The sequence below is a fragment of the Nitrosomonas sp. genome (assembly GCF_022842015.1).
Taxonomy (GTDB): domain Bacteria; phylum Pseudomonadota; class Gammaproteobacteria; order Burkholderiales; family Nitrosomonadaceae; genus Nitrosomonas.
In genome coordinates this window covers 1-41,180 of sequence record NZ_JALHQJ010000021.1, presented here as the reverse complement: position 1 = coordinate 41,180, position 41,180 = coordinate 1, and the positions used below count along the sequence as shown (strand labels likewise).

35 protein-coding genes, 1 tRNA gene and 3 pseudogenes are annotated in these 41,180 nt (G+C 44.7%); 24 read left to right on the top strand and 15 right to left on the bottom strand.

All coding sequences use genetic code 11. The features are described from left to right. Positions 1-399: 399 nt before the first annotated feature. Positions 400-795 (bottom strand): transposase, encoded by a 396-nt coding sequence (locus Q0C11_RS05620; RefSeq protein ID WP_293006490.1) that lies wholly within the window; start codon positions 793-795, stop codon positions 400-402. 491 nt (positions 796-1,286) lie between these two features. Between Q0C11_RS05620 and Q0C11_RS05615 the strand changes: the two genes are divergently transcribed. Next, a complete protein-coding gene (locus tag Q0C11_RS05615; RefSeq protein ID WP_293006489.1) occupies positions 1,287-1,928 on the top strand; it encodes a PEP-CTERM sorting domain-containing protein in 642 nt (213 codons plus the stop codon). 276 nt (positions 1,929-2,204) lie between these two features. Continuing rightward, positions 2,205-2,603: a DUF3579 domain-containing protein gene (locus Q0C11_RS05610; RefSeq protein WP_293006488.1), complete on the top strand. Its 399-nt coding sequence runs from the start codon at positions 2,205-2,207 to the stop codon at positions 2,601-2,603. A gap of 50 nt (positions 2,604-2,653) precedes the next feature. Here Q0C11_RS05610 and Q0C11_RS05605 read toward each other — a convergent pair whose 3' ends face one another. Continuing rightward, the gene (locus Q0C11_RS05605; protein ID WP_293006486.1) at positions 2,654-4,681 is read right to left on the bottom strand and encodes a di-heme-cytochrome C peroxidase; all 2,028 of its coding nucleotides are present in this window, start codon (positions 4,679-4,681) and stop codon (positions 2,654-2,656) included. A 277-nt stretch (positions 4,682-4,958) separates the two neighbouring features. On the opposite strand from Q0C11_RS05605, the gene Q0C11_RS05600 reads away from it, so the two are divergent. The 3 genes from Q0C11_RS05600 to Q0C11_RS05590 are packed head-to-tail and all read left to right on the top strand — an operon-like array spanning position 4,959 to position 10,560. Continuing rightward, positions 4,959-6,227, top strand: a complete 1,269-nt coding sequence (locus tag Q0C11_RS05600; protein WP_293006484.1) for a TolC family protein — start codon at positions 4,959-4,961, stop codon at positions 6,225-6,227. Continuing rightward, positions 6,224-7,396, top strand: coding sequence for an efflux RND transporter periplasmic adaptor subunit (locus Q0C11_RS05595; protein ID WP_293006482.1), 1,173 nt, complete (start codon positions 6,224-6,226; stop codon positions 7,394-7,396). The genes Q0C11_RS05600 and Q0C11_RS05595 overlap by 4 nt, the downstream gene beginning before the upstream one ends. Positions 7,397-7,398: 2 nt before the next feature. Next, positions 7,399-10,560, top strand: a complete 3,162-nt coding sequence (locus tag Q0C11_RS05590) for a CusA/CzcA family heavy metal efflux RND transporter (protein ID WP_293006480.1) — start codon at positions 7,399-7,401, stop codon at positions 10,558-10,560. Positions 10,561-10,572: 12 nt separating this feature from the next. Here Q0C11_RS05590 and Q0C11_RS05585 read toward each other — a convergent pair whose 3' ends face one another. The 3 genes from Q0C11_RS05585 to purL all read right to left on the bottom strand — a co-directional run bounded on the left by Q0C11_RS05585 (position 10,573) and on the right by purL (position 17,888). Next, positions 10,573-12,537 (bottom strand): M1 family metallopeptidase, encoded by a 1,965-nt coding sequence (locus Q0C11_RS05585; RefSeq protein ID WP_293006478.1) that lies wholly within the window; start codon positions 12,535-12,537, stop codon positions 10,573-10,575. Positions 12,538-12,630: 93 nt separating this feature from the next. Then, a complete protein-coding gene (locus tag Q0C11_RS05580; RefSeq protein ID WP_293006476.1) occupies positions 12,631-13,863 on the bottom strand; it encodes a ChaN family lipoprotein in 1,233 nt (410 codons plus the stop codon). 41 nt (positions 13,864-13,904) lie between these two features. Beyond that, positions 13,905-17,888: a phosphoribosylformylglycinamidine synthase gene (gene purL, locus Q0C11_RS05575; RefSeq protein ID WP_293006474.1), complete on the bottom strand. Its 3,984-nt coding sequence runs from the start codon at positions 17,886-17,888 to the stop codon at positions 13,905-13,907. A gap of 86 nt (positions 17,889-17,974) precedes the next feature. On the opposite strand from purL, the gene Q0C11_RS05570 reads away from it, so the two are divergent. Continuing rightward, entirely contained in the window at positions 17,975-19,510 is a 1,536-nt protein-coding gene (locus Q0C11_RS05570) for an NAD(P)H-hydrate dehydratase (protein ID WP_367273737.1), read from the top strand. 30 nt (positions 19,511-19,540) lie between these two features. On the opposite strand, the gene Q0C11_RS05565 is transcribed toward Q0C11_RS05570, so the two are convergent. The 3 genes from Q0C11_RS05565 to Q0C11_RS05555 form a co-directional block, all read right to left on the bottom strand. Beyond that, positions 19,541-21,055, bottom strand: coding sequence for an IS66 family transposase (locus Q0C11_RS05565; protein WP_293005233.1), 1,515 nt, complete (start codon positions 21,053-21,055; stop codon positions 19,541-19,543). Between the two features lie 113 nt (positions 21,056-21,168). Continuing rightward, positions 21,169-21,540, bottom strand: a complete 372-nt coding sequence (gene tnpB, locus Q0C11_RS05560) for an IS66 family insertion sequence element accessory protein TnpB (RefSeq protein WP_293005151.1) — start codon at positions 21,538-21,540, stop codon at positions 21,169-21,171. Continuing rightward, a complete protein-coding gene (locus tag Q0C11_RS05555; protein WP_293005153.1) occupies positions 21,507-21,803 on the bottom strand; it encodes an IS66 family insertion sequence element accessory protein TnpB in 297 nt (98 codons plus the stop codon). The genes tnpB and Q0C11_RS05555 overlap by 34 nt, the downstream gene beginning before the upstream one ends. Before the next feature lie 271 nt (positions 21,804-22,074). Here Q0C11_RS05555 and Q0C11_RS05550 point away from each other — a divergent pair, with 271 nt between their 5' ends. Next, positions 22,075-22,494: a hypothetical protein gene (locus Q0C11_RS05550; protein ID WP_293006472.1), complete on the top strand. Its 420-nt coding sequence runs from the start codon at positions 22,075-22,077 to the stop codon at positions 22,492-22,494. Between the two features lie 81 nt (positions 22,495-22,575). On the opposite strand, the gene Q0C11_RS05545 is transcribed toward Q0C11_RS05550, so the two are convergent. Then, positions 22,576-22,815 (bottom strand): hypothetical protein, encoded by a 240-nt coding sequence (locus Q0C11_RS05545; RefSeq protein ID WP_293006470.1) that lies wholly within the window; start codon positions 22,813-22,815, stop codon positions 22,576-22,578. Positions 22,816-23,076: 261 nt separating this feature from the next. Between Q0C11_RS05545 and Q0C11_RS05540 the strand changes: the two genes are divergently transcribed. Together Q0C11_RS05540 and Q0C11_RS14685 are read left to right on the top strand one after the other, a co-directional pair. Further along, positions 23,077-23,418 (top strand): hypothetical protein, encoded by a 342-nt coding sequence (locus Q0C11_RS05540; protein WP_293006468.1) that lies wholly within the window; start codon positions 23,077-23,079, stop codon positions 23,416-23,418. Then, positions 23,406-23,609, top strand: coding sequence for a PEP-CTERM sorting domain-containing protein (locus Q0C11_RS14685; RefSeq protein WP_367273736.1), 204 nt, complete (start codon positions 23,406-23,408; stop codon positions 23,607-23,609). Before Q0C11_RS05540 ends, Q0C11_RS14685 begins: the two co-directional genes overlap by 13 nt. A gap of 173 nt (positions 23,610-23,782) precedes the next feature. Here Q0C11_RS14685 and Q0C11_RS05535 read toward each other — a convergent pair whose 3' ends face one another. The 3 genes and pseudogenes from Q0C11_RS05535 to Q0C11_RS05525 all read right to left on the bottom strand — a co-directional run. After that, on the bottom strand, positions 23,783-25,426 hold the full coding sequence (locus Q0C11_RS05535; RefSeq protein WP_293006466.1) for a calcium-binding protein: 1,644 nt from the start codon (positions 25,424-25,426) through the stop codon (positions 23,783-23,785). A 12-nt stretch (positions 25,427-25,438) separates the two neighbouring features. Further along, on the bottom strand, positions 25,439-26,644 hold the full coding sequence (locus tag Q0C11_RS05530) for a GNAT family N-acetyltransferase (protein WP_293006464.1): 1,206 nt from the start codon (positions 26,642-26,644) through the stop codon (positions 25,439-25,441). A gap of 166 nt (positions 26,645-26,810) precedes the next feature. Next, positions 26,811-26,912, bottom strand: a pseudogene (locus tag Q0C11_RS05525) (IS481 family transposase); the annotation flags it as partial. A 154-nt stretch (positions 26,913-27,066) separates the two neighbouring features. Here Q0C11_RS05525 and Q0C11_RS05520 point away from each other — a divergent pair. Further along, positions 27,067-27,287, top strand: a pseudogene (locus tag Q0C11_RS05520) (ATP-binding protein); the annotation flags it as partial. A 61-nt stretch (positions 27,288-27,348) separates the two neighbouring features. Here the strand turns inward: Q0C11_RS05520 and Q0C11_RS05515 are convergent. Then, entirely contained in the window at positions 27,349-27,870 is a 522-nt protein-coding gene (locus tag Q0C11_RS05515; protein ID WP_293006462.1) for a ribonuclease HI, read from the bottom strand. A gap of 284 nt (positions 27,871-28,154) precedes the next feature. Between Q0C11_RS05515 and Q0C11_RS05510 the strand changes: the two genes are divergently transcribed. From Q0C11_RS05510 to Q0C11_RS05485, 6 genes are all read left to right on the top strand, one after another. Beyond that, on the top strand, positions 28,155-28,418 hold the full coding sequence (locus tag Q0C11_RS05510) for a hypothetical protein (RefSeq protein ID WP_293006460.1): 264 nt from the start codon (positions 28,155-28,157) through the stop codon (positions 28,416-28,418). Between the two features lie 145 nt (positions 28,419-28,563). Then, positions 28,564-28,974, top strand: a complete 411-nt coding sequence (locus Q0C11_RS05505) for a hypothetical protein (protein WP_293006458.1) — start codon at positions 28,564-28,566, stop codon at positions 28,972-28,974. Between the two features lie 30 nt (positions 28,975-29,004). Further along, complete coding sequence (locus Q0C11_RS05500; protein ID WP_293006456.1) at positions 29,005-29,352, top strand: hypothetical protein; 348 nt, start codon at positions 29,005-29,007, stop codon at positions 29,350-29,352. Between the two features lie 36 nt (positions 29,353-29,388). Then, a complete protein-coding gene (locus tag Q0C11_RS05495; RefSeq protein ID WP_293006454.1) occupies positions 29,389-29,841 on the top strand; it encodes a hypothetical protein in 453 nt (150 codons plus the stop codon). Between the two features lie 210 nt (positions 29,842-30,051). After that, on the top strand, positions 30,052-30,201 hold the full coding sequence (locus Q0C11_RS05490) for a hypothetical protein (RefSeq protein WP_293006452.1): 150 nt from the start codon (positions 30,052-30,054) through the stop codon (positions 30,199-30,201). 85 nt (positions 30,202-30,286) lie between these two features. Next, a complete protein-coding gene (locus tag Q0C11_RS05485) occupies positions 30,287-30,703 on the top strand; it encodes an antirestriction protein (protein WP_293006450.1) in 417 nt (138 codons plus the stop codon). 526 nt (positions 30,704-31,229) lie between these two features. Here Q0C11_RS05485 and Q0C11_RS05480 read toward each other — a convergent pair. Next, positions 31,230-31,460 (bottom strand): hypothetical protein, encoded by a 231-nt coding sequence (locus Q0C11_RS05480; RefSeq protein ID WP_293006448.1) that lies wholly within the window; start codon positions 31,458-31,460, stop codon positions 31,230-31,232. A 124-nt stretch (positions 31,461-31,584) separates the two neighbouring features. Here Q0C11_RS05480 and Q0C11_RS05475 point away from each other — a divergent pair, with 124 nt between their 5' ends. The 7 genes and pseudogenes from Q0C11_RS05475 to Q0C11_RS05445 form a co-directional block, all read left to right on the top strand. Next, positions 31,585-32,319: a hypothetical protein gene (locus Q0C11_RS05475; protein ID WP_293006446.1), complete on the top strand. Its 735-nt coding sequence runs from the start codon at positions 31,585-31,587 to the stop codon at positions 32,317-32,319. Positions 32,320-32,427: 108 nt separating this feature from the next. Then, positions 32,428-34,989, top strand: coding sequence for a DUF3631 domain-containing protein (locus Q0C11_RS05470; protein ID WP_293006444.1), 2,562 nt, complete (start codon positions 32,428-32,430; stop codon positions 34,987-34,989). A 144-nt stretch (positions 34,990-35,133) separates the two neighbouring features. Then, a complete protein-coding gene (locus Q0C11_RS05465; RefSeq protein WP_293006442.1) occupies positions 35,134-36,315 on the top strand; it encodes a site-specific integrase in 1,182 nt (393 codons plus the stop codon). A gap of 1,042 nt (positions 36,316-37,357) precedes the next feature. Then, entirely contained in the window at positions 37,358-38,398 is a 1,041-nt protein-coding gene (locus Q0C11_RS05460) for an SGNH/GDSL hydrolase family protein (RefSeq protein WP_293006440.1), read from the top strand. Positions 38,399-38,570: 172 nt separating this feature from the next. Then, positions 38,571-38,640: transfer RNA gene (locus Q0C11_RS05455), tRNA-Asn, on the top strand. A 306-nt stretch (positions 38,641-38,946) separates the two neighbouring features. Next, complete coding sequence (locus tag Q0C11_RS05450; RefSeq protein WP_293006438.1) at positions 38,947-39,240, top strand: GIY-YIG nuclease family protein; 294 nt, start codon at positions 38,947-38,949, stop codon at positions 39,238-39,240. Next, a pseudogene (locus Q0C11_RS05445) lies at positions 39,240-39,378 on the top strand (IS3 family transposase); the annotation flags it as partial. The gene Q0C11_RS05450 and the pseudogene Q0C11_RS05445, both read left to right, overlap by 1 nt. A 132-nt stretch (positions 39,379-39,510) precedes the next feature. On the opposite strand, the gene Q0C11_RS05440 reads toward Q0C11_RS05445, so the two are convergent. Further along, positions 39,511-39,687 (bottom strand): PLDc N-terminal domain-containing protein, encoded by a 177-nt coding sequence (locus Q0C11_RS05440; protein WP_292919839.1) that lies wholly within the window; start codon positions 39,685-39,687, stop codon positions 39,511-39,513. An 893-nt stretch (positions 39,688-40,580) separates the two neighbouring features. Between Q0C11_RS05440 and Q0C11_RS05435 the strand changes: the two genes are divergently transcribed. After that, entirely contained in the window at positions 40,581-40,817 is a 237-nt protein-coding gene (locus Q0C11_RS05435) for a thioredoxin family protein (RefSeq protein ID WP_292920178.1), read from the top strand. The last annotated feature ends 363 nt before the right edge of the window (positions 40,818-41,180 follow it).

Sequence of the window (41,180 nt, the reverse complement as noted above, 5' to 3'; positions counted from 1 at the left end):
ACTCATGCGTTCAATCAATTCCATCCATGCTTTGAATTCCGTTGATTTCATTGTGCACACCTCTATATCTCAATGCACGTTGGACAAACAATTCAATAATTAATTGTTACATAGCCATTGCAATTGTATCTGCCTATTAACATACAATATGGGCAACCTTTTCAGGTTGTATGCCATGGCTTGTAAAATATGCTAGGCATTGCTTTGGCTTTGCCCCAATAACGCAGCACCTTGGCTCCAAACCAGCGTATGCTGCTTATAACCAAAAAACAGATTTATCACCTTTTTTAACCCAGCGTGCTTCTGTATCTACACCGGGCTGAACCACTTCATACGATGGCTTGGTCTTTGGTTCACGCGGACTGTGCGTGATACTGGTATCGATATGACAGCCCTGAGTCACCAAGATGCGTGCCCCTGGATCTGTTGATTGATCTCCTTCAGCAAATTATCCCATGCATGCACTTGTGTTAATCGTGTCCTGAAACGAGACAGTACCGAATGGTCCGGAACATCGTCTTCCAGACTCAGGCCCAAAAACCGCATCACGTGCAGATTCGCGTTAGCCATGTCTTCAACTAATTCATCACTGAGTCCACCGTGCCAAATTCCTGTCAGCAACATTTTGAACAGCAGCAGACCGGGATAGGCAGGACGGCCTGCGGCATCAAATGTGGGGGCATAATGTTCGGTGATTGCTTTTTCTATCGGTCCCCAATCAATCAGGTAATCGATTTGATTGAGGAAATTTCTTTTGCGAGTGCGGCGGGTGACATCAAACTCTGAAAAACTCATATCAATTAACTCAACAATATGATTAAAAACATTATTATATCATCATCTGCGCCTGAAAATGACTCTAACCTTGCAAAGTTCTCGGTATAGCTCACCTGACTTGACTGAGAATTTCCTACCACTGCAAACTTAATTCTTAACAGTCTTGCCACTTGTTGACATTGCTGGTGCAAAAAAGGATATATGTCCTATTTCTCAAACTGAGAATCTAGTACATATGTACTGGAAGAAAAGGAATTATCTCTTATTACATTCGAGAAATTTTTAGTTTATCTTACAGATGGCTATACAGATCTATTTTTTTGTGTAAATTTAGAAAAAACTAATAAAAACACATAATCTGTAAGTCATTACACAACAATTTCATCTTTCTCTGTAAACAAGCGGCTCCGTTAAATTCGCTGCAAATAAACAGCGCATGCTATCTGGCGCGTGAAGATGAAGTTAGCAAATCTTAATGTAATTTTTTTCTTCTTAGGGGAGATTTTATAATGCGTATTATATTTATGATGGCCTTACTTGCGCTTGCAAGCGGACCGGTCGCGGCGGCTTCTTGGCAAATTGGTGACAATGACGGTTTTGGCGCTGGCATTTGTGACAACTGCCAGCACCCATTTGATGGCTTCTCGGCAAACTATGATGGCCGCAGTGCGGCAGAAATGGCTGCGACCGATGGCACTCAATACACCGATACTTATAGCACTACTCATCCCGGCTTCGGTCCACATGGATCAGAAACGGTAGCAACGTTCACTTTCACTGGATTAGGCAACAGCTGGACAGTCGGTCATCTGGAATTCGACACGGCCGACTTTCAAGCTTCAACATTCGGCGGAGTAACCACCACATTTAACGGCATCGTACAAAACTTTGGCTTCAATGACGGGTTTCCGAATACGGCCATCCATTTCTTTACATTGACTGGCTCCGTGATTGATTCGATCAACGCTTCAGGTGAGTTAGTCATTACAATTGATCGCAACAATTCCGGTGATTTTTACGGCTTTGACTACCTAAAAATCAGCGATGTGGCGGCACCGATACCTGAACCGGAAACTTATGCTATGTTACTTGCTGGCCTAGGTATACTTGGTTTTGCTAGCCGTCGCCGGAGGCAAAAACTGGCTGTTTAATTTGCAAATCAAGTGTTTCTAAGAAAAACCTGCTGCGGCGGGTTTTTCTTTTTCCGGTCGACTATTTTTAGCCTTTATTCAAAGTGCTATTCATTTCTCTTAAGATTTGCCGATGTGACAGCATAAATTCAAACGGAAAAACTCACTGATGAAATCTCGGCATACTCATAAAATATATCATTCTAACCCTCCCTCACCACAAGCCAGTCAAGCTAACCAAGATCGGTGGCATAGAGTATCTACACTTTTATTTTTTCTCGCATTACTACCACATTCATGAAAACCAAGTGCAAAGAACTGCTGATCCTGGGACTTACCATCGAAGGTCGCCCATTTCGACCCAGTGATTGGTCAGAACGGCTATGCGGAGCACTTGCCATCTATAATCGCAATGGCCGCTGGGAATACTCAGAATATGCTCAGCCTGTTATATATGAAGGAAAGATAGGTGTTCATGTAAAAACCGCACTAAAAGATATCAATCCAGCCATGTATCAATTTATGATGGATTTTGCTTACAATAATCAACTCAAGGTAATTCCAACTGGCAAAGTCACTTACTTGGAAGAATCTCCTGCCCCTGAGGAAACAGAAGTAGCATGGTCTGTAACAAAACTGACACTTGCACTGTTACTGCATCAATGGAAAATAAGATTTAAGAATACTGGACATTAGGTAGCAGTGCCTTAATCTTAGTCTAAGCAAAATCATTTCTTACATACGTTTCAGAGTGATTTAAGGTATTCAACAAGATCAAGTCGTTGTTCTTTAGTCAAAGCTGGAAGAAACACCCCATCAGGCTGAGGCATTCTGCCGGAAGCAAACTCGTGACCACCATTATTGTTACCCCAAATATGTGTACGAAACAAAAAGCCATTATAGCCCGTCGTTTTTAATCCAACTTTCACTGGATCAAACTCGCGCGATCCCACCATAAACTCATCAGGACGATATTCGCCTTCTGCAGGATCATCAGGTCGCCGTTTAGGCAACAACAAATCATACAATGTTGGAACGGAGCCATTATGTAGATAAGGAGCAGTCGCCCAGATACCATTCAGCGGGCGAGCTTTATAAGCCAAAACCGAAGCAAAAGGATTGTCGGTTGTGTCAGGGATATAATTGCCATGTTTCAGGGAAGATTGCACTTCATTATCAAGAAATGTATAGGCAATATCAAGCGATCGCTCGAACCATCTGCGCACAAACCATTTATCTGGATCAGGTGTCGTCACCACATTGCGCGTAGCTGAAGTTAATAGTGCTACCGCTGGCGCTTCGCGTTGCAGCAAGAGGTTTCCTGTACTGACACCGACATATTGATTCCGCAGAATACCGCTATACCCGATATACTCAATACCGTTGTCAGCCATCTTAGAATCCGTTCCAATAGACGAAACAGCAATCATTTTGGCCACAACGCGACGATCTGGATCAATGCGATCAATGTGACCGTGACACGATGCGCAATATTGGAAAAATAACTTCGCACCTTTAGCCATTCGTGCTTTATCGATTTTAGGCAAAACACGCTCAGGCCACTGCGGCGAAGTTAATTTACGCAGATGCTTCTCCACTCGGCGCAAATTTCTAATATCAATAGAAGACCGGAAATCAATATGCTTTGAACCAAATCCTTGCCCACCAATGACTGAAGACAACGTAAAGCCATCTCCTTCTTGCCAATCCAGTGTACCAAACACACCAATCATTTGACCTGCATTCCTGGCCATGGGACCTAATCCGCTGTTGTCGACTCTACCATTCCATTGGACATAATCATGCTGCGGAATATCCCACAAGAATGGATAACTCACTGGCGCATCAGCCGGATTATAGATTTTGTTGCGCAGCCGAATGATCTGCTTGCCGGTCAAATAAGCCTGAATTCTTTCAATAATATGATCGCGATTAGTGCTGCTGAGTACGGATTCCACGTTTGATATTACTTCAACCAACTCTTCCGGAGTCAAAATATCGGCAAGCAACTCGCGCAATTGTTGCGCACTCATGATGTGCTCAAGCACACGATTATAGATTCTTCCAAACGCATCCAGTCGCGCATAGCCATAACGAGTCAACGGTCGTTTCGTATCTCTTGGGATGTTGATGATGGTATAAGTTTTAATTCGCTGTGTGTATTTCTTGAGATCCTCCACCACTTCATTTTTTTCCTTATATTGACCTTGTCTCAATACATTAGCAACGAAACGGTTACGTTTTTCTGAGTCCTCCAAGGTGACATGCAATGCTTCTGCCAAATCTATCATGAAAATTTCCATATCCGAATTTGCCGGACCGCCATCAATACGAATTCCGGTACCCTGATAATTGATTTGGGTTGTATGGCAAGCTGCGCAAGTAAACCCCATAAATGCCTTGCCTTGATATTCATCTCGCACCATGCCAACAGGCAGACCATCCGGGTTGCTTGTGGTTGGACGTTGCGGCAAATAGCCATAACGGTCTATGTTTTCATTATTACGGAATAAAGCAGATGAATCAGGTTGTTCCAATACCAGGAAGAAGCTGTAAGGTAATAAATTAGAACCTTGCGTCGTATTATAAAACCACAAACTATCGGATGCCGACCAACCTTGATCAAGGTAAATTGTTTGAGAAAATTGATCACCAAATTTATCGGTACCACTCGAAACCGCACCCCGATTAGGGTCATTATCACGAAATTCATATACCCCTAGAGCTATTCCGGCAATCAGCCAAATCACCGATGATAAGACTAGAATCATCATTAAAAGCTTCAGGTAAAAGTAATAATTGATAAACTTAAATTTCATGCGGTGTATTGTGATTGTTCAGCAAGCATTCAGGATTTATTTGATTAAATCCAGAACATCCGAATAGCCTTTTAACAATTAATATTGCAGGTATTGCTTCAAAACAACGATTTAAAACCCTATTATGCCTAATATTGATACTAATGAATCTTATTTTTCATATATGATTGCCAATCAATTTTATGCGAAGAGTAAGCACAGAAAAAATTTCTTAATAATTATGAAGGATTCGATGCAGATTTTCTCATTTTGGTATTTTTTACTAGGTATCTTCTTAATATTCCCAGCACCTTTTGTATATGCCCAGCTACCAGCTCGTCTTACAATTGAAGAATTACAGCGTGTGGGACTACAAGCAAATGGCCTCGTGCAAGCCGCTCGTTCGCAAGTGAATATGGCCAAAGCAGGTGTAATCGCCGCATCTGCATTTCTCAACCCTGAAGTAACTGTATCAGCTGGCCCTGACGACAAGCGACTTCCTGAGATACTAACAGGACCGGCGAACATGCAGCGCGCTGTAACAGTCAATCAGGGAATTGAAAATCCTTTTATGCGAAGTGCCCGGATTGGTGCATCAGAAGCTGTCGTTGATGCGAGTCGTGCCAGCTTTGATCAAATACGTGCAGATTTAGCAGCGCAACTGAGAGTTAGAGCCTATGAATTATTGTTACGAATAGAGCAAGCTGCATTGGAACAGAACATTTACGACTTATTGAAAGAAGTGCGACGTCGTATTGCAGTCAATGTCGAAAGGGGGGAAGTTGCACGCTTTGAACTCATTCGGGCAGATACCGAATTACAAAGCACAGCTAATCGCATGGAGGCCGCACAATTAACAGCACAGCGCGCTCGAGTGGCCCTACTGCAACTGACGGCCGGAGCCATTCCGATTGATTTTGAAATTCAAGCTTCTCTGAAAGATCCGATTAATTTACCGCCATTGGACACATTACGTCAGGAAGTACCATCCGTAAATCCGGACGTCATCCGTTTGCAGGCAGAACAAGAACGCGCCAAATTACGAATTAGTCAGGAAAAAGCTTCGGTGCTACCACAAATTAATTTTTTATACACTAATTACCAGGATGCACAATTCACCTCTAATATAGCAGGCGTAAGCGTGAGAATCCCTTTGCTCTATCAACGCCGCGGCGAAATTGACACCGCCATTTATGATTCTGCACGGATACGGGAAACACTTGAATATCGCCGTTACGAAATCAGTCAATTGTTCGAAGCAGCATGGCAGTCTCTGCAGATCGCGCAACGACGCGTAGACATGTTTGAAGGTGGTTTAATCAAAGAAGCAGAAAATGCTGTAGAAGTTGCCGAGGCCGCTTACCGTTTTGGGGAGAGAGGTTTAATCGAATTTTTGGATTCGCAACGTATACTCCGAGGAATCTTAGGTGATGCCTTGCTAGCACGTTTTGATCTTCAATCATCCGCTGTCGAAATTGACCGGTTGCGCGCACATTATCCCAAGGAGCTAATTCCAGAATGAGTTTCAAACTAATTTTAATCAACTTCATTGTTTTTTCAACATTACTATCAACAGGGTGCGATAAAAACGAGTCAACAAAGACCTCTGATAAAGAAACCGCTCAAAGCAGCTCCGGAGAAGACCGAGATATCAACAGCATTACTATCCGACCCGAGCTAGCAAACCGTTTAAAGATCGGACAACCTGCTTTAATTGATCTTGCGGATAAAATTCTTGTCCCAAGCAGAGTTCAAGTCGATGAAGAAAGAACCGCGCAAATTGGTTCTTATGTAACTGGGAGAATTATCAACCTTTTTGTCATCTTAGGCGATTACGTTCAGGCAGGTGCACCATTAGCTCGCATTACCAGCCCGGATCTAACACAATCGCAGTTGGCTTATTTGCGTGCATCTTCACGCGTTGTTGTAACCCAGAAAGCAGCTGAGCGTGCGCACCATTTGTTTGCTGCTGATGCGATCGCTCAAGCTGAAGTGGAACGACGTCAATCCGAATTGGAAATTGCTCAGGCTGAACTGGGCGCAGCCACCGATCAGTTGAGATTATTTGGAATGACTGACGCTGAATTAAAAGAATTGTCCAAGAAAGGAAAAATTCTTCCGTGGTTGGATATCAAAGCCACCCGGGAAGGGTATGTCATTGCACGTAATGTGATGGTGGGCCAAGTGGTACAACCTTCCGACCCGTTATTTCAGATTGCTGATCTTTCTCACGTCTGGGTGGTTGGCGATGTACCAGAACAAATTGCGCGTGACGTGCGATTGGAACAGCATGTAGAAATCAATGTACCCGCAATAGGCGGCGCTGATTTTGATGGCGTCATAATATTTGTCTCGGATACCGTTAATCGTCTGACGCGTACTGTAATGACCCGGGTAATGGTGGAAAACCCAGACCGGAAATTGAAGCCGGATATGCTGGCCAATATGCACATCACCGATACACAGCATAAAACCCTGGTTGTTCCGGAAGCAGCGATTGTTCGCGAATTAAACCAGGATTATGTCTTTGTCGCGATCAGTGATAACCAATTTCAACGTGTGCCTGTCGAACTGGGTCCCGAAGTGGCTGATTACCGTCCTGTGCTAAATGGGCTATCAATTGATCAACGAATTGTAATGACAGGTGCTTTTCATTTAGACAGCGAGCGCAAGCTAGCTGAATTGGAATAATCATGATGGCTGCTATAGTTCGTGCGGCGTTAAACCAGCGTTTGTTGGTGTTGGTAATTGGTCTGATGTTGTGTGTCGCTGGCGGATTTGCCGCGAAGAACCTGTCGGTGGATGCTTTCCCTGATGTCACCAATATACAGGTGCAAGTGGCTACGGTAGCCATTGGCCGCAGCCCGGAAGAAATGGAACGGTTAGTCACGGTGCCAGTTGAGATTGCCATGACTGGTCTGCCTGGTTTGGTCGAAATGCGCTCATTGAACAAAAGCGGACTATCGCTGATTACCTTAGTTTTCACAGATCAGACAGATGTATTTTTTGCACGTCAGCTAGTCATGGAGCGCATCATTGATGTCACACCTCGCTTAATACCCGGCATTACACCAGTACTTGGGCCGGTTTCTACCGGATTAGGCGAGGTTTATCAATATACCATTGAGCACCCGGACGACGGTACACGCGCTCTAACCGCTGAAGAACTTACCGAACGCCGCACTATTCAAGATTGGGTAGTCCGTCCATTGTTACGATCAATTCGTGGTGTAGCAGAAATTAACTCGATGGGCGGGCACGTTAAGGAATATCAGGTCTATGCCAGTCCCAACAAGCTGCGGCATTATAATCTGACACTGACGGATGTAGATCGTGCATTGGCCAGTAATAATTCCAATGCCAGTGGAAATATACTGGCATTGCACTATGAGCAATACTTGATCCGCGGTGTGGGTCTGATTGCTACGCTGGACGACATTCGCAACATTGTGCTCAGAGAAATGGATGGCGTTCCGATTTATGTACGTGATGTGGCTGAAGTTACTTTTGGCGGTGAAGTCCGTCAGGGTGCCAGTATCAAGAATGGCTATACCGAATCTGTTGCAGGAATTGTGATGATGCTGCGTGGCGGTAATGCCAAGGAGATTGTTGGCAGGATTAAGGAAAAAGTCGCTGAAATCAACGAGCGCGGATTATTGCCAGATGGTTTGCAGATCGTGCCGTTTTATGATCGCACCGATCTGGTGGATGGCGCTTTATCCACGGTACAAATCACTCTAATGCAATCTCTGATTCTGGTCATCGTAGTGCTATCGATTTTTCTGGGCACCGTTCGTACCAGCTTCGTTGTTTGTTTTACTTTGATTATCACCCCACTGATCACCTTCATGGTGATGAATTACTACGGCATGCCAGCCAACCTGATGTCATTAGGTGGATTAACCATTGCATTAGGAATGATGGTTGATCCCACCGTGGTCGTCGTTGAAAACATTTATCAGCGCTTGGGCGAAGCAAAAAACACAGGTCAATCCAAGTTTGATGTCATTGTAAATGCGGTTGCTGAAGTCGGCACACCGGTCATTTTTGGCGTGTTTGTCACGATCTTGGTTTTCCTGCCATTGATGACGCTTGAAGGCATGGAAGGAAAAACTTTCAGTCCATTGGCAGTTACAATTGCCATCGCACTGCTGGTCTCCCTCTTTGTGTCGTTGCTATTATCACCCGTATTGAGCGATTATCTTCTACAAGGTGGAGGCGAAGAGGAAACAAAAATTGTTGCTTTCCTGAAAGGTGGCTATCTGCGAATTTTTAATCTGGCCATGAACAACCAGAAAAAAACCATGATTGTTGCAATCAGTTCATTAATATTTGCCATTGCATTGTTTCCTTTCCTAGGTACAGCTTTCATCCCGATTATGAAGGAAGGCGCAATTACACCGGTAATTATCCGCGCACCTTCCATTTCCTTGGATGAAGCTATCAAGCTTGAAACCGAAGCAATGCAGTTAATTGTCGCGATACCAGGGGTTAAAAGTGTAGTGTCTAAATTGGGTCGCGGTGATACACCCGCGGATCCCGCATCGCAAAATGAGTCCGATCCGATTGCTGACCTGGATTTAGAAGGATCAGGCCGAACCCAGCATGAAATCGAGGAAGATATCCGCAAGGCATTAGAAGTACTGCCCGGTGTGAATATCGTGCTATCGCAACCGATTGCACAACGCGTGGATGAAATGGTAACCGGTGTCCGCTCACAGGTGGCGATCAAGATATTTGGTGACGACTTGGAACAATTGCGCAAGCTTTCTGAACAAATGGCTCGTCTTGTCAAATCCACAGCGGGTGCCAGAGATATCCGGATCGAACGCTTATCAGGGCAGCAAGAGCTGACGATCAATATTGATCGCCGTGCCATTGCACGGCATGGCATCAATGTTTCAGACGTCAACGAACTGATTTCCACAGCAATCGGTGGCAAGGCCGTTACTCAAGTTTTTGAAGGTGAACGTCGATTCACACTGCTGTTAAGATTTCCAGAGGAATTTCGCCATGATGTGGAAGCCATCAAGGATCTCTTATTAAGACCGGCAAATACAGCAGCACAAGGTAAAACGGCGCAAGGCGGTATGTTAGTACCACTGAGTGCTGTGGCAGACATAAAAGTAATTGATGGTCCAGCGATTATCTCGCGTGAATTCGCCAAGCGCCGTGTTGTGATTGGTGTTAATGTGCATGGGCGCGATATGGGAGGGTTTGTGGAAGAATTGCAGACACGTGCCGCGCAAGAAATCAAACTCCCTACGGGCTATTATTTTGTCTGGGGTGGGCAATTTGAAAACATGCAACGGGCGATGGCAACCCTCTCCGTAATCGTACCAGTGACCCTGGCAGCGATCTTCTTCTTGTTATTCATGTTATTCAATTCAGTCAAGCTAGCCGTTCTGATTTATCTGGTATTACCATTCGCATCTGTCGGCGGTGTTGTCGGGCTTTTTGTTACTGGTCAATATCTATCGGTGCCGGCATCAGTAGGTTTTATTGCCGTGTGGGGAACATCGATTCTGAATGGTGTGGTACTTATTTCTTTCGTGCGTGAATTGCGAGATAAAGGCTTAAGTGTAGAAGAAGCAGTCAGAAAAGCATGCACGCAGCGCTTCCGGCCTGTCATGATGACGGCAGCGACTACCGTGCTAGGCTTAGCTCCGTTTCTGGCAGCCACAGGACTGGGTTCTGAAGTACAAAAACCCTTGGCTATCGTGGTCATATGCGGATTAACCACAGCAACCATGATGACCATGGTGGTCATGCCGATGCTGTATCGATGGTTTGACGATAAAACTGATAAAGTACCGCCAGCTCAGCCCGAGAAACTATCTCCCCCAGTTGCGTGAAAATCTTACTTATTATTCAACTACTACCGTTTGCACCTGCATCGGCAAAACACCTTTCTCTATCACTTGTCGGCCATCAAACGCAAGAAAACTTTGTCGTCCGTAATGTGGTAGCGGTCGGATTAGGGCTTCGAGTGATGCAGCATCTTGAGCGGAGATAACAGCCAATGATGATGCTTCATCACGAGCTAAGGTCCAGACTTGCGCAGTACCCTTGTTGTTGATTTCATCCGGTCTGGCGGGCAGTTGGTTAGCAGCAAGCCAGGCATCAACTTCCGATTTCAGGCCGATAACCAGCGTAGGTGCGGTGGAAAGTGGTTCACTCAGTGCAGCAATTTGTGGTTTGCGGCCTTGCAATTTTTCCACAAGAATTTCAGCAATTTTGCGAATCTCGGCTTTAGCGGATAATAAAACTGTCTGCGTAGCGGCGTTAACCATCGCCTCACGCAGGATCGGTGGTGCTTCACCAGGCGCCAGTTGGCGAAATAGGCGCAAATCCGGATCAAGCGAAACCGAAAGCGGCTTATCTGTTAATTTCAATGTAAAAATCTGCTGTTCTTGATGCAAATCAAGTATGTGTGTTGTTGTACCCTGTGAATTTTCAATTACTACTGGAACGCGCAATTGATACGCTGGCCCGGATTGTTTCAAAGTAATTGATAATTCATAACCGGAATCTATCGCAATATTTTTTACTTCATTGATCGTAATAGCCGGCGCACCGGTACGCTCTAACCATTGAGAAAAAAATGGTTGCAAATTCTGTCCCGAAATCATCTCAAATATTTTCTGCAACTCTTGCCACGAAGTAATTCTAAAGCGCTGCACTTTCCACATCCCCTGGATGCCGCGCTGAAAAACCATGTCACCTAGTTGATCCCGCAGCATAAAGAAAAACATGGCAGCTTTGTTATAGCCAACAATTTTGGATGCGCCATGCGTACGTGAAGTAAATGCTGTCAATGGTGCATCCTGACCTGGTTGCAATGCGGCAAAGTCACGTACCCACCCTAATCTCATTTCATGTGCAGCTTCGCTGCTTTCCTGTTCTTTATAAGTATAATCAGCCATAAACGTGGTCAATCCTTCTGACCAATTGCCACTTGAGTAATCTGGATAAACCCCATTACCCCACCAATTGTGCAACACTTCGTGACCGAGCGAAGTATCGCGGATAAACGGCAATCGCAACACATCAATGCCAAGATAAGTCAATGTAGGCATACCAAATCCGGTCGGCGTAGGACTCGAAACCACGCTGAATTCAGTGTAGGGGTATTCACCAATCCAGGATTCATAGAGATTCAAATAACGCTTCACCGCATCCAAATAATCCTTCGATAAATTAGTAACTTGAGGATGAAAATAGGTGCGTAATTGAATTGGCTTGTGATTAATACTCTGGTGTGTCTGTGTTTCAATCACATACGGTCCTGCCATCAGATCAATCCCTTCGGCTGGATGAGAAAATTCAAAAGAAGCGTAATAACCTTGCTCCGATTCACTTTCTTTCATCAATTGGCCTGCCACCAGGCCTTTTTGACCGCTCGGCAATTCGATGCTGATCTTATATCGCGCCAAATGCCCAACTATGCGCGGATACCAATTCGATCCATCCGGCAAGAATGAACCGGATTCACCACTTACCGCAACTGGCCTTCCTAATGTCTGCTGATGATCCAATGAAGTATCCAGCGCAGCCAATGTCCCTTTCCACTGTATCAGAAACTGGATTTTATTCCTGAAATGAACCGGAATGTTCCAAATATGCATTTGATTGGTTTGCTCACGGCCAATGCCCAGTGGCCCATCATTAAACTCCGCTTGAGTCACTTCATAGCCTGCTCCCAGCATCAATTGCAACTCTCTTGGATTGTGCACGGTAATAAGGCTTTTCCCTGCGATGGTACGATTTACAGGGTCAATTTTTACCGTGATATCGTACTCGACATCATTAAACTTCATCGGTGCAGGCATCGACAATACCTGCCCTGACACAAAGTAAGCAAACAGAAATAAAAAGCAACTTTTGATTAAACTATCAACTGTCATAGATTGAAACAAAAATAATTAAAGATTCAAAGCAGGAAATTTTGCAATGACTAGCATTTCTATGCCATCTCGTTTGATCTTGATCGGCAACCAGGTTCCGGGCGCTTGCCGTTTTACAACGTTGATAACATCTTCGGTAGCTCTGATCGGCACACCAGCCATTTCCAGAATTACATCTGAAGCCATGAATTCTGAGGTTTCGGCAATACTGTTTTTTTCGACTTGTAGCACCACAGCCCCGCCCCGCCCCATTTCATAGCGTATTCCCAAACGCTGAAATTGTGGCCTGAAAGACTCAGAAACATGCGGCAATACGCCAAAAACGGCATCGGCCACACCTTTAACTAACTGCTTACAGGATTTACTGCTATCCCACGGTAACAATGCAATAACATTCTGGATACCCAGGTCATGTAGTTGATGCGTCACCCCAAAACCATGCAGCACATGGCCCGCACCCATAACACCCACAACCAGCGGTTTTTCCGGGTCGGTGGATTCTGTTGCGGCTTGCTGCAGTATCTGGGCCATGGCGCGGTCCCATAATTGTTGTCCACCGATAAAACGACGAAAATCCGGGTCATCTTGCGTAATTTCTCCTGTTTTCTTGTCTTTGCGATCATGTTGCTTGTAAATTGGCAATAAAAAATCCATATACGCCTGACTTGGCTCCGCTGGACGCGTCACCCCTTCTCGTTCTTCCAGCGGAACGCCATAAAAGCCCTTTTCTGCCACTTGATGACGCAATTTTGTTTCAATATTCAATGCGACCATTGGGATACGATTCATCCGCGCAAAATGAAACAGAGGTAAATATAGATTGGCGTCCGTATTCCAAACACGGTCCCACTCAGCTGCACGGAGGAATTCCTTTTCACCCAGTTCGCCGGCAATCCACTTATCCAACGCTGCTTGCACGCGTCGTGGAAACATCTCGAATCCGATCACCATATTTGGACGCACGGCGTGTAAAGCCACCAATGTTTGCAACTGCCAACGATGATGATCCGCATTGACATGCGTTTCCCCCAACAGCACCACCGAAGCCTTGACTGCACGTGCGATGATTTTCTGTTGTGAGGTTTTACCCAACCCTGGAACTACCCAATCCCCCAATGGCACGCAATCTTTTGGTACCGGTTTTTTTGCTGGAGTAATGGCGTTTGCCAATGCGGCATTTACGCATAGACTCAGCAGCAAAACGATCACGCTAATAATTCTGCTACAGCGGTTTACATTAAAATTTGTCATTTTTTTGATTATCCTGTTAACAGATTCATAAAATCAGAGGGTCATCCAACCCATTTACGTGCATTTCGAAACAAACGCATCCAAGGCCCATCCTCTACCCGACCAGAGCGGATATCAGGATACCAGGAATGCTGTGTCACTCTGAACACTCGCTCCGGATGCGGCATCAACACATTAAAACGTCCATCCGGCGTAGTCAATCCGGTAATACCCTGGGGCGATCCATTCGGATTATCAGGATACTGCTCGGTTACTTGCCCGTGGTTATCCACAAATCGCAGGGTCACCAATGATGCAACATTATCAGATTGACCGGAAAACTCCACCTTACCTTCGCCATGTGCTACCGTAATTGGCATCCGGCTTCCGGCCATGCCGTCAAAAAATAACGATGGACTGTGCTGTACCTCCACCATGACAAAGCGCGCCTCAAATTGCTCCGAAAGGTTGCGTTTGAAACGCGGCCAATGCTCGGTACCCGGTATGATTTCATGCAGATTACTCATCATTTGACAACCGTTGCATACACCCAACGCAAATGTATCGCTGCGCTGAAAAAATGCCTCGAATTCTTCGCGTGCGCGTGGATTGAACAAAATTGATTTAGCCCAGCCTTCACCCGCGCCCAGCACATCACCATAGGAAAATCCGCCGCATGCAGCCAATCCCGTGAAATCTTTTAATGACAATCGACCTGACAGGATATCGCTCATATGCACGTCGACTGCGGCAAAACCAGCACGATCGAAAGCCACCGCCATTTCTACATGCCCATTCACGCCTTGTTCACGCAATATCGCCATACGCGGACGCACTCCCGTTTGAACGAAGGGCGCAGCGATATCGTCATCAACAGCATAACTTAATGTAACCTGCAGTCCTGGGTCATCCACATCAAGAATCCGGTCGTACTCCTGTTGCGCACAGGTTGGATTATCACGCAGCTTTTGCATCTGATGCGTGGTCTCCGACCAGGCACGTTGCAAATCCACCCGTTTCTCCGCCAACACCGGTTTATTATTGCGCATCAAACGAATTTCATCGGTCTTATTCAAGTGGCCGATGATAAAGCTAGCATCTCGCAATCCAGCTTCGGCTAACACCTGCAGCACTTCCTGATGCTGCGCGACTGCAATTTGAATCACAGCTCCCAACTCTTCGTTGAAGAGTACCGCCAAAAGATGTTCCAGGAAACGCCCCCCCAATTGCTCAGGTTGCAATTCCGATCCATCGATATCACAGCTGTGCGGATCAAAGCACAATTGATCCAAATTCACGGTCAGACCGGCATGCCCGGCAAATGCCATTTCACATAATGCCACGAATAAGCCGCCATCGGAACGATCGTGGTATGCGAGCAGCTTGTCCATTTCGTTGAGCTGCTGAATCGCATTGAAAAAGTTTCGTAAGTGTTGTGCTTCGGCTTCGCCGTCAATATTCGGTGAAATATTGCCAACTTGTTTATACACCTGCGCCAATGCTGAACCGCCGAGTCGATTTTGGCCTTGCCCCAAATCAATCAGAATCAATTCCGTATCGCCGCAATCGGTACGTAATTGTGGTGTCAGAGTTTTGCGTACGTCCTTCACTGTTGCAAAAGCAGTGATAATCAGCGACAACGGTGCCGTAACCTCCTTACGCAACCCCGATTCTTCCCAAGCGGTTTTCATCGACATCGAATCTTTTCCGACCGGTATGCTAATACCCAGTTGCGGACACAACTCCATGCCAATGGTATGTACTGCATCGTACAATCCGGCATCTTCGCCCGTATGTCCGGCTGCGGCCATCCAATTGGCCGATAACTTAATCTTTCCGATGTTGCCAATCGATGCCGCCGCGATATTAGTAATCGCCTCACCCACCGCCATGCGCGCTGCTGCTTCGAAATCTATCAAAGCCAATGGCGTACGTTCGCCAATGGCAAATGCCTCCCCCAAATAGGTCTGATATCCCATGCTGGTCACCGCAACGTCGGCAACTGGAATTTGCCATGGACCAACCATCTGATCACGCGCCGATAGGCCACCGACACTGCGATCTCCGATGGTAATTAAAAAAGTTTTATCGGCCACCGCAGGCAAGCGTAGCACTCGATAGACAGCTTCGGTCAAATTCACGCCCTGCCAATCAAGTGTCGGAAGCATCCGAATAGTATGAGCAACGTCGCGCGTCATTTTTGGGGGCTTGCCAAATAGCACTGGCAATGGCATATCAACCGGCGCTATGTGGGATCTTGCATCGGTTACCACCAGCTGTTCATCGTTTGTAGCTTCACCCACTACGGCGTACGGGCAACGTTCGCGCTCGCAAATGCTTTGGAACAATGCCAGAGATTCCGGTTTGATCGCCAGAACGTATCGCTCCTGCGCCTCGTTGCTCCAAATCTGCATCGGTGACAAACTGGTTTCTTCGGAAGGAACATCGCGCAAATTAAAACGCCCGCCGCGGCCAGAGTCATGCACCAATTCTGGAAACGCATTGGATAAGCCCCCCGCACCCACGTCATGAATAAATAAAATCGGATTCTCAATACCGCTTCGCTGTAGTTGCCAGCAACGATCAATAACTTCTTGTGCACGCCGTTGCATTTCCGGGTTACCGCGCTGCACCGAATCAAAGTCCAATGCTTCGGTATTGCTACCGGTATCCATACTGGAAGCCGCGCCACCACCCAGACCGATCAGCATACCCGGCCCACCCAGCTGAATCAGCAAAGAGCCTGCAGGGAATTTTTCCTTACGCACATGCAAATCTGAAATCTGGCCGATGCCACCCGCCAGCATGATTGGCTTGTGATAACCACGCATTTCTCCGCCCAAGCGCTCTTCAAAAGTGCGAAAATAACCCGCTAAATTGGGGCGCCCGAATTCATTGTTGAATGCCGCCCCGCCAATCGGACCTTCCAGCATAATCTGTAACGCTGATGCAATGCGTCCGGGCTTGCCATAGATTGATAGATTATCGGTTCCATCGTACTCCCACGGTTGCACAAACTCTGGAATATTCAGATTAGATACCGAGAAACCGCACAATCCGGCTTTTGGTTTTGCACCCCGACCCGTTGCGCCTTCATCGCGAATTTCACCACCGACACCCGTTGCAGCACCTGGAAACGGTGAAATCGCAGTCGGATGATTGTGCGTTTCTACTTTCATCAACACATGCGTTTTTTCCTCGACGTAACCATATGCTCGCTGATTATCCGGATAAAAACGCTTGATTTCCGCCCCCTCAATGACGCTGGCATTGTCGGCATATGCCACCAGCGTGCCCTGCGGATGACTTTGATGCGTGTTCCGTATCATGGCAAACAGCGATTTATCCTGAGCCTTGCCATCAACAATCCAGTCTGCGTTGAATATTTTATGGCGACAATGCTCGGAGTTAGCCTGCGCGAACATCATCAATTCGACATCGGTCGGATTGCGCTGCATGTGCTGAAAATGATTCAACAAGTACTCAATCTCATCCAATGACAAGGCCAGTCCCATATTTTTATTTGCCTGAAATAAAGCCTCAATACCACCGTGCATCACATCAATCGTGATGAGCGACAGCGGCGGGAAATGCTGGAATAGTTTGGCGGCATCATCAAATGAAGCAAACGCAGCTTCGGTCATGCGGTCATGCAGCAAAGACACGAGACGAAATTTGTCATCAATCGAAAGTTGTGCGCTGCATTGGATGTAATACGCAATCCCGCGCTCAATACGTTCAACAGCAGTTAAACCGCAATGCTGGGCAATATCCGTAGCTTTTGTAGACCACGGTGAAATTGTGCCTGGGCGCGGCAAAACCAAAAGAAACTCGCCTGAATGGTCTTCCTTTTCCTGCTCTTGTTTGTGGTTAAGTATTTTTCTCAGCACATTCAGTTCATCAACGGGCAAATTACGCGTCACCGAACAAAAATGCCAATATTCTGTATGAATGACTGTTACTGGTAGATTGAGGGTTCTAATTTGATTGAGTAATTTCTCCAGACGAAACGGAGAAAGAGCACGTCCACCACAAAATTGGAGCATCAGAGGAAATAAAGCAATTATTTAAAGATTGCAATTTTACACGAGAAGATGTACTTATCGCTGATCATCCCGTGAGTATGAGAAATATGATGACTTCTGATCGGATTTGGCTTACCGCAGAGATACGCGAAATAGAACATCTGGCCACCCTGCTACCCGAACCCCCCCGGTTAATGGAAAAAGCAGGCCTAGCCGCCGCACAAATCGTCCGCGATCGATTGCACAAAAAACCCGGGCAACATGCATTGGTGCTTGCCGGTCCGGGCAATAACGGCGGCGATGCTTTCGTTGTGGCGCGCTATTTGAAAGAATGGGGGAATGTGGTTACTGTGGTTTTCAACGGCGACCGCAATCGCGTTCCACCAGATGCTAAACAAGCTATGCAAGCCTGGATCGATACTGGTGGTGAAATTCTCACTGAAGTACCCGATAGCGATCCAAACTGGGATGTAGTGATTGACGGCCTGTTCGGTATCGGTCTGGATCGTACTCGAAGCCGACCCATCGAAGGCAAGTATCGTGAATGGGTGGATACCGTCAATCGTATGAATGTTCCCATTGTATCGCTGGATATTCCCTCCGGTCTCGGCAGCGATGACGGCTGCATTTATGGTACAGCAATCCGCGCCAGCATTACTGTAACATTTATTGGGCTAAAACCCGGCCTGTTCACCAACTTTGGGCCAGAATGCTGCGGCACAGTTATGTTACGCGATCTGAATATCCAGCCAATTTCACCACCCGATCCGCATATCTGGCTGTTAAATCATAACCTTGCACAATCATTTCTGCCGCCACCCCGCACAATCAACAGCCATAAAGGGTCATACGGTAACGTGGCGATTCTCGGTGGCTCTACCGGCATGATAGGCGCCGCACTGTTGGCAGGCAGGGCAGCCTTGCATCTGGGCGCAGGGCGCGTCTATCTCGGCTTACTGGCAGAGAACGCACCACCGGTCGATCTCTCACAACCGGAATTGATGTTACGCTACCCCTCCGAACTATTCGTGCTGGAACACTTAAATTGCCTAGTCATTGGCCCCGGCTTGGGACAATCCAAGGAAGCCTTGTCGTGGCTGGAACAAGCATTAAAGAGTGAACAAGTACTAGTGATAGATGCCGATGCGCTCAACTTGATTGCACAGCATCAACAATTAGCCAGAAAACTCAGTCAGCGCAGCGCTTTTAGTATTCTGACCCCACATCCTGCCGAGGCTGCGCGACTTTTGAATACCGATACTGCGACCGTGCAAAACGATCGCATGCATGCCGCGGAGCAAATCTCACGACACTTCAATTGTTATACCGTGTTGAAAGGCGCTGGCAGCATTTGTTGTTTCCCGGATGGAAAGCGTTATCTGAACACTAGTGGCAATCCTGGGTTGAGTACCGCCGGCACTGGCGATGTATTAGCCGGATTTATTGGCGCATTGATCGCACAAGGTTTAAATCCTGATCAGGCGCTATTACTTGCTGTCTACTTACATGGCGCTGCAGCAGATCATCTATTACAGCAAAATTATGGACCGCTGGGAATGGTTGCATCGGAAGTTATCGGTTCGGCGCGATTGTTGCTCAATCAGTGGACTTCCCAAAACAAGTCAGCAAGAGCAAAGAAGTGAAGAAAAGTAAGCGTCCAGCGCCACCATCTATCAATTATTTTTTCTCAGCATTTCAATAAATTCAGGTGGTAACGGTAGCAACTCGTCAATTCGACTGTTAGGCCACGTGGGTAATTTTATGAGCGTATCTTTGAGCCAATCAGATGAGTTCAGACCGTTGAGTTGAGCAGTGCCAAATAGAGTTTGAATAGCTGCTGCACGTTGGCCTGCACGCTCTGAACCGGTAAATAACCAATTCTTTTTTCCAATCGCGATAGGTCTAATGACATTTTCTACGGGATTGTTGTCAATTGGCAGGTGGCCGGTTTGTGCATAGCGGATCAGGCTGCCCCAACGTTTCAGTGTGTAATCCAAGGCTTTGGCGGAACCACCCCCATTTGCTGTCTGAGCACGGGTTTGCACCAGCCAATCGTGTAATGCCTCCAACTCGGGCAGGCTTTTTTCTTCTCGTAGTTGTTGACGTTCTGCGATGGTCAAATCTTTACCTTCTGCCTCAATAGCATATAAATTGCTGATACGCTGCAACGCTTCCAACGCCATCAGGCTGCTATTAGCCTGGTGCAGATCGAAGAATTTACGGCGTGCGTGCGCCCAACAAGCCAGTTCAGTGCAGGACTCCGTCTGTTTTTCGGCGAACAGGGCTTTGTAGCCGCCATAGTCGTCGACCAGCAAATGACCTTGCCAGTTTTCCAGAAAGCTTTGCGCATGCCGGCCACTACGGCCGGTTTGATAGTCGAAGATAATAATGCGCGGCCCAGGTTCCAAGTCGTTGCTGCGATAGGCCCACAAGTAGGCCTTTCGTGTCTTGCCTTTGCCAGGATCAAGTTGCGCTACTGGCGTTTCATCGGCATGCAGCGTGTTGCCTTGCAACAGATGCCATGTCAGTCGATCCACCAAAGGTTGCAGTGCAACGCCGCTACGACCGACCCATTCCGCCATTGTTGAGCGTGAAAGCGTGACTTGTTCCCGTGCGGCAATCTGTTCTAAGCGATAGAGTGGCAGGTGATTCAGGTATTTACTGGTCAGCACCCAACTCAGCAGGCCGGGTGCGGCCATACCGCCATCAATAATGGCTGGCGGAATAGGCGCGGCAGTAACGATTTCACAGGTCTTGCAGGCATATTGTGGGCGGATGTGACGGTGAACGAAGAACTTTGCTGGCTCCACATCCAACTGTTCGCTAACATCTTCACCGATCTTAACCAGATTCTGACCACATTGACTGCATTGGCAGGATTCTGGTTCGTGACGGTGTTCAATACGTGGCAGGTGTTCTGGTAATGGTTGGCGGCCAGCGCGGGAACGTGTTGATTTAGTCGAATCGGCTTTTGCTGATGGGTCGAGCTGTTCGATTTCGGCATGTACCGCTGCCAGATCAGTTTGTAAGGTTTCCTCGAACAAATCGGGGTGTGCAGATAATGACTCGCTCTTTTTGCCAAATAGGTTCCGGCGCAAATAGGCCAGTTCCATAGTCAATGCTTGGATTTTGAGTTGCTGAGAATGAATTTCTTTTTGCGATTGCTCAAACAGCATTTGAACCTGCATTCTAGTATCTGCATCAAGATTCAAATGATCTAATTGTGCAAGCGTTTTCATGGTGCCAATTCTACCATAAAACACACTGAAACGCTTATGAATAGAGGCTTATAGATGTTTTGTTAAGCCTTTAAATGTGCCGGTGGAAACGCCGATAATCGCTGCCAATTGACACCGGCTATTAGCCAATTCCACTGCGCTTGCGTCAACGTAAAACAGCGTTCATCTGACTGTGGCCAAACAAATTTGCCCTGATGCAAACGGCGCTGGCACAACCACACGCCTGTGCCGTCCCACAGCAATACCTTGATGCGATTTCCGGCACGATTGCAAAACACAAAAACTGAACCTGCGCAGGGCGCATGCTCCAAAGACTGCTGTACCAGCATCGACAAACCATCAATACCACGGCGCATATCAACCGGCTCTACTGCCAGCCAGATGTTACCCGGATTAGCAATCAATCCAGGCATTTCAGCAATTTCCCCAGCCATTGGGGTGATATCTCTGCTGGTAGTTCTAGCGTATGACCTTGCGGACAACGCAAACACAGTGACCCGGATAACGAAGGCTCCAACTTGATCTCAACCGGAATCAAAGTCGACGCAACTGCAGCAACTGGTTGAGAACGATAAACCCGCAACCAGTTCGCGAACGTTTTGGAATTCAGCTTATGCTGACGACAATACGCTGCCTGCGATAAACTACTCGACTGCCAAGCCTCTATATGTTTTTGCGGATCTGTCGGTAATGCCATTGGTTATCCTCTCAAAAAATGTTTGAGGATAATTGAGCGCATTAAAAGATGTTAGGTGGTGGCGTTGTACGCTTACGATAGATCAATGAAAAAGCCCAGCACACCTAAAGGAGGAGGAGAAAATGTGCTGGGCGGGGGTGCGTGAGGGCTTATTTCACGCAAGGAAGAGTATGAATTGATATAGTAACTGAAATTACACTCATATGCTAATGATTCTCATTATCGACAAGAAATAAAATAGAATTTTTCGTTTTCTAGCTGTAATCTTTTCATGTGTGGCGGCATTCAATATCAGGATCAAAAGATCTACTTCCCCCAGCCTGATGCCAGAATTCCCGTAAATCTGCGCCATGGCGGTGTCACTTGGGTCATCTGGGGTAGACGTAAGGAAGAGGCGACAGGCAAATTCCCCAATGGCGGCTGGGCGCGGCTTGATTCCATCAAAATGGGCAAATGGAAGCCTTGGCATCCAAGACCGGTACTGATTCCCGCTGATTGCTTCATGGAAAAAGATCACGAGAAACAATCCCATTGGATCAATTTGGCACCTGGCATAGCTATCCAGGCGTTACTGGCTGAAAGAGATGGTGAGCAAAGAGTTTATGTGGTTACTGAAGAAACCCCATCAGAATACAACAGGATTCATGACCGATGGCCACGATTGAGGAAATTATCGGCCAAAATAAAATAAATTGCACACCGCAGTTTGGACCTCCAGGAATCTCTGTACATCCTTTCATTGCTTAGGCACAGCCAATAACTACCCTTCAGCTTAACGAACACCGAGTACCACACGGAAGTTGAAAAAAGGCAGCCCAGAGTGCAACCCCGGCACCCCCGAATACAGTGACCATCGCCGCCCAAAAATCGGCCCAGAGTGGCCACCTAGGGGTACCAGGCGGGGCGATTTCACTCCCCCACCTCCAGTAATCTGCGCCGGAATTTTCGTAGTTACGCCTGTTTTCACCGCAGCACTATTAGCTGTCCCCCTCTGATAGCGTCCTGCCATCACTGACCAGGAAATTCCCCAATTATCGGTCAGATAAAGTTATCTTGGCAGCACCATACACTAAAAATCACCTTAGTGTTGCCAAATCCGGCTAACTCTATATATTACGATATAATATTGTCTTCTTTCATGCACTTACTGCTGCATTATATGCTACAGTCTGAGCTGAAATTCTTTTATTAATAAGGAGGCAATTTGCGATTTTCATTCACTTTAGTGTCCTTCGTAGGACCACAGTTTCTTCTGGCTTCCGTGTTGGCTTTCGTGGCAATATCTAGCGCTTGGGCTACAACCCTTACACCTACACTAGCTTGGACGTCCCTGGCGCTTTACATACAGAAGCCATCGGAATTAATAACGCCGGGCCAGATCGCAGGACACTTCCAAGATGACATCGGGAGTCATGGCTTTGTGCGCGATAGTAGCGGCGTCTTCACTACCTGGGATGTCCCCGGCGCTTCTCATACATTAGCCTTCGGAATTAATGACGCCGGCCAGATCGTAGGATACTTCAATGATGTCATCGGGAGTCATGGCTTTGTGCGAGAAGCAGTGGTGTCTTTACTACCCTGGACGCTCCTGGTTCGTTTGACATGTATGCCATAGGGATTAATGATGCCGGCCATATCGTAGGAAACTTCCAGGACTCCACCACAAACCATGGCTTTCTTGCCTCTCCAATACCAGAACCGAAATCTCTCCTTCTCTTCGGCTTCGGCTTCGGCTTGGCTACTCTCGCGGTTATTCGCCGACGCAAAGGGGCTGAAGTACGTGGCATACGCAGGCCACACGAATAGGCATTTCCAAATTAAGTCAAATTGGGCTGATTTTTCACCTCAAGGCCGGCGAGAAAATTAGTTGTTGTCTTCAGTACAAGTTTCTCGCCGGTTGACATCAGTATCCTTAACTCTTGCGCGAAATATTGATTCAAATTCAAAGCTCTGGCAAGCATCAAGTTTTATTCTGACTTTTATACCACCACAATATCCGCATTTGTCATTGCTAACCCAACACCAACACTGGCAATTTCAACTGCAGCACCTGCACCATCACCATCCGCATCGTACAACAATGAACCCGTTACATCGTTATAAATAACGAAGTCATTGCTGTCTATTGCTTGCATGCCAATCACAAACTGATTGGCCGCTAATGTTCCGGTTGTAGTTAAAGAAGTAAAAATTCCATTTTCCAACTGGACAGTGTCATTTGCGACGCTATAGTCAGTAATTTTGTCAGTGTGTCCATTAGTAGTAAATTTAAAGACATCGTTACCTGCTCCACCGGTCAGTACATTATTACCCGCTCCTCCATCGAGCGTGTCGTTACCCGCTTTACCATCCAATTTATTGTTTGCTGCATTTCCAGTGATGATGTTAGCCTTACCATTGCCTGTACCGCTTATCGCTGATGCACCTGTCAGCGTAAGATTTTCTACTTGGGAGGATAAAGTATAGGTGACGCTACTGCTGACCTTATCAAGGCCGCCAAAGGAAAATTCGGTAATGACGTCATCTATATTATCAACAACATAACTGTCATTGCCCCCTCCACCATCCATACTATCCGCTCCAGCACCTCCATTGAGCGTATCATCCCCCTCCAATCCCAACAGTGTGTCATCGCCAGCGCCGCCTGATAGCATATCCTTGTTAAAACCGCCGATAAGCTGATTCGAACCTGCATTGCCTGTTAACGTATTTTTTGCATTGAAGCTACCATTTACATTTTCAATGCTTAGCAATGTATCATTTCCTAAACCACCCGTCGCGATTCCAGTAAAAAGATTTACACTAACATTACTGGTCGCACTCGAATAATCGGCAGTATCGAAGCCACCTGCACCACCGTTGAGCGTATCGTTACCTATTCCTCCATTCAGCCAGTCGTCACCATCTCCGCCATTGAGATTGTCATTGCCGGCATCCCCATTGAGTGTATCATTGCCTGCACCGCCATTGAGTGTATCGTTGCCTGCACCACCATCGAGCTGGTTCCAATTAGCATCACCAGTTAAGGTGTCTGCGTATGAGCTACCAAATATATTTTCGATATCAATCAAGGTGTCTTTCCCGGCACCGCCTGTTGCAGTTCCAGTCACTAGATTGACGGTTACAGCGCTTGTTGCATCTGAATAGCTGGCAGTATCACTATTACTATTGCCCGCTTTACCTCCATTAAACCCACCATCCAAAAAGTCATCTCCAGACCCGCCTGTCAATATATCATCACCGTCGCCACCCAGCAGCGTGTCATCGCCTTTACCGCCATACAATTCATTTGAATTAAAATCGCCTATTAAAGCATCTGAAAAAGAGCTGCCAATGATATTTTCAATATCGATTAAAGTATCATCTCCGGCTCCGCCGCTTGCTGTTCCAGCAGAAAGATCTACAATGACAGCATCTGTCGCTTTTGAATAGTTGGCAGTATCACCACCAAATTTACCATAACTATTACCACCGCCATCGAGAACATCATTTCCTTCTCCCCCTTCCAGAAAATCATTACCTTCACCTCCGTGGAGTTCATCATTCCCTAAGAAGCCATATAGGGAATCATCTCTAGAAGTACCGAATAATTTATCATTACCTGATGTGCCATTGATTAACATAAGACAGTCCTTTTAAAAATTTTTAAGCTTGTGAAAAAGACTCGACTGATTGAGATGCAGTTCGTATCCCAACAGTCGTTTGGAGAAGTTCACAAGCTGGGCATTTTCTCCAAATTCCTCAATCAACATCGAATTTTGATAAATACTTATCCAGCGATTTAGTTTCTGGTCAAAAAGATGGTTTTTTAGAAAACCTTCCTGCTTGAAGCCGAGCGCTAATGTAGATCTTTGCGCATAAGAATTTTCAGCATAAACCACACTTGTTAGTTTATTGAATCCAATCTTATTAAATGCAAAATCTAATATCATGAGCATTGCCGTTAGGGGTATGCGGGTGCCGTTGAATTTTGTTGCATTGGGAAAACCAATCAAAATTTCTGCGCGGCGATGCACCCAATGAATTTCTGCTAATGAAGCAAGACCTATTGGAGTATATTGAATTTCCCCGGCATTCAAAGGATCAATTTTTTCAATGATCCACTGAATACTTTTATTTTTATATACAATTAAACGGTCTGAATGGCGAGCTTTCTGTTGCGATTTGGATTGCCGGAATGAGTTTGATAGATAGCGATTATAGTTATTCATGAAAGATTCATTGGCATAACAATCCTTCACAAATTGTTGATCAAGCGGTGTGCGAACTCTCAATCGAATTCTTTCATTCTCAATAGATAGTACCCATACAGGATGCAACTGAATATATAGATGCCTGATTTCAATTGCATCTGGATTGTCTTCCAAACCATGAGCTAGTGCAGCAAATGCCAGTTCAATCTCATGGCACAGTAGATGAATGTTAACAAGATTAACTATACTGTTAACATTCTTGGGATTTTTCTTTCCGGCTTTCTGAAAAAAAATCTTTGCATTGCTTGAATCACCAAGACCGGCATGGGCCACACCCAGACAATCTAACAAATATGAATTCTCTCCAGTATATTGCAATCCTCGCGTCGCAACTTCAATTGCCGTTTTAAAATTTCCAAGCTGGCAATGTGCCGTTGCTGCGATAATCCAGCCCCATGGTGATTCAACATTCTTCACATTAGTCTTATTGAGGTGATCAATACATGATTTGGCTTCCCCTGCTACCAGCAGATCACCCGCCTTCTGAATGTACCCAGGAATTCTTCCATCAGTGATGTACTCATAAAGAGTAGCGGGGTCTGGCAATTTGCAATTTGGGCTTTTCATATTCAACCAAACAATTTCCATCCCTAATTCATTGAGATTTTGCCAATCCAATAACTACCGAAGAAACTTTAAATAAAAATAATAATCATCATCATAGATGAATATTTCAATCATTTAGGCTACTCTGCATTAGATTACATGATGTCCATTTACTTCGCTGTGGTTTTTATCACAAATTTCACAATAATTAGGTATTTAGTCCCACGGTGTACTGAAATGGGTTAACGATAAATCGTTCCGGTTCATTTGTCCATATTTTGCAGATGTATTCGTAAGGCGTGAAGCCTTTGGCTAAGTTGCATTGCCATTAAGAAACTGTGCAGATGGATTGTGTAAGGTTTTGTCGCAAAAGTGCAAAGCCACAAACTGCTTATAAGCGGGTATATTTTCTTCGGACAGTTCTCCCTTTCGAATCATGTGTGCGGTTTCAATGTCATCAGGGAAAACGTGTGCGATTCTATAATGCCGTCGATCTGGTCAACCTGTTGGAGAAAGAAAAACAACTGGGAAAATCCGGCGGAGCCTTGCTGTTTCATCTCATCAGTTAGTTGTATGAGAAAATGACCACCGCCTTACTTGATCGTACATGCATCACTGCGACATCCTCGAAACCCGTAACGATTCCTATCGATTTAAGTACCGTAATAACGCACTTGATAATTAACGCACTGCTCAACCGGAAACTTTTGGACGTTGATAGGTGGTAAAGAATGTTGATTGACACGCTAAATATCTTTTCGCAACGCCTGCCTGGATGCTTGATCAACCAAACCAAATAGTTTATCAATCTCATCCTTCTTATTAGATGGCTGATGCCCTATCACCTTAACAAACTCGCAAGTGAGATTGGAGCTCAATCTATAGAATTCTTGGTACAGCTCATAATTATTAAGTTGTTTGTTTTTATTAGAAAGGTAATTACTTCCTGCAAGACGGGCACGCCTTCCCGGCAGACCAATAATATTCTGTGAATCTGTATAAACCGTCAAAACCATGTCGCTACCACCGTATAAAGCAATCGTTTCACTCAATGCCCACAGCAATGTTTGCAATTCCAATTTAGTCGAGCTGGTTTGTTCAAAACGCTTCACTTTCACCGTATCTTTTAGAGATACTATTGCGGTACCTAGTACAGACACCACAAGGTAAGCACCATATCCAATCTTTAATTGGTTATTAACACTACTGTCGATAAAAATATGCAAATAAAGCATATTAATTAAATTCTGCTTTAAACTAAAACTCAAAGTATCACACTCACTCGTCTTCGTCTTCTCAAGTGGAGTATTCTCATTTTTTTATTCCTCCGCAATCACACATCCCCAGGAGACCTTAGGTAACAACCCCATGAATCGTATCGTCAAGTAAATCCCAGACATTCACCCCATTCCAAGCATTCTAGCAACAGTCTGCTTTTTCCAATAATTTCAATTTATTGCAGTTCAACTTCACTTTCTTCCACTCAACCCAAAGGGCCAACCATACCTACCATTCAATTATCCCCCAATCTTCATCAATCAGGAGACCTCACATGGCAAATCGACCCAGACGCAACCTTCAATCTGCCGGACAATTACTCGAAAAAGCAGCTTCAAGCTTATTCCGCTGGGCAACCACCGATCACTCAGGCATAGGGAAGATGCGCAAGCTTATGCCTAAGCGGGGATTTCTTGATGAAATCCTGGACATTCTGGTGTTTTCTCTGATTGCCGTATTCGGCGCTGTTTTACAGGCAGCCTGGATATATATTCTGATCGCCTATGGAATTCCGTTCTTGATTTATGGCCATTTCTGACCTCCCCCTCCCCTGAATATTCCAAAAGCACGCTCGTCCATGCACGACTTATTTTTGTGCAACTTCAATAGCAAATTCTGATTGTTTTCATAGTAGCTCAAGTTTCATAACCGCTCAATTTATACATACTTCCAAGGAGATCTTTATGCTCATCCTGAATGGCCCCCTATTATCAAGAAACATCAATGATCCCGATATCCGAGCAGTAGTTGAACAGCGCTTTACTCAAATCCTTTCAGGTGAACCCTACGATTACGTTCTGCATGGTTACATGATCGTGGTTGAACCTCATGACAGTATCGAGTTCCTGGAAGAAGAAACGCAGTGTCCCATCTTGCATAACTACTTCGATGACACTCGATTCGGTGATCCCGATTTCACGCCTTGCTTTGAGGCACTGGAGGAACACGACAAGTGTTTTGAAATGGTATTCATCCTGAACGATGGAGGCTTTGGCATCACAATTTTTATTCCCAAGCAATCAGGCATAAACGCAGATTTATTGGTGATGTGTGCTGAATACGCAGTACCTGCAACAGCCCTGTCACAACTCTGAATTTTCCAATTCAATTTCCAGGAGGTTTCTATGAACGCACTTGTCTCTGACATTGTTGCAATGCTTGATGAACGTCTGCGTGAAGACTTTGAGGAACGCGCCGGAATTATTGAGTTTGATGCTGAATTGCCACGGGATCATGCTGAGTGCCTGGCTTTACTCGATGTACTCCAAAGATATCCGCATGTGTTAACCGGCGCTACTTTATTGCAGGTCAAATTAAAAAATGCAGTCTATATGGGGCTAACGACAGATATTGATCATGCACGAAGATACCTAAAAAATATCGGGGGTGTCGAGATTACTTATCTTAATCTAAAAGATCTTATCGATCACCAATTTGGGGGAGTCTGCAGAATCGACATTGCGCATTTCTGACCATCTTATATGAAATAACCTAAAAAGGAGTTCATCATGAAGCAAGTCACAACAGAACCTGATATCCGCATCCTCAAGGTAGCCACCTGCCCTTCTCTTTCCGGCAAATCAACACTGACCTATCAAATCGGCTGCAGTGGTGAATCAAATATTCAATTTCGTGTGGTCACCAATACCGGCGGGGGTTTCTTCAGCAAGGAATGGATCGAATTGAGTACCATTCTTGAAGCTTTTAATGAGCGTAAAAAAGATAAGCCAATTGTTTCCTTGCTGCTCTATCCGCTATTTAAGGGCAAATCACTCAACACGCCTGCATTTCTTTTGGCAGTATTGAAGCAGGAAGGTTTGGTGAGTCCCCTGGAAGATAATCCGAAGCACTATACACAGTTGCCATCTGATGCTTTTATGGCTGACGTCGAGAAATTAATGCAGTCGACCATCGATCCCAAGGTTGATGGCAGCAAGAAGAGTAAATCCAAGAAATTCTAGACTCACCCAGCTAGTTGAAGTCCGCAGTTCCCTCAATAGTTCCATCCATAAATCCTGGCAGTACAACACAGCAGTAACTTTTCAACAAATCGGCGGTGCAATACCGACCGTATGCCGAACCTGTTTCACTTTTCTTTTTAATGGACTTTTTCAGTGACGCTGCTCGTCATCGGAAGAGTCTTTTTTTATTTCCCAAAAGGAGCAATTACTATGTTATTCCAAAACTATCTAATTGATGCAGTCAACGATGTCATTGCCTGGGATATTCCCGACGAAGCATTGGCTGAAGCTGTCATAGCTCAAGCCAGTTTGATGGCCAGAGTCAATCCCGATGAGATGACATTGTTTGATTCTAACTGAGTCGTCTTGCTGTTTCACATCGACCTATTCGGAGTGGTGCATTCAATTGTGCTGCTCCGTTTTCTTTTCCAAAGGAGCATAAATCATGACCGATCAAATCATCACACGCAGGCAAGTAGCCGACGATCAACGTATCAATCACACAGCCAATATTTTTGGTGTTCAGTTTCCACTGCGCTTTGAGCCTTCAGTCTATCGTTTTACCGAGCTGATGGCAGCTGAATATAACGGCAGATATTGGGAGTTTTACGCATTGAGTAACGGCGGGTTTTATATGGCACCCGATTTAAATAAAACATTTCAGGTGAGCTGTGAGAATGGCTTTGAGGGGAAGCTATCCGGGGATGCGTTGGGCATCACAGTTTGTCTGTATGCTTATAGTCATTTTTCCTTCAGCGATCATGCGAGATTGGCTGAAGCTTGTGCACGGCAGTATCATTGGCTGCGGGATTACATGTTGGAGCATGAGGAGGCAAGGAGTATTTTGGGGGCTATTGACTGACACTTTCAGGGGGTGGAGGAGACGCAAAAATTTCCGGAGATCCAGCCATGGTAGATGCGTTGCGTTTCCGGAATTTTTTGTAGCGGACACGTTTCGGATTATCCGCAACGCGAAGATCCATACGGGCATTCGTTCTCCAGCAAACGTTGCGGCGTTGCGGCAATTTTCAGGGAGGTGCGAGGAACCCCCGTCGCAGTCTGAATTTTTTTGTTTTGACATCGATGGATTAATTTACAGGAAGTTATTTTTAAGCATTCTCTAAGATTATCCTGACAAATGACCGCTTATATATATATAAATTTAAATGAAATTTCAGCTGCATGTTTTCAGGCTAAGAATTTATTCCAGATACTCTTTAGATTGTAATAATATATATTCCTTATCATTCAGTTTTGATGGACATTAGCTCAAGTCAAGTCTATAGATTTGGATAACAATATATCAATATCATAGCTACTATCATTTATCACCATACATAACATCTATAAGAAATAAATTAATAATAATAAATAGATAAAATATTATTTTATGTTCTGGATGAATCTACCTTGGGGAAAGTCATTATTCTGCATTTTTTCAAATTCAACCAAGAGGCGCCCATACCGATTCTTGGGAATTTCGCGCGCGCCCACTTCCCCGCCCCCTCCGGAATTTGCCGCCACGCCGCCACGTTTTCCCGAAAGCCATGCCCTGCAAGGATCTCCGCGTTGCGGATAAAAGGCAACTCAACCGCCGCTGAATTTTCCACACCACTCATTTCCTTGCTAGGCATCAGCGTTGTGACGTTGCACATTTTTTTGAGAACACGAGGCTAATGAAATTAGTAAGTTTTAAATATATATAATTCAGTGTAGATCTGAATATTGCGAAGCATCAATGTCATGAATGACCCAGAAAATAAAAACAATGATTTAAATATAAGTCGTCCTATTGTGGATAGAGACAACGCTGTAGCTAATTTGCTGGGTTGGAAAGATGCAAACTTGGACTATGGAGCACCATCATTATTGAGTCAATTGAAGCAGGGTCGAGACAAAGCCATGCAGGAATTTCTCGAAGCAGAAGAAATCAGTAGTTCTGCCAAGAACAGCGAAGCACATACAGCTCTTGCTGAAAAATGGGCAGTGGTAAAGGAATATGAAGTGCTACTCGATAAAGCCAAAGCGTATTTTCGAGATATCAACGATGAAATCGAAAAAGGAGAATTATCCGATCTGCGAATAGATCAGCGATCTGCCTACGAAATTCAAGAAGAATTTTTCACACAAGCAAGCTTTGAGTTGTGGGTAAGAAAGAAATATCGTCGCTCAATTATCTTCCCAGCAGCTACGCTTGAAAGCAATTTTTCTCTAACAGGCATCAGTACGAATGAAGATAACAATCAGAAACCGAAGAAACAATCGAAATTGCGTGAGCAGGAAGAAACCATATTGGCACAAATAGAAAAGCTTGGGCTTGATCCAAAAACACTAGCCCCTAACCATTCCGGCAAGAAAGGTATTAAGTCTAATGTCAGAGAGTTACTCAAAGATGATGAATTATTTGCAGGCAAAAGTGTTTTCAATAAAGCATGGGAAAGATTGAGTGAATCTAAGCTTATAGCGTATGAGAAATAAGTATCCTCCCCCAAAATATATAATGGGGGATACTTGCGGGGGAGGATAGTTCAGTCATTAATCTTTGTATCGTTATCAACAATGGCCGAAAGCCAAAAGGAAAAAACGATGCATGATCAATCATCTACAATTCTAAGTAACACTCCGCTGTCAGATTGGCGCGGTTCAATCACAACATTCAACGGCTTCACCGGCATTAAGCCTGTTCTAGAGCTTGACAACCTGTCTTGGATTGAAGTTTGCAAGAAAGTCTGCCCAAACCAGCCAGCAATTATTGATAACAAAAAGGCTGCGCAGTATTTTGTGCCGTGCTTGCTTAAAGAATCCCCCTTTGTTGGCAAAACTCTCGAGTTCGCAATCCAAAACGGCCACCCAACTACGGGAAAAATGAGATCCAAGAACCATGTCACAAAATCCGCGATGCTGCTCATGGATATCGATGGCATTTCCGAGGCTGATTTTAATACCGGTTTAGCTAAAATTGAAAGTGATAACCTCACTTATATAGCATTCACGACTCATTCACATGGTAGCCCTATAAAACCGGGCATGCGTATTCGCTTGATCATACCGCTTGATAAAGCTATTGATGTTGAAAAATACGCCGCTGCATGGCGTGGATTCGATCAAAATTATTGGAACGGTTTAGCTGGGAGTGCGGATTCATCGGGCGCTAACCTTTATCAACAGCAAGGAACATGGTGCTGTCATTCCTCTCGAGTAGAGCAGGCACAATCATGGAGTAACGAGGGTGGCGTCGCCTCAGTAGATGCATTGATTAAATTGGATAAATTTGCACAAGTGGATCCACCAACTCCACCTAAGGCTAACCTAAATAGAAGCAATAGTGGTATTAATGAAAACAAAGACTATCCCCCCTCGGATGCCAACAAGGTTGCAGACCAATGTAAACAAATCAGATTATTTCGAGACGAAATGGGCGCTGACCAAACTGAGCCTTTATGGCACGATTGTCTTGGCGTGGTGGTATTCTGCGAAAATGGAGAGGAAATTTGCCAAGAATGGAGCTCCGGACATTCTGGATATGATCAATCCAAAACCCAGAAAAAACTACTCACTCGCCAGAAGACTCCACCGACTACTTGCGATCAGTTCATAAAATCAAATCCTTCCGGTTGCCAAGGTTGCATTCAAAAGTGTCATAGTCCGATAACACTCGGCTGGCTTGATACATTCGACCACAATAAGACATTCAGTAGAAAAGCTGGAGATATCTCTAAAACTGATGAAGAGGTGATTGCGTCACTTGCAGCAATGCCCCGCATGGAATATGACCGCATCCGGCTTGATAAAGCTAAGGAACTGAATGTACAAGTAAAAACACTGGATACGCTTGTTAAGGAAACTCGCAATATTGAGAATAAAAACGAAAACAACCCTTTTCACAAAGCCGACCCTTATCCAGATCCAATTGTCCCGGCACAATTACTGGATGAAATATCAGCAATAATTTTGCGCTTTATCATATTGGACGCAGAGCAGGCCCACACCGTAGCTTTGTGGATTGCACATACATATTTTATCGATATTTTTGATACTTCTCCAATTGCCATTATCAACGCTCCTGAAAAGGCGTGCGCTAAAACATTACTGCAATCGCTCATTGCAAGAATGTCTTATCGTTCTTTGTCAGCATCTAACGCTTCTGCGTCAGCATTATTCAGATCTATTGAATTGTGGAAGCCAACTATTTTTTTCGACGAGGCGGATACTTTTTTTCGGGATAACAGAGATTTGCAAGGATTGGTTAACGCTGGCTATAAACGCGAAGGATATGTTTTACGAAGTGAAGCGGTGGAAGACAATTTCATACCGCGGCAATATTCAGTATATAGCGCAAAATCTATTGCAGGCATAGCCCTTCAGAAACATTTGCCGGATACCACAATGAGCCGCGGGATTGTGTTTAATATGCGTCGTAAATTACCTCACGAATCAGTAGTACGTATGCGCAATGCCGATAGCAGAGTATTTGAGGATATCAAATCAAAATTGACTCGCTATGCTCAAGATTATTCTCAACAGGTAAGGCTTGCTCGACCCGTTCTAACCGATGAATTATCAGACCGGGATCAAGATAACTGGGAGCCTTTACTTGCCATCGCACAGAGTGCCGGGGCTGAATGGCTGCATCGGGCTAATGTCGCTGCTCTTAAACTTTCCAATACTGGAGAAGCACATGTGAGTTCTGGCAATGAATTACTCGCAGACATTCGTTATATTTTTGAATCAAGGGATTGCGAGAAAATAAGCACGGTTGATTTAATCGAAGCCCTTGTGACTGATGATGAAAGTCCGTGGGCGACCTACAATTATGGCAAGCCGATAACTCCGCGACAATTGGCAAAACAGTTAACTGGGTATGGAATCAAATCGAAAACCGTTCGCTTGGGTAACTCCAGTACACCAAAAGGTTACGATGTCGAGCAATTTTCTGATGCGTTCGCCCGCTATCTACCCCCAACATTGCCGCCCCAGAGCAACGTTTCTCCCGAATCCATTAAGGATGAGATCGGGAGCGTGGAAGTTAATCCTCCACCTGACTGCATCCTTAATGATTCTGCAACACCCATTGCCATGTTGGAACTCGATTGTGACAGCGGTGAGAATAAAGCGGAAGTTACCACTGAGGCCATTGATGTTTATTAATCTTTGCCAACAACTTGCAGCATACAGAGTTGGCATTCCAAGTTACAAATATTGAAATAATTCTTAAAGATCGGCTCTCGGCGCATTTCAGTATGTATTTGTGCCGATCTTTCCCATTTCCAAATATCACCAGAGGATATAACAATGATAACTAAACTAACTGAATCCATTATTAAAAATGGCCTTCATTGTCCGGAGGATAAATCCCGAATCGAATTTTGCGATTCTGAATTACCCGGACTCTATGTTGAAGTCCGTGCTACCAGCCAAGGCCAGGGCACATACTATTTAAGATATAAAGACAGTACCGGTAAAACCTGCCATCAGAAGATTGGCCGCACCACCGATATCACATTAGTTGAAGCACGCAGACAAGCTAAAACTATGAAAAGTGAAATTATTGCTTTAGGCAAAGACTTTCGCGGGGAAGAGAAAGCAAGGAAAGCAATTTTAACATTCAGCGATTTTTTTGAAAATCATTTTTTACCCTATGTGATTCCCAGGAAACGATCGTGGAAGCGCGATGATGAACTATACCGGTTACGGATCAAGGCTAAATTCGGTCATAAGCGTCTCAACGAAATCACTCGGCAGCAGATCCAGTTGTTTCATACCGCATTGATGCATGAAGGATTGGCCGCTGCCACTTGCAATCATCATATTAAGCTGCTTAAGCATGCTCTCAATCTCGCGATTGATTGGGAAATGCTGCAAACGAATCCCGCATCCCGTATCCCTCTTTTTCACGAAGACAACAAGGTTGAAAACTATCTTGAGCAGCATGAATTAGAGAGATTATTGAACGTACTCCGAACCGATGATAATCGTTCAGTTTGCTTAATTGCCATGTTTTTACTCAGCACAGCTGCCCGCCTCAATGAAGTTTTGAGAGCCACCTGGTCTCAAATTGATCAGCACACAAGGGTTTGGCGCATTCCAGCATCAAATTCCAAATCAAAACGTGTACGAGCTGTGCCGTTAAATGACAGTGCCATAGAAGTTTTGAGTCAACTGGATACTGAAGGAAAATTTGAATACTTGTTTATAAATGCAAAAACCAAACTACCTTACGTCACGATTCATAAGGTTTGGGAACGACTACGCAAGAAAGCGGGATTGTCGCACATAAGATTACATGATATCAGACACTTACACGCTAGCCTGCTCGTAAACAGTGGCAGAACTCTGTATGAAGTACAGCAAATTTTGGGACACTCATCCCCTTCAGTGACACAACGATATGCGCATCTTTCAACCAAATCATTACAAGAAGCATCCGATAGTGCATCCGTAAAAATAAAAGAGGCAATGATAAAATCGATGTAGAAAAATGGGCGAAAATTGCGCGCCGGGCTGGCGAAAACTGGACCGACTCGTGCCCAAAGTTGTCCGCTTCGGGGCCGTTTAGGGGTGAGGATGGCTGCCCTGTTAGCTCCCGCAAGCGTTGCGTCTCGGGTAGTTTCTGGGCAAATCCGGCACTTTTTCCCGCCCTGCCTTGCCAGCGCTCAAACTCCGGCAACTAGGCTCGGGATCGTTCGGATTCAGTTCGGAAGAAATTTTAGTATTGGATTGTTTTCAATCATTTTTTTTGAAAATGGGGCAAATGGCACCCATAAAAGTTCGGTTCTAGTTCGGTTTCACGGAGATTAATCATTAGGAAATAAAAAAGAATTTACATTTCTTCAGCTTTGAAACCATAATTTCCGCTGTGAGTGCTTCTTTTAATCCGTTGGTCGCCAGTTCGATCCTGGCACGACCTACCAAATAGAATAGGGGTTAGCTTAAACGCTAATCCCTTTTTTATTTAGCGCATATAAGACATTTTGAATCATACTGTTATCCAAAGACAGCACTTCGATATTTCCCGTAAATTAAGCAGGATAAATCGATTTGTCGGCTCTGGGTCGAACTTATGTAGATCTCTGTTTTAGAGTTAATTTTCTGTGTAAAATGACGCACAACTAATGTCATTGGATATTTCTCCCATTATCACAGCAAATGCAGTTGTGCAGAGGTCTTAAACTTGGTGAGCTAATGTGTTTCTTAATTTAGCCTATCACCTGTCGGTGATTGTTTTGACGATATATATTAATATCTTAGATCATTTAATGCTAGCGTGAGCTTAGCTTCAGAGTTGTGGTACCATTCATTAAAATGATCGTAGCAGCATAGGCGTAACTTTTCCAGTTGTGGCGATTTAGGCACTATACGAGGGTTATCAATATTTCCTCGCTGAAAATAAATAATCTTGTCGCCCCCGAGAGCACTAGAGTTTCAAATGTAAAGCCCAACCTTATGATTCCTTTTTATGGTTAGCTCGATTGCAGTAGAAGTTCAAATAATCTGTACCTATAAAGGAGATTAAAATTTGAAACGGGGCCTGATTTATCTCACGTCGTTATTATGTGGCTTTTTGCTTAGCTTCAATGTTCTAGCCACTACTACCTTCAGCAGTGTTTATGTTTTCGGCGACAGCCTGTCGGATGCAGGCAGCAATCCTTCAGCAGTCTTAAGTATATATAATTTGCTGGGCGGTAACTGCGATCCCTCTCATCCTTGTCCGCCATATGTGGATGGTCATTTTTCGAACGGCCCGACTGCTGCCGAATATCTTGCCAACTCTATACTTCCAGGTGGCGCTAATCCGACCAATTTCTTCAGCTTTGCTGTTGCTGGTGCGACAAGTGGTATCGGTAATTATGGTGACGGAGGGTCGGCTCTTGCTACGGGTTCGTTTGGGCTTCCTGGTATGCAACAGGAACTGGGGAAGTATTTGTCACTTTCGGGGGGTAGTGCTGATCCCACTGGATTGTATTTTGTGTGGGGAGGCGCAAATGATTTTCTGACATTCGATTCTCCTATCATCGCCGCACAGAATATAGCGAGCCATGTTGTCGCGCTGGCGAATATCGGAGCCACCCATATACTTATTCCCAATCTACCTGATCTGAGCCTTACCCCTTTTATACAAGATGAAGGTCTGATTCCCCAGGCTCAAGCATTTTCACTAGGCTTCAATGCCGAGTTGGCCTCGCTAATTGACGGATTGAATCCAATGTTTCCAAGTGTAGATATTATTGAATTCGATACCTTCAGCGTCTTTAATAATGTTGTAACAAATCCGGAGCTTTTTGGTTTTTCTGATGCACATTCTGCCTGTCTTTCTTTACTTTTTGATGCTTGTGCGAATCCGGATGAACATTTATTTTGGGACGGATTACATCCAACTAGTCATGCACATGTGCTTATTTCCTCAGCCATTGTAAGTGCGATTCCAGAGCCAGAAACCTACATGATGCTGTTGGTAGGTTTAGGTTTTATCGGTTTTATATCATATCGCATGAAAGAAACTACTATGAAATCCGGATCTAACATCAATCGAGTCATGTATGTAACTAGGAAAGGTTAATACTAGAGTTGAAAGTACCAGTAAGATTGTTTGGCCGTGATTCGTAATAATTTCAGGTGAACGCAGATCTGGCCGTTATGTAGCGGCTTTGATGAGGGATGATACGCTTGCTCTCATTCAAGAAATAAGGCTGGAAGGCACAGTTTCGGTGTCTATTAACTTTTTCAGTCAAAACGCAATGATGCTAGAGTCCCAGACTGTTAATTTGTTGGTCGCCAGTTCGATCCTGGCACGGGCTACCAAATAGAATAGGTGTTAGCTTAAAACCTAATCCATTTTTTATTTTGAGCATAACAAATAGTTTTGAATCAGATTATTAGCGATACCCACTACCAGGAATCAAGGCTGAAAGATTGATGGCCAGCACCGAACCTAACTTATACAGAACTCAGATTGTTGATTAATTTCCTGTGCTGCATATGAATCAATAGCAATAATCATCAAAATAATTTTTTAACGCTGCTAAGGTAAAGAAAAATTTAGTACCAGCTGGCACAAATCATCAGGTAGATTAACCAATCTAAATTTTGAGGAAAACGCAGAAAATCATGCGCTGGACAGTCTACATATTGGAATGTGCCGATTCAACTCTCTATACCGGTATTACTACAGATCTACCCCGCCGGATCACTGAACATGAATTGGGGAAAGGAGCACGATATACCAGCGGCCGCGGGCCATTTCTACTTGTACATCAGGAATTCCACATAAACAGAGCAGAAGCCTCAAAAAGAGAAATCATAATAAAGGCGATGACTCGCGCCAGAAAGTTAGCCCTGATTCAAGGAGTTCCGAAAAATGAGAAAGATCTGGCAGAACTTTTACTCGTTTCCATGGATTGAAAGATAATTGCTACGAGAATTCACCTATGAATAGCTTCTGTAGAATGCTCAGAACCGAACTTGTACATCATCGTATATACATATACTCGCCAGCGGATTACCGAATATTTAGAAATCTTCTCTAACCCTCAAAGAAAATAGAAAAGGCTGGAATATTTGTCACCAGCACAATTTAGGCAGCGATAATCTACCTGCTGCTTAAACCGATGGACTCCATTTTTGACAGCACATACCACTTAACGTACTGTCTGAATTTGCAAGGCCAATTCTTTATCTAGGACCTAAAAAATACCATAGAATCAGACCAACTATAGGCAGAAGCAATATTAGTACTATCCATAGCACTTTGTTTCCTGTGCCCGCTGAACTTTGTACAACCTTAACAATCGCCCAAACATTAAGGACTAATAAAATAAGACCAGAAAGGCCACTTACTTCAATACCCATAATTTATTTCTCCATATTTATTAAAATAATCAAATCTTGAATTAATTCAGAAGTAATCAACTAATCCAAAATAACTTTGGGTAAAAATCAGGAAGAGAAAATTACCTACGTAACATTTGGACCTTTCCTAACATTTTACTCAAAACAAGCGACTTGAAACAGATAACTAGCATGCCTACAGGTGACGAATTACAATTCACGCTGCCGTCGGTGTATGAAATAAATCTCAGCAAATGTGATTTCCACCGGCACTCGTTGATATTCGCCTTGCCCAGCACATCATTTCCGCTGAGGCTTAATGGTTATGCAGCGTGAACGCGGTAACCGTTATAATTGTCTTTTAAGGCTTCGAGTTTCTTTTTTAAATCGTGTGCATTCCAAAAAGAGACTCGCGCCTGAGTGGACGTCTTGAGTATTACGTTACTTTTTAAAAAACGCTTTGAGTTCATGAACAACGACCAAAAGCCAAACAAGAATCGATCGATAGTTAGTTAGTTAGGATAGGAGCCCTTTGCCGGGATTGGTTGATGCTTAATGAGTAGGCTGTCTGGCCCGTGCATCGCCCGGCCCCACTAGTTTCGCGAGTGTGATAAGAAAATGCAAAACAAGTAAAAGGACTGTTCCCATTGATCTCGATACTACGCCTGTCCGTGATAATTACAAGGCTGGTAACGGGATTAATTTATGGCTAGAATTAAAAATTCGCCATGCACAGGGTGAATTCAAGGTGTTATTAACGAAATGGCTTGAAACAGAAGCGTTGCTGACAAAAATGCACAGAACTCTGATTTATTTCCTGCGTAACATTTAACACTTTCCTAACTTTTTACCCTATAATTTCGGGCGTACTGTGACAACAATTTCAAGCAGTAACTTATTGGAGATATACGTTAATGAAAAGCAAAGCAATTTTCTACCATGCAGGATGTCCTGTGTGCGTTCAAGCAGAACAAAATGTTGCCAATGCACTTGATCCAGAGAAATATGAAGTTGAATCTGTTCATCTTGGTACTGATAAATCACGTTTGACTGAAGCTGAATCCGCTGGGGTTAAATCTGTTCCTGCCTTGGTTTTGGATGGCACACCATTTCACATCAACTTCGGTGCGGGTATCGAAGCTTTGAAATAAGCTTTTTGTTACAGGTAGTGTGCCGAATATCATTTTTGCACACTACAAGTTAAACGGTCAAAATTGGTAAAGAAATTATTAATCAATTAGTTGAAATGTTCTGTAGCATTGTCGAAAGAAAGCTGATATCTGGTTAATTTTATCAAGCGTACAGTTGGTCTTGACGCGATTATCTTGCCAACGCATAAAATTTCTCAGCAAAAGACATCTTGTCAGCTCCCTCCTCCATCATCTGACCTTTGCGAAGGCTATGTAACAATTAATTATTGAATTGTTTGTCCAACGTGCATTGAGATATAGAGGTGTGCACAATGAAATCAACGGAATTCAAAGCATGGATGGAATTGATTGAACGCATGAGTC

Excerpts from the sequence above, each read along its gene's own strand:
- Q0C11_RS05565 (WP_293005233.1), bottom strand. The coding sequence starts at position 21,055 with ATGCAGGTTCAAATGCTGTTTGAGCAATCGCAAAAAGAAATTCATTCT.
- Q0C11_RS05530 (WP_293006464.1), bottom strand. The coding sequence starts at position 26,644 with ATGGAAATTGTTTGGTTGAATATGAAAAGCCCAAATTGCAAATTGCCA.
- Q0C11_RS05440 (WP_292919839.1), bottom strand. The coding sequence starts at position 39,687 with ATGGGTATTGAAGTAAGTGGCCTTTCTGGTCTTATTTTATTAGTCCTT.
- Q0C11_RS05450 (WP_293006438.1), top strand. The coding sequence starts at position 38,947 with ATGCGCTGGACAGTCTACATATTGGAATGTGCCGATTCAACTCTCTAT.
- Q0C11_RS05615 (WP_293006489.1), top strand. The coding sequence starts at position 1,287 with ATGCGTATTATATTTATGATGGCCTTACTTGCGCTTGCAAGCGGACCG.
- Q0C11_RS05610 (WP_293006488.1), top strand. The coding sequence starts at position 2,205 with ATGAAAACCAAGTGCAAAGAACTGCTGATCCTGGGACTTACCATCGAA.
- Q0C11_RS05570 (WP_367273737.1), top strand. The coding sequence starts at position 17,975 with ATGATGACTTCTGATCGGATTTGGCTTACCGCAGAGATACGCGAAATA.
- Q0C11_RS05580 (WP_293006476.1), bottom strand. The coding sequence starts at position 13,863 with ATGACAAATTTTAATGTAAACCGCTGTAGCAGAATTATTAGCGTGATC.
- tnpB (WP_293005151.1), bottom strand. The coding sequence starts at position 21,540 with ATGGCTGGGGAAATTGCTGAAATGCCTGGATTGATTGCTAATCCGGGT.
- Q0C11_RS05505 (WP_293006458.1), top strand. The coding sequence starts at position 28,564 with ATGCTCATCCTGAATGGCCCCCTATTATCAAGAAACATCAATGATCCC.
- Q0C11_RS05620 (WP_293006490.1), bottom strand. The coding sequence starts at position 795 with ATGAGTTTTTCAGAGTTTGATGTCACCCGCCGCACTCGCAAAAGAAAT.
- purL (WP_293006474.1), bottom strand. The coding sequence starts at position 17,888 with ATGCTCCAATTTTGTGGTGGACGTGCTCTTTCTCCGTTTCGTCTGGAG.
- Q0C11_RS05500 (WP_293006456.1), top strand. The coding sequence starts at position 29,005 with ATGAACGCACTTGTCTCTGACATTGTTGCAATGCTTGATGAACGTCTG.
- Q0C11_RS05605 (WP_293006486.1), bottom strand. The coding sequence starts at position 4,681 with ATGATGATTCTAGTCTTATCATCGGTGATTTGGCTGATTGCCGGAATA.
- Q0C11_RS05485 (WP_293006450.1), top strand. The coding sequence starts at position 30,287 with ATGACCGATCAAATCATCACACGCAGGCAAGTAGCCGACGATCAACGT.
- Q0C11_RS05480 (WP_293006448.1), bottom strand. The coding sequence starts at position 31,460 with ATGAGTGGTGTGGAAAATTCAGCGGCGGTTGAGTTGCCTTTTATCCGC.
- Q0C11_RS05490 (WP_293006452.1), top strand. The coding sequence starts at position 30,052 with ATGTTATTCCAAAACTATCTAATTGATGCAGTCAACGATGTCATTGCC.
- Q0C11_RS05510 (WP_293006460.1), top strand. The coding sequence starts at position 28,155 with ATGGCAAATCGACCCAGACGCAACCTTCAATCTGCCGGACAATTACTC.
- Q0C11_RS05475 (WP_293006446.1), top strand. The coding sequence starts at position 31,585 with ATGAATGACCCAGAAAATAAAAACAATGATTTAAATATAAGTCGTCCT.
- Q0C11_RS05555 (WP_293005153.1), bottom strand. The coding sequence starts at position 21,803 with ATGGCATTACCGACAGATCCGCAAAAACATATAGAGGCTTGGCAGTCG.
- Q0C11_RS05435 (WP_292920178.1), top strand. The coding sequence starts at position 40,581 with ATGAAAAGCAAAGCAATTTTCTACCATGCAGGATGTCCTGTGTGCGTT.
- Q0C11_RS05535 (WP_293006466.1), bottom strand. The coding sequence starts at position 25,426 with ATGTTAATCAATGGCACATCAGGTAATGATAAATTATTCGGTACTTCT.
- Q0C11_RS05590 (WP_293006480.1), top strand. The coding sequence starts at position 7,399 with ATGATGGCTGCTATAGTTCGTGCGGCGTTAAACCAGCGTTTGTTGGTG.
- Q0C11_RS14685 (WP_367273736.1), top strand. The coding sequence starts at position 23,406 with ATGTATGCCATAGGGATTAATGATGCCGGCCATATCGTAGGAAACTTC.
- Q0C11_RS05470 (WP_293006444.1), top strand. The coding sequence starts at position 32,428 with ATGCATGATCAATCATCTACAATTCTAAGTAACACTCCGCTGTCAGAT.
- Q0C11_RS05550 (WP_293006472.1), top strand. The coding sequence starts at position 22,075 with ATGTGTGGCGGCATTCAATATCAGGATCAAAAGATCTACTTCCCCCAG.
- Q0C11_RS05595 (WP_293006482.1), top strand. The coding sequence starts at position 6,224 with ATGAGTTTCAAACTAATTTTAATCAACTTCATTGTTTTTTCAACATTA.
- Q0C11_RS05465 (WP_293006442.1), top strand. The coding sequence starts at position 35,134 with ATGATAACTAAACTAACTGAATCCATTATTAAAAATGGCCTTCATTGT.
- Q0C11_RS05585 (WP_293006478.1), bottom strand. The coding sequence starts at position 12,537 with ATGCCTGCACCGATGAAGTTTAATGATGTCGAGTACGATATCACGGTA.
- Q0C11_RS05600 (WP_293006484.1), top strand. The coding sequence starts at position 4,959 with ATGCAGATTTTCTCATTTTGGTATTTTTTACTAGGTATCTTCTTAATA.
- Q0C11_RS05495 (WP_293006454.1), top strand. The coding sequence starts at position 29,389 with ATGAAGCAAGTCACAACAGAACCTGATATCCGCATCCTCAAGGTAGCC.